Source organism: Mongoliitalea lutea (genome assembly GCF_014652135.1).
In the GTDB taxonomy this organism is placed as follows: Bacteria; Bacteroidota; Bacteroidia; order Cytophagales; family Cyclobacteriaceae; genus Mongoliitalea; species Mongoliitalea lutea.
The window spans coordinates 1-57,671 of record NZ_BMYF01000024.1; the positions used below are offsets into that span (position 1 = coordinate 1).

At 37.0% G+C, this 57,671-nt stretch carries 48 protein-coding genes (1 of these 48 running past the window's edge); 19 read left to right on the forward strand and 29 right to left on the reverse strand.

Annotated features, from left to right (window positions below; all coding sequences use genetic code 11):
* Positions 1–100: 100 nt before the first annotated feature.
* From IE080_RS16535 to IE080_RS16555, 4 genes are all read right to left on the reverse strand, one after another.
* Positions 101–2,179 carry a GmrSD restriction endonuclease domain-containing protein gene (locus tag IE080_RS16535; RefSeq protein ID WP_189585247.1) on the reverse strand — a complete coding sequence of 693 codons (2,079 nt, stop codon included), beginning with the start codon at positions 2,177–2,179 and terminating at the stop codon, positions 101–103.
* A complete protein-coding gene (locus IE080_RS16540) occupies positions 2,176–3,966 on the reverse strand; it encodes a DUF262 domain-containing protein (RefSeq protein ID WP_189585250.1) in 1,791 nt (596 codons plus the stop codon). The genes IE080_RS16535 and IE080_RS16540 overlap by 4 nt, the downstream gene beginning before the upstream one ends.
* Before the next feature lie 310 nt (positions 3,967–4,276).
* Positions 4,277–4,864, reverse strand: coding sequence for a hypothetical protein (locus IE080_RS16550; RefSeq protein WP_189585252.1), 588 nt, complete (start codon positions 4,862–4,864; stop codon positions 4,277–4,279).
* Positions 4,865–4,878: 14 nt separating this feature from the next.
* The gene (locus IE080_RS16555; RefSeq protein WP_189585256.1) at positions 4,879–5,781 is read right to left on the reverse strand and encodes a helix-turn-helix transcriptional regulator; all 903 of its coding nucleotides are present in this window, start codon (positions 5,779–5,781) and stop codon (positions 4,879–4,881) included.
* Between the two features lie 170 nt (positions 5,782–5,951).
* On the opposite strand from IE080_RS16555, the gene IE080_RS16560 reads away from it, so the two are divergent.
* On the forward strand, positions 5,952–8,057 hold the full coding sequence (locus IE080_RS16560) for a ClpB D2-like domain containing protein (RefSeq protein ID WP_189585259.1): 2,106 nt from the start codon (positions 5,952–5,954) through the stop codon (positions 8,055–8,057).
* A gap of 870 nt (positions 8,058–8,927) precedes the next feature.
* Here IE080_RS16560 and IE080_RS16565 read toward each other — a convergent pair.
* Genes IE080_RS16565 through IE080_RS16585 form a run of 5 tightly spaced genes read right to left on the reverse strand, consistent with a single transcriptional unit; the run spans position 8,928 to position 13,003 of the window.
* The gene (locus IE080_RS16565; protein WP_189585262.1) at positions 8,928–9,626 is read right to left on the reverse strand and encodes a TIGR04283 family arsenosugar biosynthesis glycosyltransferase; all 699 of its coding nucleotides are present in this window, start codon (positions 9,624–9,626) and stop codon (positions 8,928–8,930) included.
* Complete coding sequence (locus IE080_RS16570) at positions 9,623–10,231, reverse strand: TIGR04282 family arsenosugar biosynthesis glycosyltransferase (RefSeq protein WP_189585265.1); 609 nt, start codon at positions 10,229–10,231, stop codon at positions 9,623–9,625. The genes IE080_RS16565 and IE080_RS16570 overlap by 4 nt, the downstream gene beginning before the upstream one ends.
* Before the next feature lie 3 nt (positions 10,232–10,234).
* Positions 10,235–11,278, reverse strand: coding sequence for an arsenosugar biosynthesis radical SAM (seleno)protein ArsS (arsS, locus tag IE080_RS16575; RefSeq protein WP_189585268.1), 1,044 nt, complete (start codon positions 11,276–11,278; stop codon positions 10,235–10,237).
* Between the two features lie 10 nt (positions 11,279–11,288).
* Positions 11,289–12,392 carry a VOC family protein gene (locus IE080_RS16580; protein WP_189585271.1) on the reverse strand — a complete coding sequence of 368 codons (1,104 nt, stop codon included), beginning with the start codon at positions 12,390–12,392 and terminating at the stop codon, positions 11,289–11,291.
* A gap of 5 nt (positions 12,393–12,397) precedes the next feature.
* Positions 12,398–13,003 (reverse strand): DUF6134 family protein, encoded by a 606-nt coding sequence (locus tag IE080_RS16585; RefSeq protein ID WP_229800691.1) that lies wholly within the window; start codon positions 13,001–13,003, stop codon positions 12,398–12,400.
* 205 nt (positions 13,004–13,208) lie between these two features.
* On the opposite strand from IE080_RS16585, the gene IE080_RS16590 reads away from it, so the two are divergent.
* The 4 genes from IE080_RS16590 to IE080_RS16605 are packed head-to-tail and all read left to right on the forward strand — an operon-like array spanning position 13,209 to position 20,111.
* Positions 13,209–16,430, forward strand: coding sequence for a SusC/RagA family TonB-linked outer membrane protein (locus IE080_RS16590; protein WP_189585273.1), 3,222 nt, complete (start codon positions 13,209–13,211; stop codon positions 16,428–16,430).
* A 12-nt stretch (positions 16,431–16,442) separates the two neighbouring features.
* Positions 16,443–17,876 (forward strand): SusD/RagB family nutrient-binding outer membrane lipoprotein, encoded by a 1,434-nt coding sequence (locus IE080_RS16595; RefSeq protein WP_189585276.1) that lies wholly within the window; start codon positions 16,443–16,445, stop codon positions 17,874–17,876.
* Positions 17,877–17,887: 11 nt separating this feature from the next.
* Positions 17,888–19,276 carry a sodium:solute symporter family transporter gene (locus tag IE080_RS16600; RefSeq protein WP_189585279.1) on the forward strand — a complete coding sequence of 463 codons (1,389 nt, stop codon included), beginning with the start codon at positions 17,888–17,890 and terminating at the stop codon, positions 19,274–19,276.
* On the forward strand, positions 19,254–20,111 hold the full coding sequence (locus tag IE080_RS16605; protein WP_189585282.1) for a metallophosphoesterase family protein: 858 nt from the start codon (positions 19,254–19,256) through the stop codon (positions 20,109–20,111). Before IE080_RS16600 ends, IE080_RS16605 begins: the two co-directional genes overlap by 23 nt.
* A gap of 186 nt (positions 20,112–20,297) precedes the next feature.
* Here the strand turns inward: IE080_RS16605 and IE080_RS16610 are convergent, their stop codons facing one another.
* From IE080_RS16610 to rocF, 7 genes are all read right to left on the reverse strand, one after another.
* Positions 20,298–20,900 (reverse strand): SGNH/GDSL hydrolase family protein, encoded by a 603-nt coding sequence (locus tag IE080_RS16610; protein WP_229800692.1) that lies wholly within the window; start codon positions 20,898–20,900, stop codon positions 20,298–20,300.
* Positions 20,901–21,050: 150 nt separating this feature from the next.
* Positions 21,051–21,407 (reverse strand): translation initiation factor, encoded by a 357-nt coding sequence (locus IE080_RS16615; RefSeq protein WP_189585288.1) that lies wholly within the window; start codon positions 21,405–21,407, stop codon positions 21,051–21,053.
* Position 21,408: 1 nt separating this feature from the next.
* Positions 21,409–22,260: a universal stress protein gene (locus IE080_RS16620; RefSeq protein ID WP_189585290.1), complete on the reverse strand. Its 852-nt coding sequence runs from the start codon at positions 22,258–22,260 to the stop codon at positions 21,409–21,411.
* A 63-nt stretch (positions 22,261–22,323) separates the two neighbouring features.
* Positions 22,324–23,238 (reverse strand): 1,4-dihydroxy-2-naphthoate polyprenyltransferase, encoded by a 915-nt coding sequence (locus tag IE080_RS16625; protein ID WP_189585293.1) that lies wholly within the window; start codon positions 23,236–23,238, stop codon positions 22,324–22,326.
* A gap of 77 nt (positions 23,239–23,315) precedes the next feature.
* The gene (locus IE080_RS16630; RefSeq protein WP_189585296.1) at positions 23,316–23,897 is read right to left on the reverse strand and encodes a glutathione peroxidase; all 582 of its coding nucleotides are present in this window, start codon (positions 23,895–23,897) and stop codon (positions 23,316–23,318) included.
* Position 23,898: 1 nt separating this feature from the next.
* Positions 23,899–25,689, reverse strand: coding sequence for an arginine--tRNA ligase (gene argS, locus IE080_RS16635; protein ID WP_189585299.1), 1,791 nt, complete (start codon positions 25,687–25,689; stop codon positions 23,899–23,901).
* A gap of 5 nt (positions 25,690–25,694) precedes the next feature.
* Complete coding sequence (gene rocF / locus IE080_RS16640) at positions 25,695–26,645, reverse strand: arginase (protein WP_189585302.1); 951 nt, start codon at positions 26,643–26,645, stop codon at positions 25,695–25,697.
* A 112-nt stretch (positions 26,646–26,757) separates the two neighbouring features.
* On the opposite strand from rocF, the gene IE080_RS16645 reads away from it, so the two are divergent.
* Both IE080_RS16645 and IE080_RS16650 read left to right on the forward strand, forming a co-directional pair.
* Complete coding sequence (locus IE080_RS16645) at positions 26,758–27,306, forward strand: SAM-dependent methyltransferase (RefSeq protein WP_229800693.1); 549 nt, start codon at positions 26,758–26,760, stop codon at positions 27,304–27,306.
* 55 nt (positions 27,307–27,361) lie between these two features.
* Positions 27,362–28,435 carry a BamA/TamA family outer membrane protein gene (locus IE080_RS16650; protein ID WP_189585305.1) on the forward strand — a complete coding sequence of 358 codons (1,074 nt, stop codon included), beginning with the start codon at positions 27,362–27,364 and terminating at the stop codon, positions 28,433–28,435.
* Positions 28,436–28,479: 44 nt separating this feature from the next.
* Here the strand turns inward: IE080_RS16650 and pdxA are convergent, their stop codons facing one another.
* A complete protein-coding gene (pdxA, locus tag IE080_RS16655; RefSeq protein WP_189585309.1) occupies positions 28,480–29,511 on the reverse strand; it encodes a 4-hydroxythreonine-4-phosphate dehydrogenase PdxA in 1,032 nt (343 codons plus the stop codon).
* 116 nt (positions 29,512–29,627) lie between these two features.
* Between pdxA and rsmA the strand changes: the two genes are divergently transcribed.
* The 5 genes from rsmA (at position 29,628) to IE080_RS16680 (ending at position 33,858) form a co-directional block, all read left to right on the forward strand.
* Positions 29,628–30,410, forward strand: coding sequence for a 16S rRNA (adenine(1518)-N(6)/adenine(1519)-N(6))-dimethyltransferase RsmA (gene rsmA / locus IE080_RS16660; RefSeq protein WP_189585312.1), 783 nt, complete (start codon positions 29,628–29,630; stop codon positions 30,408–30,410).
* A complete protein-coding gene (mgtE, locus tag IE080_RS16665) occupies positions 30,398–31,765 on the forward strand; it encodes a magnesium transporter (RefSeq protein WP_189585315.1) in 1,368 nt (455 codons plus the stop codon). The genes rsmA and mgtE overlap by 13 nt, the downstream gene beginning before the upstream one ends.
* Before the next feature lie 38 nt (positions 31,766–31,803).
* Positions 31,804–32,748 carry an NAD(P)-dependent oxidoreductase gene (locus tag IE080_RS16670; protein WP_189585317.1) on the forward strand — a complete coding sequence of 315 codons (945 nt, stop codon included), beginning with the start codon at positions 31,804–31,806 and terminating at the stop codon, positions 32,746–32,748.
* Positions 32,749–32,942: 194 nt separating this feature from the next.
* Positions 32,943–33,416, forward strand: coding sequence for a transcription elongation factor GreA (gene greA, locus IE080_RS16675; RefSeq protein WP_189585319.1), 474 nt, complete (start codon positions 32,943–32,945; stop codon positions 33,414–33,416).
* 49 nt (positions 33,417–33,465) lie between these two features.
* A complete protein-coding gene (locus tag IE080_RS16680; RefSeq protein ID WP_189585322.1) occupies positions 33,466–33,858 on the forward strand; it encodes an HIT family protein in 393 nt (130 codons plus the stop codon).
* A gap of 102 nt (positions 33,859–33,960) precedes the next feature.
* Here IE080_RS16680 and IE080_RS16685 read toward each other — a convergent pair whose 3' ends face one another.
* Positions 33,961–36,648: a phosphoenolpyruvate carboxylase gene (locus tag IE080_RS16685; protein WP_189585325.1), complete on the reverse strand. Its 2,688-nt coding sequence runs from the start codon at positions 36,646–36,648 to the stop codon at positions 33,961–33,963.
* Between the two features lie 196 nt (positions 36,649–36,844).
* On the opposite strand from IE080_RS16685, the gene IE080_RS16690 reads away from it, so the two are divergent.
* The gene (locus IE080_RS16690) at positions 36,845–39,070 is read left to right on the forward strand and encodes a sodium-translocating pyrophosphatase (RefSeq protein WP_189585328.1); all 2,226 of its coding nucleotides are present in this window, start codon (positions 36,845–36,847) and stop codon (positions 39,068–39,070) included.
* A gap of 152 nt (positions 39,071–39,222) precedes the next feature.
* On the opposite strand, the gene IE080_RS16695 is transcribed toward IE080_RS16690, so the two are convergent.
* On the reverse strand, positions 39,223–40,410 hold the full coding sequence (locus IE080_RS16695; RefSeq protein WP_229800694.1) for an exo-beta-N-acetylmuramidase NamZ family protein: 1,188 nt from the start codon (positions 40,408–40,410) through the stop codon (positions 39,223–39,225).
* A gap of 46 nt (positions 40,411–40,456) precedes the next feature.
* Here IE080_RS16695 and IE080_RS16700 point away from each other — a divergent pair, with 46 nt between their 5' ends.
* A complete protein-coding gene (locus IE080_RS16700; protein WP_189585331.1) occupies positions 40,457–41,674 on the forward strand; it encodes an ABC transporter permease in 1,218 nt (405 codons plus the stop codon).
* Here IE080_RS16700 and IE080_RS16705 read toward each other — a convergent pair.
* The gene (locus IE080_RS16705) at positions 41,661–42,404 is read right to left on the reverse strand and encodes a polyprenol monophosphomannose synthase (protein ID WP_189585333.1); all 744 of its coding nucleotides are present in this window, start codon (positions 42,402–42,404) and stop codon (positions 41,661–41,663) included. The genes IE080_RS16700 and IE080_RS16705 overlap by 14 nt on opposite strands.
* A 97-nt stretch (positions 42,405–42,501) precedes the next feature.
* Here IE080_RS16705 and IE080_RS16710 point away from each other — a divergent pair, with 97 nt between their 5' ends.
* Positions 42,502–43,389, forward strand: coding sequence for an ATP-grasp domain-containing protein (locus tag IE080_RS16710; protein ID WP_189585336.1), 888 nt, complete (start codon positions 42,502–42,504; stop codon positions 43,387–43,389).
* On the opposite strand, the gene IE080_RS16715 is transcribed toward IE080_RS16710, so the two are convergent.
* Positions 43,386–44,174, reverse strand: coding sequence for a tetratricopeptide repeat protein (locus IE080_RS16715; RefSeq protein ID WP_189585338.1), 789 nt, complete (start codon positions 44,172–44,174; stop codon positions 43,386–43,388). The two genes, IE080_RS16710 and IE080_RS16715, sit on opposite strands and share 4 nt — an antisense overlap.
* A 105-nt stretch (positions 44,175–44,279) precedes the next feature.
* On the opposite strand from IE080_RS16715, the gene IE080_RS16720 reads away from it, so the two are divergent.
* Positions 44,280–44,723, forward strand: a complete 444-nt coding sequence (locus IE080_RS16720; protein WP_229800695.1) for a heavy-metal-associated domain-containing protein — start codon at positions 44,280–44,282, stop codon at positions 44,721–44,723.
* Between the two features lie 11 nt (positions 44,724–44,734).
* Positions 44,735–45,802 (forward strand): globin family protein, encoded by a 1,068-nt coding sequence (locus tag IE080_RS16725; RefSeq protein ID WP_189585340.1) that lies wholly within the window; start codon positions 44,735–44,737, stop codon positions 45,800–45,802.
* A gap of 59 nt (positions 45,803–45,861) precedes the next feature.
* On the opposite strand, the gene IE080_RS16730 is transcribed toward IE080_RS16725, so the two are convergent.
* The 6 genes from IE080_RS16730 to rfbD form a co-directional block, all read right to left on the reverse strand.
* The gene (locus IE080_RS16730; RefSeq protein ID WP_189585342.1) at positions 45,862–46,257 is read right to left on the reverse strand and encodes a response regulator; all 396 of its coding nucleotides are present in this window, start codon (positions 46,255–46,257) and stop codon (positions 45,862–45,864) included.
* Positions 46,258–46,268: 11 nt separating this feature from the next.
* On the reverse strand, positions 46,269–47,288 hold the full coding sequence (locus IE080_RS16735) for a response regulator (protein WP_189585345.1): 1,020 nt from the start codon (positions 47,286–47,288) through the stop codon (positions 46,269–46,271).
* A gap of 9 nt (positions 47,289–47,297) precedes the next feature.
* Positions 47,298–49,703, reverse strand: a complete 2,406-nt coding sequence (locus IE080_RS16740) for an ATP-binding protein (protein ID WP_189585347.1) — start codon at positions 49,701–49,703, stop codon at positions 47,298–47,300.
* A gap of 190 nt (positions 49,704–49,893) precedes the next feature.
* Positions 49,894–50,967 (reverse strand): Gfo/Idh/MocA family protein, encoded by a 1,074-nt coding sequence (locus IE080_RS16745; protein WP_189585350.1) that lies wholly within the window; start codon positions 50,965–50,967, stop codon positions 49,894–49,896.
* A gap of 67 nt (positions 50,968–51,034) precedes the next feature.
* Positions 51,035–52,030: a mannose-1-phosphate guanylyltransferase gene (locus IE080_RS16750; protein ID WP_189585352.1), complete on the reverse strand. Its 996-nt coding sequence runs from the start codon at positions 52,028–52,030 to the stop codon at positions 51,035–51,037.
* Positions 52,030–52,902: a dTDP-4-dehydrorhamnose reductase gene (gene rfbD, locus IE080_RS16755; RefSeq protein ID WP_189585354.1), complete on the reverse strand. Its 873-nt coding sequence runs from the start codon at positions 52,900–52,902 to the stop codon at positions 52,030–52,032. Before rfbD ends, IE080_RS16750 begins: the two co-directional genes overlap by 1 nt.
* A 39-nt stretch (positions 52,903–52,941) precedes the next feature.
* Between rfbD and IE080_RS16760 the strand changes: the two genes are divergently transcribed.
* A complete protein-coding gene (locus IE080_RS16760; RefSeq protein ID WP_189585357.1) occupies positions 52,942–53,640 on the forward strand; it encodes a LytR/AlgR family response regulator transcription factor in 699 nt (232 codons plus the stop codon).
* Positions 53,641–53,741: 101 nt separating this feature from the next.
* Positions 53,742–55,784 carry an LruC domain-containing protein gene (locus IE080_RS16765; protein WP_189585360.1) on the forward strand — a complete coding sequence of 681 codons (2,043 nt, stop codon included), beginning with the start codon at positions 53,742–53,744 and terminating at the stop codon, positions 55,782–55,784.
* Positions 55,785–55,858: 74 nt separating this feature from the next.
* Here IE080_RS16765 and IE080_RS16770 read toward each other — a convergent pair whose 3' ends face one another.
* Positions 55,859–57,187: an oligosaccharide flippase family protein gene (locus tag IE080_RS16770; protein WP_189585363.1), complete on the reverse strand. Its 1,329-nt coding sequence runs from the start codon at positions 57,185–57,187 to the stop codon at positions 55,859–55,861.
* Positions 57,187–57,671: the 3' portion of a glycosyltransferase family 4 protein gene (locus tag IE080_RS16775; RefSeq protein ID WP_229800696.1), read on the reverse strand. 676 nt of this gene lie beyond the right edge of the window; only the last 485 of its 1,161 coding nucleotides appear in the window; its start codon lies off the right edge, out of view — the gene reads right to left on this strand; the stop codon is at positions 57,187–57,189. Before IE080_RS16775 ends, IE080_RS16770 begins: the two co-directional genes overlap by 1 nt.

Consider the following 57,671-nt stretch of genomic DNA (forward strand, 5'->3'; position numbering starts at 1 on the left):
GAAAAAAACGATAACTTTAATCGCCATTAAAACGGTAACTGAATACCCTTGATCAAAGGGTGGTCAAGATAGCCGGATCGGTGGTCAAGATCATCGGAATCTACAAATACCAACTCAGCGTAAAAAGCTCCGAGAAATAACCGGAAATTCTAGTCGAGGAAAGCAAAAATATCGAGTGGTTGTATTTTCGAATATGGTGTTGGTTAGCATATTGAAGAACTTTGGGAGATGACAAAATTGTGAGAGTATATTTGTCATTGGATTGACAACTTTTACAAATTGCTTCTAGGCTGTGAACGATGTTGTTTTCATCAAATTGTTGATGAGAAATTATTCGCTCTATTAAAGCAAGATTTCCTTTGATAAACCTCCTCCAGTTTTCATTTCTTTCCCTGAGCGTCCCTCTGATATTTCTAGGGAAATAATACCTATGAATTTCAGGGTTGAAAAAGGAATCCATCTGAGAAAGGAAAGTTCTGAATAATAGATGGTTATTTTTATTCAGAACCTCTTCTGAGAATAAAGCTTGAATTTTCTTACCTTTAATTACCAAATCATTGAAGTCGTAGTTTGCAATTTCTAGAATAAAACCAATTTGACCATAAAAATACCTGTGCGCCTCCAGTTCAATAAACAACGCCTCCCAATTCAATTCTGGGTGCTGAATGATCAATTGTGACTTGAGAATCTCTTCACTGACTTGTTCTCCATCAAAGAATTCTATGCACCCGTCCAATTGAGCAATTTTTTGATATACATTTTCAGAGCCGATAGATTGTATCAAGGTATCAATACTTTTACAGGCATTTCTATGCAGGTAAGCTGTTTCAATAGGTGTATTGAATATAAGATTCCCCAGGACTCTGGCCCATTGTTCAAAAAATGTAAAGTCCCCATTAGTATGAATAATATAACGAGACAGCGCATACTGGTAGGTATTGTTCGGAAAGTTAAGGCCTTGATTATTTTTAAAAAAATACTTTTTCAATGAATTGGTCTGGAAGTTTTTGTTAAAATTATAATCATTCTCCTTTACTTTTAAATTATCTAATAGTCTGATGTAGAGGTCAATATTCCTAGAGAAGGTTTCATTACTTTCCAAAAGGGGTATTAGATTTTTTTGAGTGGAAGTTCTGAGTAATTCAATATGCTTGTCGGTATTGATCTCTGATGCGGAATTCTCACTGTTGTATTTTTCTAACAGATAGTCACTCAGATATAAATTCTTGAAAAACTGAAGGTATTTATTATCAATTTCTTCCACATCCTTAATTCCTTCCGCATAAACCCAGAAAAGGTCAAACCAATCAATGTCTAATTTTCGGCCTAAATTCGGGTCACCAATTTTACCTTTATAATTTTTGAGTAGCCATGCCTTAAAATTTTCAAAACCGGATAATGACTTTCCCCGGGCATTCATTTTAACATACAATTCATCGGTAAGGTCAAATTCATCCAAATCAAAAAAATCAAAGGAAACCGTATTTAATTTCGTCAAAGCCTCCCAAGCTTGGTCAGAATTGATACTTTTTTCTTTTACAAATCTTTCTATTTGATCAATTACTGATAGCATGCTGTTCACAGTGGGGTCTTTTTTCCAAGAAGTAAAAAACAGCTCATCGTTCAGAATCCCTTGAGCTAAGCCTTTCTCTAATTTCAAATCGAAAATTCTTGGTTGACAGATCAATTGCAAAAACTCTTTTGAACTATTTCTTGTGGTGTAGGTAAAACGCTTTAAAATATCTAGGCACTTTTCATCCTTCTTTATAAAGACAAAATACCAATGGATCAAAAAGAGTGTAGTCAATCTCTGCTGACCATCGAGCGGGATAAATGTAACAATTTCAGATTGTTGCTCTGATTTTTTTGAAGTTGCAAAATCAACATTCAAATAAAGATTTGCAGCATAATGCTGTACAGCTTGTAATAATGAATCAATGCTGTGTTTGTTTTTTTCGAGTAAATGGAAATTTTCTTTCCCCTCTAACTTTCCATAAATAAAATCCAGGTGCAGTTTTTTACTAGGCTCTAAGCATGATGATAAAATAGCGTTTATTAATTTCCGACTGATTTCCTGAGCACTCTCTCTGCCATAAGTGTAGTCTCTCTGGATAGTTGGGATTTCTATGCTGTAATCAGTAATTAATTTCCAGAAGCTGATTTTCTTTTCGTTGTTCATAAATCTTTTGGGAAGTATTTATTTAACTGGCTTTTGGTATGTTCCTTGTAATTTTCCATATCCTTTAGTCCAAAAATTTTATCGGTTATAGTTTCTTCTCCTTTCGAAAAAGCTTTGGTGAATACATCTTTAGTAGCATTGGGAATAAATGTGATTTCATCTCTTGGTGAATTCTTGTAATAGATTTCTAGGATCTCCTTTCGTTTTTCAATAAAAATCCTATTCCCCAATTTGCTATTTGTATTCCGATCAAGTAAACATAGATTACCTATTTCATGAAGTGATAACTCATCACCTATTTTCTCAATCACCTCTTCATAGATTGCCCGTTCATCTTTTTCAAATCGAAAGTCCGTGAACTTTGCATTCAAATCTCTTTTTTTGTTAAAAATTTCAATCAGACTCTCAATTTTATTGGCTAGTTCAATGAATGCTTGGTTATTATTTTCTTTAAAATATTCCTGATAGGACTCTAGCCACTCTTTAACTTCTCTGATGGTTTGGAAGCCTCTTGGGTTTTGAGGGTTGATGTGTTCCACACTCCATTTTTCATCGAGGTAGAGATTGAAAGGAAACTTTTCATCAGAAGCCCGATTTAAATAATCTTCGATATTCAACAGGAGTAAGATATTCTGGCAAGCTAATCTATACTTTTCATAGTGGAGATTTTCAATCCTATGGAACTGTATTTTTTTACCTTCAATATCTTTCACCTTTGAAAGTTGATGACGAATTTCGGTCAAAAGTCGTTCCTTGAAATCTTCTTTTGAATGGCCTTTACTCAATTTCACTATACTGGATAATCTTTCGTATTTCGTCACGATTAAGAATCCAATGTAATGGAAGAGCTCTTTATCAGTGTACCATTCCTCTATTTTGTTAAAAGTCTGTTTGATGGCTTGCCAGTCTAATCGTTCATTTTTTTGAAACAAGTTATCGTATTTTTTGTAGGAAGTCTTCCTTTCTTCCTCTGTTTCAATTTTTGTTACATCATTAGCTAAATCTATAATCAAATCTATCCGAGTGTCAAGATTCTTGTAATAATCATTATCACAGATGAATGACCAAAAAGTATCATCCTGTAATTGGTTCTCTATCTGGTCCCAATCATTCGCAAGATCAAAGGCCTTTAACTTTCCAATTTCATTTGAATTATGTTTTTGAATATCCAAAATGAACAAAGCTTTTATAAGTTCAGAGTTGGTTAAAGGGATTTTTCCTGCATTTAGGTTCAGAAAAATAGTCTCTGGTGAGATATCAGTATTATTTTGCGAGATATCATACCAAATAACATGCGTCGTATGATTGAGTTTAGTAAGGAATTTGTCTTTATCTGCATTATTTTCTCCAAACCACTTCTTGATCTCTTGATAGACTTTGAATAAATAATATATGTCAACGTTATTATAGCCTTCATTTTCGTTGGTGAAGATTTCCCACTTAGTATACTCATCCAATAAGTGTAACCTTCCTTCCAAAAACTCCCTTGTTTTTTCCCTTGTTTGGTAAGAAATACTGAAGCAAGATTGGGCTTGTAAAAAATGCAGGATAAGGAATATTGACGTGATTCGCTGTTGTCCATCAATCAATTCTACTTCCCCATCATTGTTCAAATGTACGATTATAGGCTGCAAGCAATACTTTCCATGGAAGTGATTATTAATGTCATTCAACAAATCTCTGATTTGCTCCTCATCCCATTTATAGCCACGTTGATAATCCTTTACAACAAAATGAAGGCCGTTTAACTCACTTATGGGTCTAAAGTCTATATAGTCTGTTTGCATATCTATTTCGCTTTAATTTCTTTATTAGAGCTACTTTCAAAGCTAACCATTTCAAGTTTTTAATGCTTTGAAAATCCTGATCATTCATAGTTCTATTCGTTTTAAATATTTCTTCCTACTTACAGGAAAGTATTCATGGAGCTGATTCCTGCATTCAATAACATTTTAGAAAATTCAAGTCCGTTGATCAATTGGACTTCATTTTCTTTGGCAAGGTTTTCAGCCCTTTCATTGAAAGTGTTGGCTGTTGTAATTACCCAGGCAACTTTATTGTAACCATCTGCTATACTTTCCTGATTGGTTTTGTAATCTAGGATTTGATTGGTGCCCCATTCGTTGATTTGCCCTTTTTGAAATTTTCAATGCTCGTTTCAATGCTTGTTTTTAAATCATTAATAGCTGCATTGGTTTGTCTGATTTTCATTCTTGCGGTCAATTGCGCATCTGCGAATTTGTCCCTGGGAATTTGTTTGTAAAGTATTTTAACCTTTCTGGTAAAACCCAAGTCGAAGGCATTCCCATGAGGAGAAATTAAGTGGATTCCATTTGTGGAAATGGGTTTGCCATCCCAAGACTTCAGGTCCTCTGAAAATGTCTCGGCAATCAATAGAGGTCTTTGGTCTATAATTTCGCAGACAGCAAATGTTCCTTGACTTGGAACTACCACCAGGTCTCCCTTGGACATTTTTAGAAAATTCCAAAGGCTATGTCTTGGTCTAGGTATTCTGCCCCAGAAGTCCTGAAACTGTTGATTGAAGTAGGCCCAATCGTCTTCTAAAACGCAATCGATCATTTCTTTGTAAGAAAAGTCTGAAAATCCAATAGTTAGGTATCCTCTGTCCAACAGGGGATAGGACAACTCCGCAACGTGCGAAATTCTATGAAGCCAATAATTCATTTGATCTTATTTTTCTAGGTTAATAAAATTCCTTTGATCACATTTTCCACTTTCTTCTTTACCATTTCCTTTAATCGCTCTGGTGCATCCACCCTTACTTCATCACCATGGGAGAGGATTTCGGCTACCAGTTCGTATTCTATTTTGACTCGGAGGCCGATTGTTAGAAGTTTACCATCATCTACCAGGATTTCCTGACTTGGGTGGAGGGGAAGGGATTTGATATAGCGACCCTTGAATTCAGTGAATGTTAGGATTACATCCTCTACAGGATTTCCAGGAGTATTGATGATACCGAATACATCTTGGAAATACCGCTCAAAGTCCATGTTTTGTAGAGTTTGAAATCGTTCTTGCAGGATATCCAAATTTCGAATTCTATCCAATCCAAAAACCTTGAACACCTTGCCTTCATCCAAGGCAAGCAGGTACCAGCGCCGTTTGAATTCCTTTAACGCAAGGGGTTGTAAGGTTCTGTCCTGAAATTGACCCATCCAGTATTTTTCGTAGTGGATGGCAATCAATTGTTGCTGTTGGATGGCTGCTAGGATTGGTGTAAGGTGCTCAGTCCCTCTAGCTTTTCTCTGCTCAAAAAGCAGGTAGGAGGGGACCTTTCGTTGCTGACCAAAGACCTGAAGCATGTCAAAAGCTTCTAGCAAGTGGGTGTTTTCTTCACTGCTATCCCCTGGTACAATGCTATAAAGCGCAGTCTTAAAGTCAAAGGAAATATCAATACCAAAAAGAGAGGCAATTTCTGAAAGGTCTCTGTTGAAGGTCCTTTTGGAAATGCAGAGTTCATGCCCAAGTTCCTCTCCCTTGCGCGCCAAATGCTTATCCAAAGTCTCCCAATCAAATGCTTTTCTTTTGGCCAATTTGATGATTTCTGTCTGCCGGATCAGAGATGTTAATTTGCTCATAACCTAAAGATAGGGTTACACTCCGCCAATACGCGTCTGAGGGTCTGATTTTTTAGAAATTAATTTTTATGTGAAGATTGTCAGGAAAATTTTTCCGTAAATTTTTTTTACTCAGTCATTCTTTGGCATAGGCTGGGGATAGTTTTGACCAAAATCAAACTAATACGGACATGGACTTATACAAAAGACAAAAAGAGCTATTAGAGAAACAAGTTATTCTCCAACAAGCCAAAGAAACATTAAAGCGAGAGTTTGTAGGAATTGATGGAGTCATTGAAGAGGTCGTCGATGCTATGAGTTCTTGGTACCTGTTTCCAGATATTCAGGAGAAACCAGTGATTATCAATTTATGGGGATTGACTGGAGTGGGTAAATCCTCCTTGGTCAACCGATTGGTACAGTTGATAGGCATGGAGCAAAAGTATTTTAGCTTTGACCTGGGAGAAACTGATAACAGAGATTGGAATGTTCAAAGGACCTTGGAAGAAATTTATGATAACGTCAATGGATATCCTGTTATCCTCGCCTTGGATGAATTTCAGAATGCCAGAACACTTGATGATTTGGGGAGAGAAAAGGAGAAGAGTCCTTCCCGAGTAATCTGGCAGTTATTGGATTCGGGAAAATTTAAGGTTTCTAAATTCAATTTGCATTTGGATGAATTGTTTGAGTTTATACAGCGTATTCGCTTTCTTATTTCGAATGGAGTAGTGGTTAAAAATGGAATGGTAGTGGAAAACCAAAATTACTTCATTCAAAAAATGCATTTGAAAGATGTCTACATGGTTTATGGAGAGGATGAGAAAAGCTCATTTTTAAGAACTGATGAAGTACTATTTGTCCCTTCTAAAGTATATGGCATCATTTACAGTTTTGCTAAAGATCGCTTTTCGAATAAAATTGAATTTGAGGAAAAATTATTAACATTTGATGGCTATGAAACCCTTTCCTTTTTACTGGAAGTTTTTGATTTGGCCAATAGTCCTAAGAAGGTGGACTGTTCTAAAGGATTGATTTTTGTCATGGGTAATTTAGATGAGGCGTATACGATGAGCCATAATTTCAACCCGGATATGGATGCGGATGAATTTCACGAACAGTCCCTCAAAATCACTGTCCCCCATATCAAGAAAGCTTTGCAGAAGCGCTTTCGAAATGAGCAGATTGCACGCTTAGGAAATCTTCATATCATTTACCCAGCCTTCAGCAAGGCATCCTTTCAGAAAATTATCGCCTTGGAATTGGCAAAAATTGAGGAAAAGGTACTCCACAACCAAGGGATAAGAATGCTTATAGATGCTACGGTTCATGAGTTGATCTACAAAGAAGCAGTATACCCTACACAAGGCACACGACCGATTTTTACTACTATCCATCAAGTTATCCATTCAAAGTTGGGCAGGATCATTACAGAAATGATATTGAATAAGTTGAATGTTTGTTGTGTCAAGGTGAAGGCTAAGGGGGAAAATATACAGGTTGAATATTATCAGGGAGAAAGCGTAGTTCACATATTTTTCCTTGAGCAGCCATTAGTATTGGAGGAGCTGAGAAAAAGTAAGCAGGACGATTTTCAGGCCATTTCAGCCGTTCATGAAGCAGGTCATGCCATCATTTCGACTATCTTGCTTCGTACCATTCCTGAAGTTGTTGTCTCAACATCAGCTGAGGTGGGAACAGGTGGTTTTGTCCATACCAAATTCAAATGGAAGTACATTTCCAAAAAAGAAATCATCAACCGCTTGGCCTTGTTTTTAGGGGGCTATGTGGCTGAGCGCTTGGTTTTCGGGGAAGAAAACCTCACCACGGGTGCAGAGAATGACATTAAGAAAGCCACTGTTTTTATTACAGGGATGTTGAAAGAGGCGGGAATGGGTGACGTTCCAGGAACTTTTGACGCAAAAGGGGTTGAAACAAAATACTATCTTCACGACGAAGCGAATAAATTAAATCAAGAGGCAGAGTTTTGGATTTTAAAGGCTATGGATTTGGCTGAAAAAACATTGGTTGAGCAAAAGGTATGGTTATTGAAAATGTCCGATTTTCTAAGTGACCATAGTCAGATGCGGAAGGAAGCGATTCTTGAAATGACTAAAAATCACGCTGTAAATTTTGAACTGAATAGCCTTATTGAAGATGGGGATTTTCTTTTTTACCGAAAGCATTTGAAAGATCAGGTTTCAGGTCTTGAAATCAATAACCCTCCAAAGCCAGTTAAAGATGCTTGGGGAATGTCTTTGAATAGGATTTATAGGGGAGGAGCAGTAGAATTATGAACCAAGAACCAATTATCATTAGTTGAGCGAAATACTATTGAAATTACTATAGAAATCGGATTGAAATAACTGTTCCAGACGAAAAAGGGGCGTTAGCCCTGTCAGCTTCGTAGTATTAATCTACGTTAGTCCAAGGAGAGGGGCGTTAGCCCTGAGGTCTTAATCGGAGGGGTATTTGGAAAGAGATTGGAAGATGTTTTTTGTCCACAGATGGCACAGATTTTACGGAGGGATGATTTAGAAGATTTCCTTGGTAGCTGACATTAATGGATGGATGGATTTATAAAATTTGGTCGCAAGCTCCGGGATTGGGGATGATTGNGAGCAATTACCAGAGTTACCGGCCGACCCAGAATTGGGTCGAATTGGATGTTGAGAGGGTGTTTTTGTTTGAACGCTGTCCGAGATTTGTTATCACGGTCTGAAGATGAATGAGGATTTGTAATCTTCGAGGGCAATCTTTTTAAACTTAGTGATTATTTGGCTTGATAAGACGACTACCTAAGGAGATTGCAAATCTCCATTTATCTGTTTCCCGAAATTGCAAATTTCGAGAAGCTGAACTCACTCCGATAGGAGTTCAATCCCGCAGGGTATTAGCCCCGAGTAGCAACTCGGGGTGAAAAGAGGATGCCCCATTCACCATTCCCGACTCCGGTAGGAGTCGAATTAGGAGGGAGTAATAGTAGTTAAAAGGCCTATTGTCCCCAAAACAACGCCGCACCTCCCATCTGTGTCAATCCGAGCCAATCCCTCAAAATCTGTGTCTAAAAAATATCTCCCCCAAGACACAACTCTTATGGGAATAAAGTAAATCAAAATTATAAGCCGAATGCATCAAGGGACTAACAGAATTGGATTTTATTCTAATTAAAACTCTAATGATTTCTTATAAAAAGTTTTTATCTCATCAGGATTAGTTCCTTTGTAAAAATGAACAAATGCGTAAAGGTTGACAAGCTGAACTTTCAACCATCCGTTTTTTATATATTTCCTTGCGGAAACTTTAATCTTTTTGTTTATAATTTTGAACCGATGTCCCTTTCTAATCCTCTTGGTAAGTTCGAAATCTTCCATAATGGAGTATGCTTCATTGAACCCATTAAGAGAGTTGAAAAATTGTTTGGTAATAAACAATGTTTGATCTCCTCCACCAGCAAAAACCCCATTGAATTTGGTAAAAAATGAATTGATTTTTAAAAGGAAATGATTCGAATCAAACGAATACGCATAACAACCCGATGAAAATCCTTCTTTTATAGAATCCAAAATATCTTCGAAAAATGTCTCTACAATACGGGTGTCGGCATGAACGAAATACAATACCTCACCATTTGCTTGGGATGCACCATAATTCATTTGGGCAGCCCTACCTGATTTTGGGGATTTAAATAGTTTTAGGTTTGGGTATTTACTGAAAATCTCCATAGTTTGGTCAGTGCTACCTCCATCAACTATGATTAGTTCTACAGCTTTATCCAGACATACCTTTTCAAGATGAGCTATAAGCTCATGTGCTTCTTTTTCTTCATTGTATACGGGAATAATTAAGCTAATCTTGGTGCTCATATTTTGATAAAGTTTGTGGCTTTTATCCAATCTAGTTCGGTATCTATATCCTGAAGGGGTTCAAGTAAACTATAGGATGCGTCTTTTTTATTTAGTCTTTCAATCGTTTCCAAAAGTACTTTTTCGGTACTCCAAGGGATATTGATGAAGATATCTGGTAATGGTTTGCTTAAACCAATTAAATAATACCCTCCATCATTAGCCGGTCCTATACAACACGCTACTGCTGTCAAATCTTTAAAGGCGGCTACTAGATGATCCTTTTGAAGGTCTAAACAGTCTGTTCCTACAGTGATGATGGATTGGTAGCCCAATGAAAAGATTTCGGAAAAAGCATGGGTGATTTTTTCACCGAGGTCATTTCCTACTTGGTTTCGAAGATGGAAATGTTCGGGTATAAATTCAGGTTTTTCTGTAGGTACAGTGTCCAGATAGATGTAAATATCTGCTTCGGCGGATACTTCACCGAGGATTTGGTACGTATGAGAAACGAGCTTTTTGTAAATTTCTAATGCTGCATGATTGCCAGCGGTGGCCGCTACTCTAGTCTTTACATGCCCAAGTTTAAATTCTTTCTGAAAGACAATGATTGCTTGAGTTTTCATAGGTTAAGAAGTAGCTCCTCCACAGCTTGAGCCTGCTCCCGCCGTACAACCGAAGCAATGTTGATTGACGATTATATTTCGGTTTAAAAGAGCCTGCGTGTTCCAATCTTTTAAATGTACATTGCTAGGACAATCAACTTTTAAGTCCAACATTTGATTGAAATCGCAGTCATAGAGAAAGCCATCCCAGCTGACAGAAATAGTACTTCGACACATGACATTGGCCGCAGCCATAGGGTTATATGATTCAATCAGCTTTGTCATGTAGGATTCATAATTGCCACTTTTTACCAAGAAATCTAAAAATCTAGAAATAGGGATATTGGTGATTGTAAACAGTGAGTTGAACTCTAAATTATACATAGACTTCAATTTTTTCTTAAATTCTAACTCTAAGGCTTGTTGGTCAGCAGGTAGAAAAGCCCCTGATGGATTGTAAACAAGATTTAAGATTAACCCTGAGCCATCTATACCATAACCAACGGCATTTAACATTTCTAAAGCTTTGATCGATTTGCCAAATACTCCATCTCCACGTTGAGCGTCTGTTTTCATTGCAGTGAAGTAGGGCAATGAAGATACTACTGTTAGGTTATGTTGTTTAAAAAAATCAGGTAAGTCATGGTATTTTGGGTTTGCTAAGATGATGGTTAGGTTACAACGAACAATTATCTCTGCTGTTGTTGTAATTCTTCTGATTTCTTCAATAAACCATCGGAAATTTGGGTTCATTTCGGGAGCTCCGCCCGTCAAATCAATCGTTTTAACATTGTTTTCTTTAATTACTTTAAGGCAATCCATCAATGTTTCCCTGGTCATAATTTCTTTTCTGTCGGGTCCCGCATCTACATGGCAATGTTTACAAACCTGATTGCACATTTTTCCCATGTTAATTTGCAAAATATCCAAACTAGTTGGTTTTAAAGGAAATAAATTGCTTTGGTTTAATTTATCTTGAAATGATACCTGATTTAATGTCGATGCTAGAATTTCCAACTCATTATTAATATCGGCTAGTGGGTGGTTCAATGCTTTTAAAGATTTCATTTGCTAATTATTATTTTTTATTCAGTTCCATTAACTTGAAAAACCATCTAGGTAAAGGTTTGGATGTATTGATCCATTTTAAATGAAAATACAGTTTCAATTTCTCTATAATAGGAATTTTATGGGTTTCAACAAATTCGATTAATGTTCCGTCAGGATCTTCGCAATAGGCGAATTGTCCGGCGGCTTTGCCCATATCAAAACTATTTTTACTATTAACTGTAAAGGGACTTTCCGTTCGAGCACATTCCTTCTCAAGTTCGTCCATTCCATTCACATCAAAGCAAATATGAATAAAGCCTAAATCCCCCCATTGCCTATTATTGAAAATTTTAGATGGCGTTCGTTGACAGGCTTGGATCAATTCCAGTTCAAAATTCCCAAGAAGTGTTGAAAAAGCGCCTTTCTTTTTTTTGGATTGGATCAAAAAAGCTCTTTTAAACTCTTGATTACCGAAAGGAAAGCCTTTTAAATCTTGAAATGTATTTCTATCGAAGTAATGGCATGTAGAATTGTGAATGAGCTTTTTGTAAAAATTGGCAGATGTATCAATATCACTGACGCCAATAATTGCTCCTGAAACACCCCCTGTTAGTTTGTTTGATTCCAGTAGCCAATCATTGTGTTCAACAATTTGAAAAAGGTTTCCGAAAGGGTCATGTACGAAAAAGCACTGTTTTCCTGTAGGGTCTTTTTGAATCCCTCCGATTATGTATAAACTTTCAGAGACATAATAATCATATGTTTTCTGAACGTCTTTAGATTTTATTTTTATTGCAAAGACACCTAAGTCTCCTAATGATATGGTGGTCTCTGGTTTAGTGGGCTTCCTACTGGTATATTCCCAAATCTCTAATCCACCACCTCCTTGGAGATTTAAAGCTAGGATAGCATATCTGTCTTCTACCTTTCCATTCGTATATTTTGTCATGAGTTTGGCAGATGCTCTGTCTGCAAAAACAGGCAAGTCCATTCCAAAATATTTCTTGTACCAGTCCCATGCAGCTTCTGCATTTTCAACGCCTATACCTATTTGTTGTATACCACTGATAATAAAGTCATATGACTTGCTTATTTCCTTGGAAGGGTCTATAATGGTTTCACCATTTACCATAGCTTTTATTTCTTGAGTATAACATAATTTTTTATCGGACTTTGCATGATAGCTTTGACAAATTGGCCATTTTCATAATAGAATTTATTCACATTCCCATTCACATGAACTTCATAATAGTCTTTTTTCTTTACTAAAGCTGATACTATCCCAAAGTTTTCTGCTAAAAATTGTTGTTGGTTTATAGGTTCTTCAAAATACATCCGGGAAGTGCTAAATAGTATTTTAGTGAATATAGACTCGGAGTTTTCAAATTTGTAACTTTTTGCATCAACCTGATAATAATCATCTGACCATTTTACTGTACTTGAATAATCTCCTCTGTTGGTTTTTGTTTTGGAATAAGAATGTACCAAAATTCCGTTTTCATAAGATGTTTTTAATTGATAGTCAATAAATACCCGTCCAAAAAACCAAAAATTCACGTTTGAATCAATGGAGTACATGCTTTTTTCTGCATCTGAAACTTTTGAAGCGCTCAAGGTTCCAATGGAGATTCCTGCCACCAAAATATCACAAGTCAAAGTTTGCGATTTGGTAGTTGAAATAATAGTAAAAAGGAGTATCGTAAGTAATGTTTTATGGTAACTCACTGTTGATTTATTTTCCATCAACATACGTAATTTTTTTTGTTTTTGGATTTTATATTTTTGACTTGAAATAGGATTTTTCTATACATTTCTTTCTGTAGTTGTTTAATCAACTTTTTGAGTCTGTTTGGGTTTTCTAAAAGTCACATCATCAATCTTTGTAAGAATTGAAATTTATAAAAACCAATCGAAGGCTATTCTACGTAGATTGCGAAAATTTATTGTTATGAAAAAATGCTACACTTGGTTAGGTGTTTTTGTATTCGTACTCTCTATAAGTTACTCCTACGCACAAGGTGATAAAACCGTCAAAGGAATAGTTTACGATGACAAATCCCGGACTCCTCTTGTCGGAGGAAGTGTTTACTACACATTTAATGGGCAGTTGAGAGGTGTAAATACAGATTTAGAAGGGGGATTTACAATTAATGTTCCTATTGGTGTTTCGAGTTTGACAGCCTCACTTGTTGGCTATGATAGTAAGGTATTTCCTATTTTTGGGAATGATGTTTTTTTTGAGGTTTACCTGTCCGCTTCTGCCTCATTGAATGAAGTCGTTGTAACAGCGCTTGGTTTGGAAAGGGAATATCAAAACCTTGGATATGCTTTGCAGCAAATTAGAGGTGAAGATATTAGTGAGGTTAAATCTGTTAATTTTTTAGATAATCTTAGCGGAAGGATAGCTGGTGTAACTGTTTCTCAAGGTTCTTCTGGAGTAGGTAGTACAAGTAGGATTTCTATCCGTGGAGAATCATCTTTTACCAATAATAATCCATTATTTATTTTGGATGGACTTCCCATAAATAATTTAACGTTAGTAAATATTACAGACGATTCTGCTAATGGATTTATGGAGGTGGATTTTGGAAATGGGGCGATGGATATTAATGCTGACGATTTGGAGTCTGTTACTGTTTTAAAAGGTCCTGCAGCAGCTGCACTTTATGGTGCCCGGGCAGCTAATGGTGTGATTTTACTTACATCAAAGAAAGCACAAAAAGAAGGAGTTTCAGTCGCTATTAACTCAAGCACTTTTTTTGAAAGGCCCTTTAGGTTGCCAAGGTTTCAAAATTTGTATGGACAGGGTAATTCTGGCTTATTCGAATTTAGAGATGGACTTGGAGGTGGAGTGAATGATAATATTACCTTTAGTTTTGGCCCAAGATTAGATGCAGGTTTGTTGATCCCTCAATTTGATAGTCCAGTTACATTACCAGATGGAACTGTTGTACGTGGTGCAGATACACGAGTTCATGGAGGTTTACCTATTACCCCAACACCATTCGTATCTAATCCCAACAACCTTCGTGATTTTTATGAATTAGGTTTGACGACAATCAATAATGTTTCTTTTTCGGGTGGGGCTGATAATTTTTCTTCCAGGTTTTCGGTAACAGATGTGTCTAGTCAATCATTTATTCCTGGAACAAATCTGCAAAGAAGGTCATTTGTAGGAGCTTTGAATTATAAGCCTAGTGACAGACTTTCTATTTCAGGAAATTTCAATCTAATTAATTCTGGAAGTGATAATAGGCCTGCTACCAAGTATGGTTCTGAAAATATCAATTATTCCATTGTCGCTTGGATGGGAAGACAGACAGATATGAGTAGTCTTCGGGATTATTGGCAGCCTGGATTAGAAGGGATTCAGCAATATTCCTATAATTACACCTTCTTTGACAATCCTTATTTTACGCTTTTAGAAAATAGGAATAGCTTCGATAGAAATAGATTGATAGGTAATATTGTTGTTTCATATGAGTTTAATGAAAAATTCTCTGTTTTTGTACGCTCAGGGACCGAAACTCAGTCAGAAGAAAGAGCATTTAGACGTTCTTTTAGTTCCAATAGATTTCCATTGGGAGCTTATGCAGAGCAAAATTTAACCTATCAAGAAACGAATACAGATTTCTTAGCAACTTACAGTGATACTTTTGGGGATATTTCCTTTGATTTTTCAGTAGGAGGTAATAGAATGGACCAGCAGGCTTCAATGGATCAGTTACAGACTCTACAGTTAGCACAACCTGGTATTTTCACATTTGCAAATGCTGCTAGTCCACTACAATATTTCCAAAGCTTTGCTCGTAAACGTATCAATTCAGCTTATGCTTTTGCCCGTACTTCATATAAAGACTTCTTGTATTTAGACATTACGAGCCGTACAGATTGGTCCTCTGCATTGGCTAATGAATTTGGTACAAATGCGACCTCTTTTTCTTATCCTTCTATTGCAACTTCCTTACTCCTGAGTAACGTGCTGCAGCTTCCTAGAAGCATTAATCTTTTCAAACTTAGGGCTAGTTATGCAGAGGTCGGAAATGACTCAGCTCCATTTCAGACAATTGGTAATTTTACAAGTAGAACTCCTGTGTATGCCAATCCTAGTTTTGGAGATCAGAGTGTAATTCCTAATGCGAACCTTCGACCTGAACGGATTAACTCTTGGGAAATAGGTACAGATATTAGATTGTTTTCCAATCGTATCAGTATTGATTTAACGTATTTCAATATGCTTACAAAGGACCAAATTATATCACTCCCAATTCCAATTTCTTCTGGCTACGATCGGCAAAATGTCAATGGAGGTGCAGTAAGAACATTTGGGTATGAAGCTACTATTGATTATAAAGCCATTCGAACAAGTAAGCTGTTTTGGAATATTCAGGCCAATTATACTCGCTATGTCAATAGGGTAGAGTCACTTCCGGGAGGATCTTTTACACTTGCCTACAATAGAATCTATGATAATGTCAATCAAACAGTTTGGTATATAGTCTCTGAGGGTGGTCGCTTGGGAGATATGTGGGGTACAGGATATCTGAGGAATGAGAACGGTGATTTTATAATCAACAGCCAAGGTGGATACATAACGGATAATACACTTATCAAACTAGGAAATATGAATCCTGATTTTTTGGTTGGAATTCACAATTACATTTCGTTTAAAAATTTCCATGTTTCAGCCTTAGTGGATGTTAGAAAAGGTGGACAAATTGTGTCCCGAACAACTGCCCTCGCAGGTGCTGGAGGACAATTAATTGAAACTGTAAATAGACCTGAGGAGGGAATTGTCGCTAAAGGTGTTGTTAACATTGGCTCTGCTGATAGTCCAGTTTTTGTGGCTAATACTACACCCATTCCTGCTGAAACGTTTTACAGGCAGTTTTATGACAGAAATAATGAAGAAAATAACACGTTTGATGCTGATTTTATCAAACTTAGAGAGCTATCTATTGGTATGGACCTGCCTTATTCTTTGTTGAAAAATCGCTCAAGGCATATGAATGTTTCAATTATTGGTAGGAATCTTTTTATGTTAAGTAAGATTAAACATTTCGATCCTGAACAAGTGGCATTTCAAGGGCAGAATGTATTGGGAGGAGTGGAAGATATGGCCTATCCTACGGCGAGAAGTATGGGGTTTAAGTTCAGTTTGAATTTTTAAAAAGCGATTATCATGAAAAATTATATTATTATTCTGGTTATATTACTTATGACGGCGTGTGATGCTGATTTTACCAACATCAATACCAATCCAGTAGTTTCTGTCTCTGTTCAGCCTGAATTTTTATTGAGAAAAGTACTATTTGAATACTCTGAAAATGCTTCTTATGAAGGATTTGTTGCGGGGAATTTATTGGCTCAATATTTTATGGCAGTAGATTTTAATTTATTTGATAGGCATGGCTTAACGCAGCCTCAATATGGAGGGAATCCTTGGCCATTCCTGTATGAAAATTTGAGAGATAATGAAATTCTTCTTCAATTATCCAGACAAAATCCAACTTTTGCTATTTATGAAGGACCTGCGCTGGTAATTAAAGCGATGTTGTTTGCTAATCTTACCGATCTTTACGGAGACGTGCCTTATTCGGAGGCTTTGAAAGGAAAGTCTTCGGGGGTGGTATTTCCTGCATATGATAGTCAAGAAGAGATTTATCTTGGTGAAGAAGGGCTACTCATGCTGTTGACTCTGGCTTCAGAAAAATTGAGGCTGTCTTATGGTCCAAATAGATTGATTGGAGATGTGATTTATAATGGGAATCTTCAAAACTGGCTTAGCCTTGCAGAAAGTTTACGATTTAAATTATTGATGAGAATATCTGGTAAAGTAGATGTTCGAGAGCAGTTGAGTAAGCTGGTTCAAGATGGGTATTTGATTATTAATCCTGAATCCAATGCTGTGTTTCGCTTTACATCAGCACAGCCTAACAATTTTAGAATGTCCACGGCCAGGATTGGAGATTTTAACTTGTTTTTGATGTCTGAGACTATTCAAAGGCAGCTCGAACGATTTAATGACCCTAGGGTAGGGGTTTATTTTAGACCATCTGCTAATGGGGAAAACCAGTTTAGAGGTTTGCGAAACGGCCAAGATGCCTCCCAACTATCTATATCAATTGCTGATTTCAGTCTATCGGGAAGAATTTTCAGAGAAGCTGCTGGTTCCATGAAGTTCCCATGGTTAACAAGTTTTGAATTGAAGTTTTTGATGGCAGAGGCTGCGCATAAAGGTTTTGTACAGCTAGATGCATCAGTTTTGTATCAGGAAGCTGTAAAAGAAGCTTTTGAGTATTGGGGTGTAGCCGTTCCATCAAATTATCTGGTACATGGTCCGGCAAGCTTTGATTCAGCGGAGGATAAGTTGGAACTTATCGGTACTCAAAAATGGCTTTCTATGCCTGTTAACTTTTATGAGGGTTGGATTGAGCAGCGTAGAACAGGTTTTCCTTTGTTGCTTCCATTAGTTGCCTCTCTCAATGATGGCTTGATGCCTAATAGATTACCATATCCTGCTTCGGAAATTGCATTAAATAATCAAAACTTTCTAGTGGCTTCAGGAAATACAAATGGGAATAGCATAAATGCCAAGGTTTGGTGGGCACAATAGTTTTTTTGAATATGGAATTCAATCTCCTCTCAGTTGATGTTATACAATGGCTGTTATTAATAGTTGGATTCTCCTTACTTCTCATTGTCTCTCCCAAAGCTAAAAATATAGCAGAGTTCTTTAAAGGCTCCTCCCTGACGGAGGAGCCAAGTTATTTTGCATTGGTTTCTAGTTTAGTTATTTCATGGATTTTCGCCAAATCAATTATGAATGCGGCAGATCTTGGCTATACGTTCGGTATCCTTGGAGGTGTAGGGTATGGCATGTATTACTTGAGTTTTTTTGTAGTAGGAATTGTCATCTATCGATTACGATTTAAATTGGGTTTTTCGAGTCTCCATGATTATTTACGATCGGGATTTGGAACTATGGCTACACATGTATTCAGTTTTTTGTTGGCTCTAAGATTGTTAAATGAAGTATGGTCCAATGCAATGGTTATTGGGCTTCATTTTGGCACTTTAAATTCAGTGCCATATTTTTCATCAATAGTTATTTTCACTATCTTAACTTTAGGCTATACGCTTAAAGGGGGGATGAAAAGCTCCATTTTTACGGATGTCATTCAAATGATTTTATTTTGTATCCTTTTGTCTGTGATGATCGGAATGATTTTTCCTGAATTAGATACCACCACTGATACTTTGTTGAGTTCCAGTGTCTGGTCTTGGGAAACAGGTCTAAATTTTTTGGTTGTTGCAGTTTTACAATCCTTTAGTTATGGTTTTCATGATCCTGTGATGACAGATAGAGGATTTATTACAGAGCCTAAAAAAATGTTGCGTTCTTTTTTTATTGCTGGATTCGTAGGATTTAGCCTTATCGTTCTTTTCTCCTTTACAGGCATTATTTCCCGTCAGCTACCAATGGAATCACAGGTTCCTACCAGTAGGTTGGCAGGCTATTTTGGTGTTTCTATGCTATTGCTGATCAATTTGGTAATGCTTACTTCAGCATCTTCCACTTTGGACTCTACATTTACTTCTTTTACGAAATTGGTAATCAAGGATATTCGGATTGTTTCGGAAGAGAAATTAACCTTGTGGAAGGGTCGTTTGATAATGATTTTCCTAGCTATTATTGGTGTGCTACCACTGTTTTTTTCTCCTTCCTTACTTGCAGCGAGTACAGTCAGTGGCACCATGGTTTTAGGTTTGGCTCCAATATTTCTATTTCCTATAAAGTCAAAAAAAACCTATCCGCATTTGTTTTTAGTTCCAGTATTAATTGGTTTGGTTGCCGGGATAATTTATATATTCATTCCTGAAAACCATTCTCTGTATTTTACAGGAGGAACTCATGCAAGCTTGTTATTTGTCAATGTAATTGCATTTGTATTATCATTTACTAGTTACTTTATATTGCGGTTATTCATTTATGACACATTTACAAAAGGTTAAAATTGATTGTCAAGTAAAAAAGCTTCTCTTCTTTGGAGGTGTTTACAGCAATATTCATGCATTGAAAGCTTTGAAAAAGTATGCTATAGACCAAGGCTTTGGTTCTCAGCAAATTTTCTCAACTGGGGATATCGCTGGATACTGTGCTTTTCCAAATGAATGTTTTGAATTAATAGAAGAGTGGGGGGTAGCTGGAATTAAAGGTAATGTGGAGGAGAATCTGCTCGACGGGAAAGATGATTGTGGTTGTAATTTTGAGGAGGGGACGACTTGTGATGTTCTATCTAAAAACTGGTTTTCCTATACCAGTCGCATGTTGTCCGAAAAGTCCAAACAGTATATTTCAACACTGCCAAGTATACTTTCAATTGATTTTGCAGGAAGAAAAATACAATTAATTCACGGTTCTTATCCTGAGACCGCAGCATTTGTTTTTGATTCTACACCTTGGAGTGAAAAACAGGCAGTATTTGAGCAATTTGATGCGGATATTGTGGTTGGAGGTCATTGTGGCTTACCCTTTATTTCTAGTAAAGATGCTAAGGCATGGATAAATCCGGGAGTGATTGGTATGCCTGCAAATGATGGAGAGCCTTTTGTCTGGTTTATGACATTGACCCGAATCTCTGAAGAGACTCGGGCTTCTTTAGCAGTGAATTACCATAGAATATCCTACAATTATCAAGAGGCCGCTCGGGCTATGCTAGACAATTGTCTTCCAGGAGCATATGCAAAAACGATTTTGACAGGATTGTGGGACAACTGTGATATTTTACCTCCAGAAGAAACTTCTCGTCAAGGAAGAAAAATTGGATTGACTCACTGCCGAATTTAAAATCAGGGTGGTTAATACGTTGTTCATTATAGGCCTGATTGATAGTTTATTGGTGGAAATTATAGTGTATGATGATAATCAAGTGTCTGAAATTGATAGTAAAAATCCAAAGGTGGTAATTACATCGTATATTTAAAAAGTTGGGATGTTTATTTATGGTGAGTTTTTTAGTTTCAAAAGGTGGCTTTACTTAAGGCCACCTTTTATTTCTTCAAAAATTTCTTTAGCCATCTTTTCATATCCTATATCAGAAGGATGAATTCCATCAGAAGCAAAGAAGTTGGATGAAAACCCAGACTTCCATCGGTGGAAATAAAGTTTGTGTTTTTTTTTATTTAGTCGATTGATTTCATTGTTTAAAATATGCCTATGAAGCCCAAGGAAAAATCTCAATATTGATGGTATAGCTGGAAAATGGTTTACGGGGGGAATTTCGGGAATAATTATCTGATGACAATTTGTATTTCGTCCAACGATCTTCAAAAATTCTTCTATTTCATTTCTGAATTTGCTTGGAGGTGTAAATTTGAAACAGTCATTTGCTCCTATGAGTATGATTACTTGATCAAATACTATTGGAATATCAGGTTTTGCATGATTCAATAGTCGGTTAAGACCAGCAGCTTTTAATCCGTTCTTTCCCAGGTTGAGCACATTCCATGTTCTATCACTTTCTGAAAATATCTTTGCCGCAAAAGTAGTATCTGGACAACTTGCCCCTACACCTGCGGCCGTGGATTCCCCTATAATTAAGACCCATTTTGAGTTAGTGGGTCTCGTTAGATTCATAAATGTTGAATGTTGTGGTAACCTCTGTACTTGTTGCCGTAGTTTTTTTCCTTTCCAATAAAGTAAAGGGAAGAAAGGAATTAGTAGAATTAACTCGAAAATATAAATCAGGCGATTCATCATGTGTACTAAATAAAAGAAAAGGAGGGCTCACCCTCCTGATTTTTTGGCCTTGTAACCTTCTTTAAGTAAGAGGTCAAGGGCTTTGTCCCTTAGGTCGCCTTGGATGAGGATTTCTCCATCCTTAGCAGAGCCGCCGACCCCAAATTTATTTTTCAGCAATTTTCCTAGCACTTGCAAGTCTTCATCTGAGCCCACAAATCCGGTAATCAAGGTGACCTGCTTGCCACCTCTTGCTTTTTTGTCTAATTGTACCTTAAGCTGCTGTTGGTTAGGTGGGAGAGTTTCTGTTACCTCATCTTCCGATAAGTTGAACTCAAAGTCATCAGATGTGGAATACACCACGCCGTCTCGTTTTTTCCAGTCGTTGTTTTTTCTTGTACTCATCTCATTTTTTTGCTTTCATGGTCCATACGGGCCTTTTTGCAGCATTCACAACATCCTCAGCAATACTTCCCGTCAAAAGATGTAAAAATCCTGTGCGTCCCGTTGTAGCCATAGCAATCATATCTGCTTGTATGTCATCTGCATAGTCCAAGATTCCTTCTTCTTCAGATGTGGAATTATATATTTCCATTGATTGAGGGGAAAAACCAAATTCATCAACAAAAGTCTTCATTTTCTGAAAAGATACCCTGCTGTGTTCAAACATACTTGGGGTATTTATTTTCACTAAATGTAGCTCACCATCAATTACATCTATTGAATTTTTCAATCGCTGAGCCACGCTGGCTGGAACTTCATTGAAATCAGATGCGAAAACAATTTTTTTAACATCTGATGGGGAGATTTCAGATTTGATCGTAATTACGGGACAAGCAGCATGACGAACTACTTTTTCTGTATTTGAGCCGATTAAAATCTCTTCTAGTCCAGAAGAACCCTTACTGCCCATGACTACAATGTCTGCATCTACATCTACTATTTCCTTGGAAATCCCAGCAAATGGATTCCCGAAAATCATTTTTGTTTCAAATGTAAAGCCAGCATCTTTGAATTCCTCTTCTAGCTCATTCATTTGTTTTTTACGCTTTTCAATAAGCTCAATCATAAAAATATTGGCAGTTTCGTTGCTCATTGCTCCCGCTTCACCAAAAGAGCTGAAGCTAGTCGGCGTTGGCAATTCAATGACATGCAATAATTCTAATTTATTTTGGGTTTTTTTAGCTAAGCCAACTGCAAAATCCAGAGCGAAATTAGCTTCTTTGGAAAAATCGTAGGGAACAAGAATGGTTTTCATAGTAGTTTGAATTTTCATGGGAAAATACAAAAAATCCCTAAATTCAAAGAATGAATAAGTTAATTATTTTAGAATAAGTAAGCCTACTCCAAAACCTAAGACCCATAGTAAAGTTGAAACTGCCATTTTTTTCAGCAAAGGATCGATCTTATTTGCGGTCTGTTCCCGTTGAATTCCAAAACCTACTGAAATCATCATAGGTAATGCGATAAATCCTCCCAAGGCTCCCCAGGCATTTTGGGTCCAAATGAAAGCAAGCAACAAAGTATTCCCCCCTATGATGAGGGACCAATTGTAAACGATAGCTTTTTCACGACCTATCCTCACAGGTATTGAGCGCTTACCAGCTTTGGTATCTGATGGGATGTCCCTGATATTATTTATATTCAAAACAGTTGTGCTAAATAACCCCAATGAAATAGAAGGTATCCAAACGCCCATTTCAAGTGTGAGATTATGTAGAAAAAAGGTCCCCATCACACCTAACAATCCAAAAAACAAGAATACTGAGATATCCCCTAGACCTATATATCCATAAGGATTGGAACCTGAAGTATACGTGATGGCAGCATAAATGGCTGCAAGACCTAAACCAACAAATATCAAAATTAATTGCCAACTCTGAAGCGCAACAAATAGCAACGATATGCCAGAAATGAATGATAGTATGCCGCAAATGAACATGGCACGTTTCATTTCTGGGAGGGTGATAATGCCTGATTGCACAGCTCGAACCGGACCTTCTCTATCCTTGCTATCCGCTCCATGAACGGAATCCCCATAGTCGTTTGCAAGATTAGAAAGCACTTGTAGAAATATGGTGGTCAAAGATGCTAAGATTAAAATTTCCCAGTGCATATCACCAAAATATGCAGCAAGAAAGCTTCCCAAAAAAATACTCGATAAAGCTAAAGGTAGCGTACGTAAACGAAAGGCATGAAGCCAAGCTTGTTTTTTACTGGTAAGTGCTGTTTCCACAAGTACGGCGGATCGATAAAATTATTCCATCTTGGCTACTAGCAATGAGTAGCCAAGGTGGAAATACATGACAGAATTTAAGCCTTGATCAATTCTAAAATTTGATTGTCCATTGGCTTGACAGAAGAAGGGAAGAATTTAACCAATTCACCTTTTTCATTGATAAAGTATTTACAGAAATTCCAAGATGGCTCTTTATCATTCCATCCATTCAGATCTTTGTCAGAAAGCCATCTGTACAAAGGATGCTTGTCAGCACCTTTAACGGAAACTTTATCCATCATGGTAAATGTTACCCCAAACTTTGATGAGCAAAACTCCTTAATCTCCTCATTGGTACCAGGCTCCTGACCGCCAAAGTTGTTAGCAGGGAATCCTAAAATAGTGACTTGGTCACCGTATTGCTCATGCAGCTTTTGAAGATCTTCATATTGCGGTGTGTATCCGCAACGAGAGGCTACATTGACCAATAACAATTTTTTGCCTTGGAACTGAGAGAAATCAATCTCATCTCCATTGATGTCTTTCATTTTGAAGTCATAAATCGTCTTTTCCATGAGCAATTGGTCTAGTGTAGAGATAGTTTCAGGATTTTGCTTTTGCACGCTAGAAGTGCAGGCAAAAATGATTAGTAAAGAAAATAGCAGTAGTTTGTTCATATTACATTCGGTCTGGAACTTTTATACCTAGTAACTCCATACCGCGTTTGATTGTTTGTGCTGTTTGGAAGGATAAAGCGATACGGAAAGATTGGATAAACTTTTCTTGTTCGTTGAAAATCGGAAGTTCGGCATAGAAGCGATTGTATTCCTTGGCCAAATCAAAAAGATACTGTGCCAAGATTGCCGGAGAGTAATCCTCTGCTGCTTGGGTTAATTTCTTTTCGAAATCATGCAGGATTATGATTAAATCGCGCTCTGCATCTTGAATACCTGTTAGATCAGCGAAGGCTTCTGGGGTGTAAGAAACACCAATTTGAGCAGCTTTTCTCAGGATAGAAGCAATCCTTGCATGGGAATATTGAATAAATGGCCCTGTATTTCCTTGGAATTCTATGGATTCCTGAGGGTTAAACAACATGCGTTTCTTAGGATCTACTTTTAACAGGAAGTATTTCAAAGCACCCAATCCTAGGATTTCGTACAATTCAGCTGCCTGTCCTTCGGTAAACCCGTCGATTTTCCCTAATTCTTTGGTATGACTTTCTGCCGTATCGATCATTTCCTGAATCAGATCATCGGCGTCAACTACGGTACCTTCACGGGATTTCATTTTGCCAGTTGGTAGGTCCACCATACCGTAGGACAGGTGATACAAGCCTTCTCCATAAGAGCGGCCTAATTTTCGCATGATTTTGAACAATACATCAAAATGATAGTCCTGCTCGTTGCCTACTACATATACGGATTTATCGATTTGAAAATCATGGTATTTCAAATCTGCCGTACCCATATCTTGGGTGATGTACACAGAGGTACCGTCGGCACGTAAAACCAGCTTTTCATCCAACCCTTCGTCCGTCAGGTCCACCCAAACAGAGCCGTTTTCTTTTTTGAAGAATACCCCTTTGGATAACCCTTCCTCTACAATGTCTTTTCCCAAAAGGTAAGTATCTGATTCGTAGTAAAACTTATCAAAATTCACTCCCATTTTTTGGTAGGTCGCATCGAAGCCTTCATACACCCATCCGTTCATCAACTTCCACAAGCCTACAATTTCTTCGTCACCACTTTCCCACAATCGCAGCATTTCTTGTGCCTCAAGCATCCATGGAGCTGATTTTTTGGCGTCCTCCTCACTGATGCCTTGTGCTACAAGTTCAGAGATTTGGGTTTTGTAGGTTTTATCAAACAATACATAATACTTACCAGCCAAGTGATCGCCTTTCAAGCCACTACTTGAGGGGGTTTCACCATTGCCTAAGTGCTTGTATGCAACCATGGACTTGCAAATATGAATCCCACGGTCATTGACCAAATTGGCTTTGATGACTTCGTATCCGGTAGCTTTCATGATTTCAGCCACGGAGTAGCCTAAGAAGTTATTTCGAAGATGTCCTAAGTGTAGAGGCTTATTAGTGTTCGGGCTACTGTATTCCACCATGACCTTTTTGCCATTGGCGGGCAGTTGGCCGATTTGTGGCTTGCTCATGAGTCCTTGGAAAATATCTAACCAAGATGCTTGATTGACCACCAAATTCAGGAAGCCTTTAACCACATTATAGGCACTGACTGCTTCACTTGCGTTTACCAAATAGTCCCCGATAGCTTTTGCAGATGCTTCTGGATTCAATTTGGTTACTTTTAGGTATGGGAAAACTACGAATGTGTAACTACCCTCAAACTCTTTTCGGGTAGGTTGCAATTGTAAATTTTCAACTACTACCTCGTGGTTGAATAGTTCGGCAAAGGCCTGTTGAATAGATGAAAGTATTCCTTGTTCTAAGCTCATAGGTTTTAAAAGTGTTCGACGAGTGATTCTGTAGTGGCCTCCAAGATGTCAAATGCATTTTCAGCCATCAAGTTTTCAGTATCCAAAGTTGGGTTAACTTCCACAATTTCCCAACAACAGACCCGCTTATCTTTAATCAGTTCTGCATTAAGTTGGAGTGCTTCTTCCACAGTCAGTCCATTAGGGACGGGAGTTCCTGTACCAACAGAAATAGACGAGTCCAAACTATCCACATCAAAGGAGATGTAGATTTGATCGCAATCCTTCAGTATCTCTAACGCTTCCTGGGCTATTTGAGCCACACCTTTCTTGCGTACTTCTTCTGTTTGGAAGTTTTTGATCCTATATTTTTCAATCAAGTAATCTTCTGGTTGCTCTGTGTCCCTAACAGAGATAAAGACGATGTCTTCCGGTTTTACTTTTGGAAAATCACCTCCGATAACTTTGATTTTGTTCCAAAATAGTAAGGTTTCTTCCGAAGGTTGGTTGACCTTACAATCCAAGTTGTCAGTCTGAATGCACATAGCCAAGGGCATTCCATGCATATTTCCGGATGGGGTGGTGAATGGAGTATGCAAATCAGCATGTGCATCTATCCAGATGACACCTAAGCGCTTTTCCGGATGAGCAGCTTTGATTCCCATGATGGTGCCAGCAGCGGTAGAATGGTCACCCGCCAAAATGATAGGGAACATTTTTTCCAATCGTAGGGTCTCGATAGTACTATACACATTTTTCAAGACATGGTAGACGCCATCGATGTATTTGGCATGGGGATACTTATTTCCTTTGAAAAGAAAGTTATTGGCATCCTGCACGTGCACGGGTTCAAACTTTGTAAAGAAGTCGGATGTTTTGTCCAAACTTGCGATTTTTAGCGCATCAATGCCCAAACTGGCACCTCGGGTACCAGCAGCAATTTCGGAGCGTACTTCAACCAATTTTATATTTCTCATCACAAAAATTCTGGGTTTATTTCAATTGAATCGCGCAAAAGTAGCGAAAATACCCCAATAAGCCAGATTTTGCTAGGGATTTCACGCTTGAAAATCTGCTATATTTGTCCGTATGAAAATTGTTTTCTTCTTCGGTTGGCTGTTATTTATGCCTTTTGGGATAGGATGGGCGCAAAGCACTGTGGGTGATATAGTGCCTTTTGTGACTACCTCGGAAGAAGTAATGCGTGTAATGTTTGAATTGGCAGAGATTCAGGAAGGTGATGTACTACTGGATTTGGGTTCAGGAGATGGCAGGATTCCGATCGCTGCATCCAAACAGTTTGGCATCAAAAGTTTGGGCGTTGAAATCGACCCTGATCTCGTGCAGTTGGCTGATTCCTTGGCCAAAGATGCAGGGGTGGAAGATTTGGTCAAGTTTTATCAAGGAGATCTCTTTGCTTTTGACTTTAATCAGGCGAGTATTTTGATTATCTACCTCTTTCCGGATATCAATGAAAAATTACTACCGAAGATTCAAGCCATGCCCAAAGGTTCCCGTATAATTTCCCATCAATACCCCATAGGAGACTGGGAACCATTGAAAACGGTGGAAGTTACAGGCGTAGATGGTAAAATACAGCGATTGTTGTATTGGGAAATAGATTCATTCTTTGAATAATAAATCAAAAAATCTGTAGGTGGTCCAATAATTATTTTTTAGCGTATATTGATCGATGAAATTGGCATTATTCATAAAACTATTTATCCCTTTATTTTTTTCTGCAGAGACAGATACACTTTCCGAAAAAAGTTCGTCCTTAACCGTTATTCCTGTCGTTTACTATACGCCTGAAACACTTTTATCATTAGGGTTAGGAGGTGCTTTGACATTCAATTTAGCCAATGAAAATCATGAAACTTATGAAAGTTTAATTGTTGGAGGAGCAGCTTACACACTTAGAAATCAATTATTGTTGTTTTCGAATTGGAGAATTTTTACCGATAATAATAGATCGATGTATGCAGGTGAATTAGGATACTATCGCTATGTTTTTTTCTTTTTTGGATTAGGTTCGGCTCCGGTTGACTCCAATAGAGAGTCTTTTAATGCAAACTTACAGCGATTAAGAGCAGATTATTACAAAAAATTGAGTAGTTCTTACCCTGTAAGTTTAGGTTTAAAATCAGTGTTGGATAATTACTATAATATTGAAAGAGATGCCTTGGGTCAATTAGAAACACAGTCCATAGTCGGTAAAGATGGTGGATATATCGCAGGTTTTGGCCCCTCCATGTTGCTAGATACAAGAGATAGTCAGTTATACCCTCAAAGAGGGATGTATCTAGAAAGCGGGATTACGTTTATGAGATTAGGGAATTCTAGCTATGACTTGATTTATGCTGATTTTAGAAAAATCTTTTCTATTAACAAGAAGAATCTAATTGTTATTCAATTACTTTCAGAACATACGTTCGGCGAAGTTCCTTTTTTTGCAATGCCTATGATAGGGGGGAATAAAAATATGAGAGGATTATTTGAAGGACAGTTCAGAGATACTAACATGACAGCATTGAATGCTGAATTTAGAAAAGAGGTTCTTCCACGGTGGAAAGTGGTTTTATTTTCTGGGTTAGGGGATGTTTATGGTGACTATTCGGAAACTACATTTTCAAATATTAAATTAACTTATGGCACAGGATTAAGATTTAAACTTCGAAAATCTGAGAAATTAAATTTAAGGTTTGATGTCGCTCGTGCGCATAGGAGTGATGTGTATTTTTACCTCACATTTGGAGAAGCATTTTAATTTTTTACTAAATCAAGCATCTTTAAGATAAAAAAGGGGAGGTTTTACCCTTCCCCTTCTTCGGATTCCCAGTTACCTCTATTTTTAATGATATCGTATGCCTGAAAAATAGCTTCTCGCATAGAGCCTTCATCAGCAATATTTTTTCCAGCTATATTGTAAGCCGTGCCATGGTCTGGAGACGTTCTTACGATTGGCAAACCAGCAGTAAAGTTAACGCCTGAATCGAAAGCGAGTGATTTAAATGGGATTAGTCCTTGGTCGTGATACATAGCTAGAACACCATCGAACTTTTTTTGATGCATCATTCCAAAGAAACCATCAGCGGGATAAGGTCCGAAAACTAATTTGCCGTGGTCTTTGAATTCCCGAATGACAGGATTGATAATTTCAATTTCCTCTTTTCCAAGCAATCCGTCTTCTCCAGCATGAGGGTTTAGACCTAAAACTGCCACTTTTGGCTTATTGATTCCAAAATCATTTTCCAAGGAATTTAACATAAGGTTTAATTTCTTGCGGATGTTTTCTGAGGTTAATTTCTTTTCAATTTGAGTTATAGGGATATGACCAGTAACGAGGCCTACACGGATATCCGGAGCGACCAAAAACATCAAGCTATCTTCCGACCCAAAGGCCTCTGTTAAATACTCAGTGTGGCCGATAAACTTCTTCTCAGGTGAATTGATATTGTTTTTATTCAAAGGCGCAGTTACCAAACCATCAATTTTCCCTGCTTTCATGTCCCCAATGGCTTGATTGAGAGCTGCTAATGCCATTTTTCCCGACTCCTGAGTTTCTACACCCGGCATCACCTCTGGACTTTCTTCGAGAACATTCACTAGATTTACTTTTTTGTGATGGACTTCATCTACCGAACGGATTTGCATGAAATTAAAATCTTCTAATTCTAACTGCTTACGATAGAAGGCCATAGCTTTACCATGCCCATAAATTACAGGAGTTACCAATCGCATAATTCGATTGTCTAATAAGGCTTTCATGGTTACTTCGGCACCGATTCCATTAATATCTCCAATACTTATCCCGATAATGGGTTTTTGTTTTCTGTTACTCATTAATTTCTAATTAGCGTACTAAAGCTTTACAAGGACTTCACATAAGATAGTAGGCCTTTGTGATAATTGTCTTATTTTTGGATTGCAATTTATATAAAAATATCAAAGATAGCCGCATGGACAAAGTCAAACCCAAAAAACACTTGGGGCAACATTTTCTGACAGATTTAAGGATCGCTCAACGAATAGCGGAGGCCGTAACTGGTCATTGGGATGTGAAAAAAGTGTTAGAAATTGGGCCTGGAATGGGTGTTTTGACAGACTTTTTATTGGAAAAAGACTGGGATTTGTACCTGGTGGATATCGATACAGAGTCTATCGCTTATTTGCATCAGAAGTACCCAAAGCTGGGAGAAAAGATAATTGAGGGAGATTACCTCAAAAAGGATTTTGCCCCGATTATGAATGGTGATTATGCTGTTGCTGGAAATTTTCCTTACAATATTTCTTCACAGATCTTTTTCAAGGTTTTGGAAGAACGAGCGCATGTGACAGAAGTGGTATGCATGTTGCAGAAAGAAGTTGCAGAACGTATCGCTTCTCCAAAAGGGAATAAGGATTATGGAATTTTGTCTGTGTTATTACAAGCATTCTATGACATAGAGTATCTGTTTACAGTGCCTCCAGGAGTATTCAATCCGCCTCCCAAGGTAAATTCCGGAGTGATTCGGCTTCAGAGGAATTCGGTCCAAAATCTAGCATGCGATGAAAAATTGTTCTTCAAAGTTGTGAAACAAGGTTTTGCCACCAGAAGAAAGACTTTGAGGAATTGCATGAAAGTATTCAATGTATCGCCGGAACTTAATGCTGATCCCGTGATGGACAAGCGGGCAGAGCAGCTGGATGTCCAGGAATTTGTTAGTTTAACCCAAAAAATACAGGAATCTTGGAACCAATAAAGTCATTTTCATTATCCAAAGAATACTTAGAAAGTCTACGAGAAGGTATTGATAATCAGAAGATAGACTTTATTCAAGAGTCTTTGGAGGGAGCGAATGTAGCAGATATTGCGGCGATCTTGGATGAATTGAATATGGAGGAGGCACTTTATGTGCTACGCTTACTCAGTGCTGAAATTGCTGCGGATATTCTGATTGAACTGGAAGAAGATTCCTTATTGAGGGTCATTCGTGAAATGGAGCCGTCGGAATTAGCTGCTTTTATTGAGCATATGGATTCAGATGATGCAGTTGATATTTTAATCTTGATGTCTTTTAAGGAGCGGGAAGAGGTCATCTCCTACTTGACTGAAAAAGAAAAGTCTGCCAATATTTTAGATCTTTTGCGCTATGATGAGGATTCTGCGGGTGGGTTGATGGCCAAAGAATTTATTAAAGCTAACCAAAATTGGAATGTTGTTCAGACTATTGAGGAAATCAGGAGACAAGCCGAGCGGGTAGAAAAAATATTCTCTATATATGTTGTTGATAATAAGCAGCATTTATTGGGAAGAGTTTCATTGAAAAAAATTATTTTAGCAGCTTCTGATACAAAAATAATGGACATATATGAGCCAGATATTGTATCTGTGCCCACCCATGCTGATGGTGAGGAGGTAGCTGAAATTATGCGTAAATATGATTTGGAATCCATTCCGGTCGTGAATGCTAAAAATAGATTAGTTGGTAGAATTACAGTCGATGATGTGTTGGATTTGATTCGAGAACAGTCCGAAGAAGATATTCAAGCGATGACCGGTATTTCTGCAGACGTGGAGGAGTCCGACTCAATTTTTAAAATTTCCAAAGCCCGCTTGCCTTGGTTGCTTATTGGTGTCATAGGAGGTTTGATGGGTGCTCAAATTATTGGCTTTTTTGAAGAAGGTTTGAGTAAATATATTGCTCTTGCTTCCTTTATTCCATTGGTAGCTGCTACAGGGGGGAATGTCGGTATTCAATCATCTTCTTTAGTTGTACAGACATTAGCGTCTAAATCAGTATTTGACGATACTCCATGGCAACGCTTTATCAAAGGTGTCTCAATTGCTTTGGTTAATGGTGTTGTTTTAGGGATTTTTGTTTTTTTGGTAGTCCATTTTGTGTATGGGTTTGAAAGTATTTTTGGTGTAACGGTAGGATTAGCAATGTTTTGTGTGGTTTTATTAGCTTCATTTATGGGTACGGTAACTCCACTTGTATTAGATAAATTTGGGATAAATCCTGCAATTGCCTCGGGTCCATTTATTACAACTGCTAATGATCTTCTAGGCTTAGCAGTTTATTTTGGTGTTGCTATGGCTTTATTGAAGTTATAGCCTATTATTTCTTTTCAAGAAAAATTGTGTAAATCCGTATGAGTAAAAAAAGTATATTGGTAGTAGATGAGATGCACCTTTCGATCATTTCCCTACTTCAAAATAGTGGGTTTGATGTCAATTATCAACCTTCCATAGATAGGGAGGGGATCTTATCCATTTTAAATTCTTATCAAGGCTTGATTATCCGTTCTAAAACAGTGATTGATAAAGAGCTTATCGATGCAGGCAAATCATTACTGTTTATCGGAAGGGCAGGTGCAGGCCTTGATCAGATCGATCAAGATTTAATTGGAAGACGAGGCATTAAACTTTTTCATGCTGCAGAAGGTAATATGGATGCTGTAGCAGAGCATGCCATCGGGGGACTTTTGGCACTTTTCAATAATGTGTTGCAATCTGATGCTCAAGTTAGAAATGGAATATGGGATAGAGAAGGTAATAGAGGCATTGAGCTTCATAGCAAAACAGTTGGTATTATTGGTTTTGGTAATATGGGTTCTGCATTTGCTCAGAGGTTGCTAGGGTTTGGTGTCAATATTCTGGCTTATGACAAGTACAAAAAAGGTTTTGGAACCGATAGTATTGAGGAGGTTTCTTTAGATGAGATTTTTGAAAGTGTAGATGTACTTTCTGTTCATGTCCCTTTGACTGCCGAAACGACGAGTTTTTTGGATCAATCTTTTTTTAGTCAATTTAAAAAGCCAATCTTTTTTATTAATACCGCTAGAGGAGAATTGATCTCCTTTGATACCTTGAATTGGGCTTTCGACCGTGGAATTATCAAAGGAGCTGTATTAGATGTTTTAGAGAATGAAAAATTTCAACGTTTCACAAAAGTCCAGCAACAGGCATTTATGAAGCTGGCAGCACGCAAAAATGTTGTTTTTAGTCCGCACGTAGCGGGATGGACTGTGGAATCCTATCAAAAGATCAATCAAGTGTTGACTAAAAAGATTTCTGCGGTATTTGAAGTAATGTGAATTTCCTAAACTTGGATAAATTAATCCAATCGATCAAACATGATTCATTAATCTTCATATTGGAGGCGTAATTGTTTTATCATTCGGAATTTTATATATTTGTGCATCAATATAGCAATTTGTATAGAGGAAACGGTTTCCATCTGGGAGCCGTTTCTTCTATTTTTCATAGCAAGTAAATATTTAATACGAACATGGGAAAAATTCAGTATTACACAGAAGAGGGCTTGAAGCGTCTGAAAGATGAACTTCAAGAGTTGAAAACGAAAGGTAGATCAGATATTGCCAAACAAATTGCTGAGGCAAGGGATAAGGGTGATTTGAGTGAGAATGCAGAATATGATGCTGCTAAGGATGCCCAAGGTTTGTTGGAATTAAAAATTGCCAAGTTGGAAGAGGTAGTAGGAAATGCTCGAGTTATGGATAATTCCAAAGTGGATACTTCTAAAGCTGGTATTTTAAGTACTGTCAAAATCAAAAATGTAAAGAATGGTATGACAGTAGCGTATACCTTAGTCTCTGAAGAAGAAGCAGATTTAAAATCAGGAAAAATTTCATTGGGATCTCCATTTGGGAAAGGCTTAGTGGGGAAATCCGTGGGCGATATTGCGCAAATAAACGCTCCTGCTGGAGTGCTCGAGTTTGAAATTCTTGAAATTTCTTACTAAAAAAAAGTTATCCCGATGAATATCCATCGGGATTTTTTATTTTTAACCCATGTCAAGTATATTCACAAAAATAATCAATCGAGAAATTCCTGCTCATATTGTAGCGGAGGATGCGAATTACATAGCTTTTTTAGATATTATGCCTTTGTGTAAAGGGCATGTACTAGTGGTCCCCAAAAAAGAAGTGGATTATATTTTTGATTTAGATGATGAAACACTGGCGGGCTTGCATGTTTTTTCAAAAAAAGTAGCTAAAGCTATAGACAAAACAATACCGTGCACCAGAGTAGGTGTAGCGATAATTGGCTTGGAAGTTCCCCATGTCCATGTACACTTGGTTCCCTTGCGAACAATGGATGATATCAATTTCACAAGGGCTAAATTGAAACTTAGTCAGGAAGAGTTAAAAGCAATTGCAGAGCAAATTAAAAAAGGATTCTAACGATTTTTTATATGTTGAAATTTCCAGTAGCAAAAAGAGTTAGTCCAAATTAATTGGACTAACTCTTTTTTTGGTGGTATTCAATTGACTATGTCAACTGTTTTAGCCAGTATTTTTCAATCCATTGGCTAGTGCTGTAGTTATTTGTAATAACCGGGTTATGATTTCTTGGTTGTCTCCATTTGGATTTTCAGCTCTCCAAGTTTGAAGATTAGAGATTTGATAGTGATGAAGCGTTTCAACAGCTTCTGTTCGTCTACCTAAGGTATCCAATAATGAAGCTCTACGTATACTTCTTGGATTTTTGAACATCATTTCCAATTCATCTAAACATAATTTATATTCTGCTTCGATGATATTCAAGATGTTGTTTCTGACGGCTTCATCTTTAACCAAAGAGGCGTAAATTTTCATCCATTTTTCATTGGCGTTCAATACATTGGTTTCCAATTGGATCAAAACATAACGGAAGAATGGCCAACTGTCATGATTTTCTCTTAAGAGGGAGTAGAGTTCAGGTTTTTCTGTTCTTAACGTATGCAGACCCGTTCCCATACCAAACCAACCAGTTAGATTGAATCGACTTTGTGTCCAGCTAAACACCCATGGAATCGCCCTTAAATCTGCTAGTGTCCGTGTTCCTGTTCTTCGAGCTGGTCGGGAACCTATCTTACTGAGTTCTAATACATCGATTGGAGTTGCTTCTGCGTAAAATTTAATAAAGTCAGGATGCTGAATTAAATTTTTGTACTGTGCTTGAGCAGCCCCTGCTAAATGCTCAAATGCTTTTAATTTTTCAGCTGCAACCTGCTCTCCTTTAATTGCTTTGGCTGTTTGAAGTACAGTTCCAGATATTAACATTTCCAAATTATACACAGCATTCAAAAGATTGGCAAACTGTTGAGCAATAGTTTCACCTTGCACAGTCAACTTGATTTCTCCTGTCAAACTACCTACAGGCATACTTTCTAGAAAGCGGTGATATTTTCCTCCACCTCGACTGATAGTTCCGCCAATTCCATGGAAGTATTTAAAACGAATTCCATGTTTTTTTGCGACTTGGCTCAAAGCCTGTTCTGTTTGATTGATATTCCACCTACTGGCGACAATTCCACCATCTTTATTACTATCAGAATAACCAAGCATGATTTCCTGCACTGCAACACCTTGATTTTGATGGACAGGATGGGCAAGGTATGCTTCCATGATGTCTGGTGAAGACTGTAAATCATCAATAGTTTCAAATAGAGGGACGACAGGGAAATCTCCATACTTAATTCCAGCTTCTCTCATGAAGAGATAAACTGTCAATAAATCATTTAACCCTCGCGTCATGCTCACTATGAAAGAACCAATACCATCTTTTCCAAAAATATCACAATGATGTTTGACAACCCTATAGCAATTCAAAACCTTGTCAGCTTCTTCACCATAACTAGTTCCTACTACACCAAAAGGTCTATTGGTTTTTAATTCTCTGTTGAGGAATTCTGTCTTTTTTTCTTCTGACCACTGACTGTAAGGTGCTTCCTGAGGATATGCATGCTGGATTAACTGCTCCAATGCTTTATCATGAAAAGCAGAGTTTTGTCTGATATCTAGTTTTGCAAGGTGAAACCCAAAACATTGTAATTGGCGCTCAATCGGGAAAAGAAGAGTTTCAGCAATTCCCTGAGCTCCAATACTTATCAGGCTTTCCCGCATGATTTTCAGCTTGTTGTTGAGTTCATTCACATTTTGAAATCCTTTTTCAGAATTTTGTTCCTTGGTGTGTTTAAGTTTGATCAAAACAAGATTGATAAACTGTCTCCAAGGTTCAAATGGGTTTCGCTGAACTGCATGGCTCCCTTCTTCTCCCAAAAATCCTTCCATAGCTTTAATCTCTTCCTCAAAATAAGAAGGAAGTGGATTTCTTATACTCGAGAAGGATATTTTAGAAGCTAATTCCCGTATTTGTTTTTCGATTAATTCCAACGCAGATTTTCGGTGCAGCAGGAGCGTTTCTGCTGTAATTTCGGCTGAAACATAAGGGTGACCATCTCTATCGCCACCTACCCAACTGCCAAAGCTAAGGATTGGGAAGTTATCGGGATTTTGCAGGGCATGTTTATCAAAACCAGCTTCGATCCAGCTATTTTTTAACTGTTCATCATGCTTAGCCAATGCTTTAGGAAATACTTTGGTGAAGTAATGTAACACATTGTTTCGCTCCGATTGAATGGTTGGTTTTTCCAAGTAAACTTCACCTGTTCTCCACCATCGCTCGATCAAGGTTTCAATTTCCCTTTCAATACCTTTGAACTCTGTCCTTGAGAAAGAGCTGTTCTCTAATTGTACCAATTTAAGGTATAAATCTCTGTGAATCTCCAAAACAGAAATACGTTTTGCTTCGGTGGGATGCGCAGTGAGTACAGGTGTTATTTCTGTTGACTTTAATACGTTCAATAGTTCTTTTTCAGAGAATCCATCTGCTTTCAGACGCTGAAATGTTTCTCCCCAAGAGCCTCTGATGCTTGATGCACCATTATGATCAACTATTTTTCTTCGGAACTGAACTGCGGCATTTTCTTCTACTAAATTCATCAGTTGAAGATAAATACTAAGTGTCTGTATATGCTTCGATTCTTCACTTTTGCTACTCAAAAGATCTGGTACACCTCCGCGGATTTCAAAACTTTTAACAAGCTCATGTTCTCCGAGATTTATCAAAACATTTTTAAAACGTTCAGTAAGAAAATCCATATCCTTGCGGATTTTTTCAAAAAGTAACTGCTGACTTAATTCTGACATAGTGTTTTAGGTTTTAGAGATTACTTACGTATTAAAGGTAAAAAGTTTGCTTCATTTGGCCTAAAGCTTTTTCATATCTCTCCAAATTATCTTCTGAAATCAAAAATAGATGACTTTTATCTGTTTTGATTGCATGGTATATGAATAGTAATATATTTGTTGAAATGAATCTTTGACAATAACTCAATTAATCTTTATGGAACAAATGTTTATCTACATTGTCCCCTTGTTGGGGATTATCGGTCTTGTCGTCATGGCAATTAAATCAGCTTGGGTAACCAAGCAAGATGCAGGAGATGAAAATATGGCAGAACTGGCAGGTCACATTGCCAAAGGAGCCATGGCCTTCTTAAAAGCAGAATGGAAAGTCCTCGCTTATTTTGTTGTGATTGCAGGTTTATTGCTAGGTTGGTCTGGTACACTGATCGAAACCTCCTCACCCGTCATTGCTATTTCATTTTTGATCGGTGCTGTACTTTCAGCTTTTGCAGGCTATTTGGGGATGAATATAGCAACCAAAGCAAACGTTAGGACCACTCAAGCGGCAAAAGGAAGCTTGAAAAATGCTTTGAAAGTATCTTTTACAGGAGGTACAGTTATGGGGCTTGGTGTTGCAGGATTGGCTGTTTTTGGAATGGGAGCTTTGTTTATCCTATTTTACAATATGTTTGTCCTTTCTACAGGAGGTGATGTGAATGGTGCAGCTATGGAAACAGCATTGGAAGTACTCGCTGGTTTCTCACTTGGAGCAGAGTCTATCGCATTGTTTGCCCGTGTAGGTGGAGGTATCTACACCAAAGCAGCTGATGTGGGTGCTGACTTAGTAGGTAAGGTGGAAGCAGGGATTCCTGAAGATGATGTTAGAAATCCAGCGACTATTGCTGATAACGTAGGAGATAACGTAGGTGATGTAGCGGGTATGGGTGCTGATTTGTTTGGTTCCTATGTGGCTACGATCCTTGCTTCGATGGTTCTCGGAAGAGAGATTGTATCTGATGATAATTTTGGAGGTATTGCACCAGTATTATTGCCCTTGGTAATTGCTGGTATGGGATTGATTTTTTCTATAGTAGGAACATGGTTTGTTCGAATTAGTAAGGACACAGATTCAGTACAGGCTGCATTAAATAAAGGAAACTGGATTTCTATATTATTGACAGTAGCGGCTTCCTATCCTTTGATCATGTATATGTTGCCGGAAGGTGAGTTGGTACTTTCCCGTGGAGGGTCGATTGCTTTCACCAAAATGGGTGTTTTCGGTGCTGTAGTTATTGGTTTGATTGTCGGGGCTTTGATGAGTATGATTACGGAGTATTACACAGCTATGGGTAAGAGACCTGTAAATTCCATCATCAAACAGTCTTCCACTGGTCATGCAACCAATATCATTGGGGGGCTGTCAGTAGGTATGGAGTCAACAGTGCTTCCAATTTTAGTATTGGCAGGTGGTATTTATGGATCTTTCCTCGCAGCCGGTTTGTATGGAGTTGCGATAGCTGCTGCTGGTATGATGGCTACTACAGCTATGCAGTTGGCTATTGATGCCTTTGGTCCTATTGCGGATAATGCAGGTGGCATTGCAGAAATGTCAGGTTTGCCTAAAGAAGTTCGTGAGCGTACAGACATCTTAGATGCCGTTGGGAATACCACAGCAGCTACTGGTAAAGGTTTTGCGATTGCTTCAGCTGCGTTAACGGCTTTGGCTTTATTTGCAGCTTATGTTGGTATTGCAGGCATTGATTCCATTGATATTTATAAGGCAGATGTACTAGCAGGTCTCTTTGTCGGAGCAATGATTCCATTCATTTTCTCTTCCTTAGCGATTGCAGCAGTGGGAAGGGCAGCTATGGACATGGTGAATGAAGTGAGAAGACAATTCCGTGAAATTCCTGGCATTATGGAATACAAAAACAAGCCAGAATATGAAAAATGCGTAGAAATATCCACTCAAGCCTCTATCCGTGAAATGGTTGCTCCGGGAGCTATTGCCTTGATTGCACCTATGGTGGTCGGATTTGCCTTCGGGGCAGAAGTGCTTGGGGGTTTGTTGGCAGGTATCACGGTGTCAGGTGTGTTGATGGGTATTTTCCAAAACAATGCCGGTGGTGCTTGGGATAATGCGAAGAAGTCTTTTGAAAAAGGTGTGATGATTGATGGGGTAATGCAGTATAAAGGTTCTGATGCTCACAAAGCTTCTGTTACAGGCGATACAGTTGGAGATCCGTTTAAAGATACTTCCGGGCCTTCTATGAATATTTTGATCAAATTGACATCTATTGTAGCCTTGGTTATCGCTCCTCATATTTCTGAAAAACCTCACGGTTCGCATGCCATGAAAGAAACAGTAGAAATCAAAAAAGAGATTACATATGTAGACAGTAAGAAAGTCGAGAAGATAGAAAAGATAGTGATTACAAAATAAAATCAAGAGCCTCTGAGAAATCAGGGGCTTTTCTATTTTTTTAGCAATTTGAGTTAAATCATACTAATCATTTAAAGGATTGGTAGGCAAAATTAATTGAATCAAAGCATTTTGGACGGAAATACTTAGTCTTTCTTTAATTAAAAAAGAGCTTAATATATCAAGTATTTTTCTCTCATTTTTTTATAACTGTCAATGTCGGTTTGCCAAGATTCGCGTATTTGATTTTCGTTTTTGCCTGATATAATATCTTTTCGTATTTGGTCTGTTCCTGCTAACTTATCAAAGAAGTTGTTGAAAAACTTTTCTTTTTTACCTGAGACAGTGTATGCATGAAGTAGGTACTTCAAGGTGAATCGATGATCCAAGGATTCTTGTCTTAAATCTACACCATAGCATAGTTTGTTCTGTTGAGGAGGGTTTTTGGACATTCCGACAATGCTAACGGGTGTAAAAGTGAAATCTCCAAATTTTGGGTCGGGATAGCCATAAACTTGAAAAGGATATTGGGTACCTCTTCCTAGTGAAATGTCTGTACCTTCAAAGAAACATAAGGAAGGATATAAACGAATCGATAAATCGTTGGGTAAGTTTGGAGAGGGCTTTACAGGGAGACTGTAGCTAGCTGTTCTACTCCAGTTTTTGACTGGGATTATTTCAATAGGTGCTTTTACTTTATTTTTGAGCCAACCTTCTCCATTGATCATCTGAGCTAATTCTCCAACGGTAAGCCCATGAACTATCGGTATAGGATGCATGCCAACAAAACTTTCAAACCCTTTTTTAAGTACAGGTCCATCAATATAATCCCCGTTCGGATTAGGTCTGTCAAAAATCAGTATAGGTTTATTTTGTTCTGCGCAAGCCTCCATGACATAATGCATAGTGCTGATATAGGTGTAAAAACGAACGCCTACATCTTGCAGATCATAGATGATGATATCCACATCCTTAAGCTGTTCAGGCTTTGGTTTTTTATTATCTCCATATAGTGACACGATGGGTAACCCTGTATTTTTGTCGATTTCAGAATTGATAGTTTCTCCTGCGTCAGCATCTCCTCGGAAACCATGTTCTGGAACGAATACCTTCACTACATTCATTCCTTCCATCATCAAAAAATCTACCAAATGCATCTTTCCTTTTGATTCGAGAATAGCAGTTTGGTTAATTACAAGTCCAATTCTCTTCCCTTCAAGTTTAGGAAGATAAATTTCAGGCTGTTCTGCAGCTGTAAGAATCCTTTCATGCATATTCGAATGCAAATTCTGAGGAACTTTATTGCTTCCAATAAATGGTTGAAGCATGAAAAAAAAGGAAAGAATTATTATTTTGAGCATGATCGTAGTTATTTTGCGCTAGATTTTGACCAAAGTACTAAATTAATTGAACCTATCGTATTTCATTTCTAAAAGAATCAGTTTCCAGCGTGCCGGCGGATTCACGGGGACTATACACAGGATTGCGGTAGCTTCCGTTGCGATAGGATTGGCGATTTCTATGATATCTTTCATGATACTTGGAGGCTTTCAGCATGAGATTTCTCAAAAAGTATATGGTTTTACGGGTCATTTTCAAGTTACTAAATTTATGTCAGGCAATGCCTTTGAGGAAGTGCCTACGTCGATTCAATCAGACTTTTACAAAAATCATTCCCAACTTCCATTCATAGAAAGACTCCATGGATTTGCACATAAGCCAGGATTACTTAAAGGGGATGATGAAGTAGAAGGGGTGCTACTCAAAGGATTGACATCTGATTTTGATAGTATTGCATTTATGCCTTCTTTGGTAGATGGTAGATTTATTCAATTTCAGGATTCTTCGGCAAGTAATGAGATTATAATTAGCAAGAGTATTGCCAATAAATTACTGATTGGATTAGGAGATCGAATTACCATGTATTTTGTTCAAGACCCTCCGAGGTTTAGGAGATTTGAAATTGTTGGGATCTATGAAACTTTTTTAGAAAATTTTGATGAAAAAATCATTCTAGGAGATTTACAGACAATCCGTAATCTGAATGGTTGGTCCGAAGATCAAGTAGGTGGATTTGAGGTCTTTGTAAGCTCCTTAAACAATCTAGATCTGCAAGCAGATGAAATCAATCGCTCTTTAGATTTTGATTTGAAATTGACAGATGTGAGGGATAAATATGCTGAAATCTTCGATTGGCTCGCTTTATTGAACAATAATGTCTATATATTTTTAGGCTTAATTTGTTTTGTTGCCGCTTTCAATATGGTGTCCATTCTATTTATATTGATTATGGAACGTACACAGATGATCGGAATTTTAAAAGCTTTGGGAAGTAGGAATCAACAAATCCGTCGAGTTTTTATCTGGAATGGGGTGAGAATTATCGGAAGGGGATTGCTAATAGGGAACAGTATTGCTTTGGTCTTTGGTTTTTTACAAAGTTATTTTTCATTAATTCCTTTAGATCCAGAGAACTATTATATGACAACTGTACCCATCTACTGGAATTGGCCTGTGTTTTTAGCTATTAATTTAGTGGTTTTATTGGTTACTACTTTAGTTCTGTTTATTCCTGCAATCGTGATTTCTAATATTCAACCAATAAAATCAATTAGGTTTGATTAGGCTTGTATTTAAAAAACCAGCTACGAATTTTCATTTGTATTACCCCAAAAACAGCTTCTTTGAAGATTTTAGTACTCATTTTTGAAGTTCCTTTGGTGCGATCTGTAAAAATGATAGGCACTTCTTTTATTTTAAAACCTAGTTTCCAGGTTTTGAATTTCATTTCAATCTGGAAAGCATAACCCACAAATTTTATTTTTTCCAAGCGAATATTTTTTAAGACTTGGACCTTGTAGCATTTAAATCCGGCTGTAGCATCTTTGATGGGCATTCCTGTTATAAACTGTACATACTTACTGGCGAAAAATGACATCAATACCCTAGTCATCGGCCAGTTTACTACATTCACACCTGTAATGTACCGCGAACCAATTGCTAAATCATATCCTTCTAAAGCACAGGCTTTATATAATCGAATAAGGTCTTGTGGATTATGGCTAAAATCAGCATCCATTTCAAAGATATACTCGTAGCAGTGAGCTATTGCATATTGAAAACCTTCCAAATAGGCAGTACCCAGTCCATTTTTCCCTTCCCTTATAATCAGGTGTAATCTTTCTGGATATACATTTTGTAAGCATTTTACCCGTAAGCTTGTACCATCAGGGGAATTATCATCAATAATCAAAAGGTCAAAGTTTCCCTCTAAAGCCATAACAGCTTGTATGATATCCTCAATATTTTCGGACTCATTAAAAGTGGGAATGATGACTAGTTTTTCTTTTTCCATAAAATCAAGTTTCAAAAATATGCTTAATCTGGAACAAAACAGTCATAGAGATTTAAAAAACCTTAAAATGACTAATATTGCATTGAAAATTAACTTTATGAAACTAGCAGTCATTACTTACCAAGACCGTGGGGCCTATGCCGTGGAAACTGTGCCTGATGAAGATAAACTCCTCAGTGAGATTTTGGATAGCTTATCCATTGAATATCAATTTGAAATCTGGTCAGATGAATCGGTCAAATGGCAGCAGTATGACATGCTTTTATTGAAATCGCCTTGGGATTATTTTGACTACTTTCCTAAGTTTGCTTATTGGTGTGAACAGATTCAGTCTTTAGGTATTCCAGTATTGAATGATTTAAGGACGGTATTATGGAATTCTAAAAAATCATATCTATTGGAAATTCAACAAGCAGGATTAGGAGTTGTACCTACAAAATTGATACCGATGGGTGATGTGAAGGAATTAGTAAGGATAGTAGATAACTCTGGATCAGATAGTCAATTTGTAATAAAACCTGCAATAAGTGGAGGCTCCAAAAATACCTTGAAATTTGCACTGCATGAATTTGCTGATTTGCTTCCAACATTGGGAAAATGGCTTTCCGTAGAGAATTATTTATTACAACCTTTTGTGCCTGAAATCGAAAGGGTAGGGGAATATTCTTACATCTATTTCAATGGGAAGTTTTCACATGCATTGTTGAAAAAAGCCAGTCCAGGAGAGTTTCGGGTCCAACATTTTTTTGGTGGGACCATTCACTCCCTTGAGCCTGGTGCCGATGAGTTGGCAAGTATCAACCCCTATATTGAGCATTTTGCTATTAGTACGCTCTATGCCCGAGTGGATGGCGTATGGAGAGATGGGGTTTTTCTTTTGATGGAGTTGGAATTAATTGAGCCGTATTTATTTTTGTATACCCATCCTCAAGCCATGGACAACTACCGATCCGCGATCAAAGCCCGTTTGCAGGTTTCAGCTTAGCAGTTCTCCATTTGCATTTGGGCAAAAGCACTTCCTTTGGAAGCTGCTTTCAAAAGGTCTTGACAACCAGTCGGATCTTTGAGTAGTTTTTTTGCGGCCCCCCTTCGGGCAAGAGCTTCTTTATGCTCTGGGTTGGCCGCTAATACCTGATCAAAGTCCTCTATTGCCCAACTTAAATAACCTATGGTCATTCGAACTAATCCTCGATTATAAACAGCAACCAAATTATCAGGATCATATTTCAGGCACATGTTAAAGGAACCTGCTGCACCCAAGAGGTCCCCAATTTGAGACCTTGCCATGCCTTGATAGAAATAAACAAGGGGGTGTTTGTCGTTGATTTCTTTGGCTAGCTGTAAGAATTCATCAGCACTGTGATATTTTTTGTTTTTAAGTAGGGCTTGACCCAGTTGAAAAAGAATATCAAAGTCTTCTGGATCATTTTTGGCTGCTAGGAGGTAGAAATTTTCAGCTTCTCTGTAGCGTTCTTGTTCCCAATTGATTTTTCCCAATCCGGCAAATGCCTGCGCATGTTTGGGATCTAATTTGAGAATGCTTCTATAATCCTCCTCTGCTTTTTCCCAGTTTTTTATTTCTTCATAGGCTCTCGCTCTGAGATGAAGGGTATTGATATCTGTTACCTTTAAAAAAAGTACTTTTGAAAATTCATCAATTGCCTCTTGGTAGTTACCTGCACGAAATAACCGTTCCCCTTCCGAAAAATTCCCGATGCAACCCCAAAGAAGCGCACTACATCCGATTAAAATTGCAAAAACTTTTCTCATAACTAATTATTATTCATGTAAAACTAACAATATAAATTAAATAGGCAAAAAAAAATTACAGAATTGAAAATCCAATTGTAACCTATACTTCGTAATTCTACAAAAATGGATAAAATTATGGTCAAACGAATAATTATAGGATTGATAGCAATCTTCTTGTTTTTGATTGCCACACTTGCTGTACACATTTACTTGGTGACAAAACCTAGTCCAGGAGCTATTAGTAGCATTAGCATGGGAAGAATAGATTTTAATAAATCTATTGATTCTTTAGAAACATTGGCTATAGTCCAAAAAGCTAAAAGTCTAGAAGGTGTTCAAGATATTCGTGTTAATGTTGAATCTGGTTTTTTGATTTGTTTGTACGATCGTAAAAAGTGGTCCGGAGATGATTTGTCCAATTGGATTAGTGAAGAATTTAATATGTCTGCCAGTTTTTTCAGGCCTACAGATGAAATGCTTAGTCAGTCATGTCCCGCTATTGATAAAAATTCCCTCACATTTAAACTGGGAGATTTCTTCCAAAAAACTTTTGAAAAGATACACTAAACTTAATTATTATGAAAAAGACAAATTTATGGCTAATTGGATTAATGCTACTTGGTGGAGTAGTATTGAGTTCATGTAATGATGATGGTCCAGACCCAATTATTGATGATTCCTTCTATTCTCAAGTATTAGGAGGAGAAACAAAAGTCCCAGATCCGATGAATCCAGGACAACAAATCGAACAAGGGTTTCTTAACCTTAGGACTGTTGTAGTCAATACGGTTACTACAATAGCAACTAATGAAGGTGGCAAATACAACAGCCTCCAACCATATTTCTCTGTGTTATTGAATGAGGTAGGTAGAGGAGAAACAACAGGATTAAACATGCTAGTGATGGACTTTACGAAGTTTTTAGCAGAAGCAACTGGGGCTCGTAACTTCAGTTATACAGGTCTTGATATGGAAGCTGCTCACGATCCTGCGCGAAATCCACGGATGAATGGGTTAATCAATAATGCAGATTATGATTTATTCATCCAGGCAGTAGTAGAAGGTGCTGCTCAAGCGGGGATTACGGACAATGCTGTCCTAGGACCTGTAGGTCAGTTGCTCGAGTCTGTAAGAGCTCCAATTGTACAGCGTGGTGGAAATGAAAGCCTAGATCTATACACGAGGTTAGGAGGTTCGGGATTGGTGAGTGATCCTCAAAATCCTGGTCAGCTGATAGAAGCAGGTTATATTCCTTTGCGTGCGGTTGTTACGGAAACAGTTCTTGTAATTGCTACCAATGAAGGTGGGAAATATGAGGATCTTTTACCATCTTTTTCGGTCTTACTCGCCGAAGTTGGTGCGAATGATTTATCGGGTTTTGGATTACTAGTTTCTGGATTTAGCAATTTTCTTGCCGAAGCAATTGGTGCTCAGAATATTAGGTATACAGGTTTGAATATGGCAGATGCTCACAATCCTATGGTAAATCCAAGAATGACAGGTGTGGTTACCGAATCTGATTATGATTTATTTATAGAAGCGGTAGTAGAGGCAGCATTAAAGCTTGAAGTTCCTATGAGTATTATTCAAGAATTTGGTGCTTTGCTAACTAGTCCAGGGTTACGCTCGGCGATTGTACAAGGATAAATCAATTTAATAATAAGTGTATCTAAAGTCTATTTTGATTCGATTCAAAATAGACTTTTTTAATTAAAAATGGCTTGATTTTCAATTATTTGTCTCATGTCTTCTATTGATACTGGTTTTTCTAAGAAATCAAAAACAAACGGATATTTTTCTGCTAGCTTTTTATCTGAAAGATTAACAGAAGACGTTACAATACACACGTGAACAACTCTTTTAGTGGGGGTTTTTAATAAAAATTCTAGAAAATCCCAACCTGAAAATTCAGGCATATTAATATCTAAGAAAACAATTAGTTTTTGTTTTAGGTGCGGGCTATTATAAATGTCATTTATTGCTTTGGTGCCTGACAAGTACTCGATCGGCTTGTAGTCATGGAAAAATTTCATTACTACTCTACTGATGAGCATGAGGTCAATTTCCTTGTCATCGATGATTACAATATCAAAGTTTGTCATATTGAAGCCAATTAATCTATTTTAATTTGTTCTGTACGTATGGTAATATCTCGAACGATTTCGTCTAATTCAATTGCAGACTCTCTTATAAATTGTATCAATTGTTTAAGATCATCAGAAAGATTATTAGACTCTTCTTCTACATTTATTAACTCTATCAATCCCATCATTCTAGACAAGGGAGCGCGGACTATATGGGATTGAATCCAAGCAATTTCCTTCAATTTTTTGTTTTGGGTTTCTATAGCTTGAATATATTTGGACTTAAATGTAATGTCATTGATAAGGACAATTTTTGCGCTTTTTCCGTTAAAGTCAATATCATTAGCATAGACTTCAACATCCATTACTTCTCCATTTCTTTTTTGATGTTTAAACACTCCGCTTAGATTGATTCCTTTTTTTGATAAATCATTTTGAATAGCCTGGTAAAGTGCCGGTAACTCTTCTACTGGACGGATATCCGTTATTTTCATACTTAAAAATTCTCCTTCATTAAATCCATAAGTTTCCACCGCGGATTTATTGACTGCTAGAAATTTCAATGTCACTTTTTCATAAACCCAAATTGGCATAGGCGATAATTGAAAAAGATCTTTGTATCGTTTTTCTGAGCTTATTAGTTGATTTGTTACTTTTTTTCTCTCTATTGCATAAATAATGCTTTTGTAAAGGGCTAACGGGTTTAGTTCATCTTTTAATTGGTAATCGGCAATGCCTAACTTTAGTGATTTTCTACTAAAGTCCACATCAGGGTAACCTGTTAAAATTATTATAGGTGTTTCAGGTAGCAATTCCGCTATTGATCTAATTAGTCCTTCTCCACTTAGGTCTGGTAGGCTTAAGTCCAACAACACTACGTCAAAAAAATTAGGGTTATTCTCAATTATTTTTTTTGCATGAAAAAATGATTCTGCCTCCGAAATCTTAGGTAGAATTATAGTGTCTTCTAAATATGCCTCAATTAGGACACGATCACCCTTGTTATCGTCAACTATAAGTATTTGATATTCTTTTCTGTCTTTTATCATACATGCATTTTAAATGCTTGTGTAATTGATTTTATTTATAGTGAAATATACTGTTGTTCCTTCATTTTCAATAGAATGGATCCAAATATCTCCTTTATGTTGGTTGACTATTTTTTTACAAATTGCAAGACCAATGCCCAGATGTGAAGAAAATTGGGAAGCTCCTCCTTTTTCAAATATGTTGAATATCTTTTTTCGTACTTCCTCTTTCATTCCTAAACCGTTGTCTTGTACCTCTATAAGCCATTTATTTTCCAATTCTTCTCCTTTAATTTGTATAGCCAAAGGCTTTTGTGGATTTTTGAATTTTAAAGAGTTTTGTATCAAGTTGTGGAGGACTTGACGAATTTGAGTTTTTATTCCAAAAAAATGTAAAGGATTTTCACAAATTATCATCGCATCTGTATCTTTTATTTGAACCCTCTCTAGAGTTTTCACATCATTGATTAGTTCTTGTAAGTTTAATAGTGTTTTTTCGTCGTCTACACCAGCAAGACTAAAATCGAGTATTCCCATTATCAAACCTTTCATTTTTGCAGCTCCTTCCAGCGCATATTGAATATATGATTTTCCTTTATCATCTAATAAATAGCCATATTTATTATCCAATAATTTTAAAAAACTACTAACCATCCGAAGTGGTTCTTGGAGATTATGGGATGTTATTTCAGTAAATTTTTCCAATTCAGCATTTGATAGTTGCAATGCTTCGGCTCTATTTTTTAATTCAATATTGATTTGGGCGATATCAAATTCTTTTTTTCTAATATCGGATATATCATGTAAGACAATTAATGTGCTTACTTGATCTTCTTGATTGATTTTAATTTGCTCTCCCGACACTAAGAAATAATAAATTTCTTTATTTCTTTTTAAGGCAACCTCTTGATTTTTGATGTTTTTTCCATTCAAAACCAAGGAAAAAGGATTTTCTTCTTTTGAGATTGGGTAAAGGTCTCGGCAATGAAGAAAATCTGAATGGCTAATCAGGTCTTGAATGTTTATGGTATTTGGTTTAAGCTGTAGGATATTCCTGGCTTTTTTATTACTTAGAACGATTTTGCCAGTGTGATCGATTGATAAAATCCCTTCAGAAAGGTTATCTAAAAGAGAATTCAAGAACTCTTTTTCTTGAGTTAGTTTACGTTCATAGTTTTTTATTTTACTAATATCTTGAGTTGCTCCAATTATTCGCACGGGATTTCCTTCTTTGTCTTTAATGACGACACCTTTATCAACTACGTCTGCATACCGACCATTGCTTTTTCGAAACCTAAATTCTTCTTCCCAATAAGTTTCACCTGTTGTTTTTACTTCATTCAAACGTTTAAGGACTCTTGGTAGGTCTTCGGGATGGATATGATCATTCCAAAAATTCGTATCATTAGTGAAAACAGTCAAAGGGTATCCAAATAGCTTTTCGAAGTTTTCTGAGCGATACACTTTACCTGTTATCAGAGACCAATCCCAAATGGTATCAGAGGTTGCTTTGGTTGCATATCGAAATCTTTTATTACTTCTTTTCCAGCGCCTAGTCGCTTTTTTTACTTTTTGTTCTAACAATTTAGGTTGCTGTGCTAGAAAAAATGCAACAAATCCAAAAACAATAGATATAATTGTGCGAAAAATTAGGGTTCCTTGAATTTTATTAAATGCTAATGATTTTTTCAGCTGTACTGTCAACTTCCAATCTCCTTCACTTATAATCTTTTCAAATTTAAACCCGTTGAATGTGGTCAGTTCGCTTGAATTTGGGAAGAAGGTATTTATACTTTGATCCTTAGAACTGAATTTTACTAATTGAATGTCAAAGAGTTTACTCAGTTCTAACGTATCAAGAATCTCTTTTTGAAATGTTTCTAATTTTATAATTGCAACACTGAATCCCCAAAAAATATTACTTTTAAAAATCGGAATTCTTCCTACAATTCCTTTACCTCCTTGCTTAAGTTCAAATGGACCTGCAAAAAACATTTTTTTTCTTTCTATTGCTAAAACAGCTTCACTAGCTGTTTTAGGGTCGTCTAAAATATTGTAGCCTATCACAACCTCATTACCTTCAAATGGGTAAACATACATTATACTTCCTCCTTCTACAAGTTGTAGTACATCAATAGAAGGGAATGTTGTTAGAATTTGAGCGGCCTTTGAGTCGAGAGTATTTTTATCCTCCTCAACTAATTCATATGCAAATTGAAGTGAAGATGCGGCAATGTATGCGTGATTGAGGAGCGTATTTATTTTTTTTTCAATAAAGCTTGCTTGTTCTAGGACGCGCTGCTGTTCGCTACTTTTTTCGATTTTGAAATCTTTATAGGTTATATATTGAGAAATAAAAATCGCTATAAAAAAAGTGATGATTCCAGTGATTAAAGGTGACTTATAAGTTAATTCTAGCGATTTCTTGAAAATCATAGACTGATCTATTTATCTAGAAGGAAAAAACTTGATCTTAAACAATAATCTGAGCAAATCCAGACTCTCCTTTTTAATTTATCGATGGATTTGTAAAAATTTTTCATAATGAAGTAGTCGTAAACTATTTCTAATATAGGAAATTTTCGTGAGTAATTTAATTTTTTCTGAAGGATTTAATTATTTAAATTTATACTAAATAAACTATTTCTCCTGTTCTAACTGATTGGTCGCAGGCAAGAGCTATTTTCAGACTATTCAATGCATCTTCTAAATGGTTGTTTAGGTCAATATTTTCTACGATTGAGCGGTAAAAGTATGTTTGTTCACGCCGGCACAGCTCATCGTGAGTAGGCTCATCACTCAGATCTATCCATTTATCTTGGTGAATAAATTTATTTGAATTGTTTATTTCTGATGAGTGGATTTTAATACTTTCTGTTTTCGTATGTGCATTAACGTTGTCAGACATTCCACTACTAGCAGCATCTTTTGCAACAATTGAAACAGCACCTTTTGGTCCAAATACATCCTTTATGAAAAAAGCATTATCTGAAATCATTGGTCCCCAACCTGCCTCATACCAACCTATTGAATTGTCTTCAAAACGGATTTGTAGTTGACCGTAGTTGTAGTTTTCTTTTGGAATTTCATCTGAAAGACGTGCTCCAATTGCCGAAACAGAAACTGGTTTTGAACGGGTCATTTGACACATCACATCAATGTAATGTACTCCACAGTCAACAATAGGGCTTAGCGATTGCATTAGATTTTTATGTACATCCCACATAAAACCTTGGCTTTGCTGGTTTAAATTCATTCGCATTACTAAGGGTTTGCCAAGTTTTTGAGCTTCTATAATGAACCGTTCCCAAGAAGGGTGGTGTCTCAAAATATAACCAACTACTACTTTTCGTTTGGCTTTGTTAGATGCCGCAATAATGCGTTCAGTTCCTTCTGTGGTAGCAGCAAGTGGCTTTTCAACAAAAAGATGACAACCTGCTTCCAACGCTGCTAAAGCATACTCTTCATGAGTATCTGGATAAGTTGATATACATACAGCCTCTGCTTGACTTTCCTTTAATGCCAGATAAAAATCATCATAGGTGGGGTATTGCCCACCTAGCTTTTGATTAAGATTTAACTTGCTTTCCCCGCGAGCAACCAACCCACATATTTCAAACTCCTCCATTTTATGATAAGCCAAGGCATGTGAGGCTCCCATGTTGCCACAGCCGACTACTAATACTCGAATTTTTTTCATTAGTAAATACGTTTTGTCAAAAAGCTGATTATAAAATCTACGTTAATATTGTGGAGTCTTTTGAGATTTAGGTTAACGCTGGATTTTCTTTTTCCAATTTTTCATAAATTTTCTTTACGTCTTGAGCTTTCTCCTTTTGTAGAATTAGGTTAGCATCAGGAGTATTGATGAATATGCAATTTTTCAGCCCAACAAAGGCGGTATATGTATTATTTCCTATAATCATATTTCCATCATCGTCCACTGCATGGCCTTCTTCTTGAAAGTAGTCATAAATGGACTCAAAGGATCCCATATCCGACCATTGAAAGGATGATGGAACTACTTTAATTTTTTCAGATCGCTCCATTACTGCATAATCGACAGATAAAGAGGGTATTTTAGAGCTTTCTGATTCTGGAAGGAACCCGTCAGAGATTTTTTTAAATGCTTCTAAGGATTTTTGATAAATCTCAAATTCGAATGTTTTCAATTCATTTAAAAAAATTCCTGCACTGAAACAAAACATTCCGGAGTTCCACAAAAATCTACCAGAAGAAATGAATTTCTCAGCTGTTTCTAGGTCTGGTTTTTCACGAAAGCTGAGTACATTTTCTTCTTCAAACTCAATATATCCAAACCCAGTTTCAGGTTTATTTGGTAAGAGTCCAAACGTCACGATAAAGCCTTCTTTTGCGAGTTGGATGGCTCTATTAATGCTTGCATCATAAGCCTTTTCATTACCGATCAAATGATCTGATGGTGTAATTAATAATATATCATTAGATGCGCTTGCAAATGCGGCAAATGCAATGGCAGCAGCCGTATTTCTAGGCATGGCCTCTATGATTTCTTGATAATTGGTAAGATTGGCTGTGGCTAGATCACGTCTTGATAATTCAAAATTATCTTTATTTCCAACTACCGTGATTTCATTGCAAAAACTGATATTTCTTTTAGCGGTTTTTTGGAAAAGGCTTTCGCCTTGAAAAATTTCTAAATATTGTTTGGGTTTGCTTTTTCTAGAAAGAGGCCATAGTCGGCTTCCAACTCCTCCAGTAAGGATTACATTGATGATTTTCATTAATTTTTTTGAGTTAAAAATGTTAAACAAACTTTTAAGGAATCTCTCCAGTGAGGGATTGACCAGTTAAAGTCTTCTTTTATTTTCGATTTATCTAATAGGGAATAATTTGGCCTTTTTGCAGGTGTCGGGTATTGACTACTTGGGATTGGTTTTACAGTGCATGGAATATTACTTAACTCCATGATCCCATGAGCGAAATCATACCAACTGCAAGCTCCTTCATTACTAAAGTGATATATTCTTACTCCTTGCCAAGTGAAATGTTGAATATTGGCTAGGATAAATGTGGCTAAGTCATCTGTATATGTTGGACTGCCTATTTGATCATTGATTACATTGATTTCCTTTCGCTCATTGCCAAGTCGAATCATCGTTTTTAGAAAATTATTTCCAAACTCACTGTAAACCCAAGAAGTCCTGATTATTACGCCATCAAGTGCATCAGTAGAAAGCATCGCAAGTTCACCTGCACATTTACTCCTACCATATTGATTAATTGGATATGTTGAATGATCTATCGAGTAGGGGACATATCCTTTACCATCAAAAACATAATCCGTGGAAAAGTGTATCATGAATATTCCCCGTTGCGCCGCAATTGAAGCAAGCAAAGCAACAGCCTCTGCATTGATTTTCATGGCTAGTTCTTGTTCAAGCTCTGCTTTATCAACGGCGGTATATGCAGCGCAATTGATTATCAAATCAACTGTATTTTTATTGAAAAATTCAGTTATTGATTGTAAATTAGAAAAATCAATTAAAAGTCTGTCTGCAAAAACAAACTCACAGTTATATCTAATTGATAGTTTATTGAACGATTTTCCCAACTGTCCAGATGCTCCGGTTATTAAAATGGTTGGATATTTCATAGCCTTAAAATTTATTTAAATAAAGTAAATAATTTGTAAATGTCGAACGGTAAAATCAGATATTTAATAATTGATGACGATTTGGTTTCGGCAACACTCCTCAGGGAATATTTAAAATCTTTTAAAGATCTCTATTTCAAAGGAATTTTAGACAATACAGGAAAAGCATTAGAAATTATAGAAAACGATTCCATCGATTTACTTTTTTTAGACATTGAGATGCCAGGAGATAACGGGTTAATATTTTTAAGCAAACTCGCAATTGATGTGTTAGTTGTATTTGTTACTTCAAAACCTAAATATGCGTTATCGGCATTTGATTATAATCCTGTTCACTTTCTAACCAAGCCTCTTGATAAGGGCAAATTAGAAGAAGCTATTAGGCGTGTTTATGCTAGATTTTATTCCACTAAGACCAACACTGTTGACCTAGGGTATTTGGTTTTAAAAGACAAAAGTAATTATATAAAAATCCCATTTAAAGAGTTGGTTTTTGTAGAAGCAGCTGCTGATTATATGATAATTCACACAATTTTTCAAAACTATATTTTTCATATCACCATGAAGGACCTTACATCAATGTTGTCCTCTGAGATTTTTGTTCGCGTTCACAGAAGTTTTTTAATAAATAAAACCTTTGTAACTAAAATGGAAAAGGATTTTATCCAATTACATGATAAGAAAATACCCATTGGACCAAAATTTAGGAAAGAAATATTGGGAGGTTTTCAAGTTTAGAATCTATCAAGTGCATTCATCGAAAAAAGACATACTTTAATCGAAAGGTTGGGGAGTGTTTAATTTAGGTGTCATATATTTAGTTAAAATAAATTATAACTATGCGAAATCTAGCTATTTATTTACTGCTATTTGTGTTTTTGACAGGTACATTTGCTTGTAATCTTGAACCAAAGGAAGCACCGATAGACCCCAATCTGGAAGGATACCTTGCATTGAACCCTCCTGCGGGTTTCGTATTTAATTCTAGTGAGCAAGTTCGGATTCAAGTATCTGGTGTCTTCGCAGATAATTCTCCTTTAGCAGGTATAAAATATGAGGTGTTTCATGGGAATCCTTTCGATGGGGGAAATAAAATCAGTACAGTTTTGCTTAATGATCAAGGCAGTGGAAGTGTAGAGTTAACACTCGCCTCAGATATTGAGAACTTATTTTTGTATACTGAATTTATTGGTTTACCTCCTGTAAAAAAGTTTTCAGTTAATAGACCCCTAACCCAGGTAAAAATAGATCCTTCCATCGATTCTTTTGATGCGGGTGTGGATAGCCAGACAAGCTCTAATCCAGGAGCAAGAATAGAGTCCTTGCCTGCTGGTTTTACTGCTCTTGGTACTTATAATAATAATGGCTTACCATCTTATTTGTTGCCTACTAGAGATAGGATTTCTCAAGGAATATTTACGAGAATCAATGCTAACTTGCCTGAACGAAGGGATCTTCGTCAAACCAGTCCTGATTTGTTAAGTGAGCAATACCCGCGTCAGTTGTTTGTAAATGAAGATGCAGAAGTTTGGGTTACATTTGTTCATAATGGTGCAGGATGGAGAAATGTGTTGGGCTATTACTTTTATGAAGTGGGGCAAGAACCAAAAACTGCCGCAGAAATTAAGGAAAAGATTATCATTTTCCCACATATAAATGCGCTGACTTCGGGCGACAAAGTAAAGTTAAGAGGTAATTTACCTAATGGAGCGTTTAAAAAAGGAACGACTATAGGATGGTTTATTATTTCAAATGGGTGGAGGAATAATGTTGTTACAACAGGGAATGCAGTGTTATTTTCTAATAGGAATTTGAATACAGTTATTCAAGAGCCATCATTACGTGAGCACATGGTGTTCTTGTATGATCAGCAAGAAAGGGTTATGTTGATTGGATGGGAAGATATGCCTAGAAACTTATCTGGTTGTGATCATGATTTCAATGATTTGGTTTTCTATGCAACTTGGAATCCAATCACAAGTGTGGAAGTGGGGAATTATGCTAGATTAGAGAGTAAGGTTATTGGAGATTCTGATGGTGATGGAGTGAATGATAATATTGATGAATTTCCGAATGACCCTGAAAGAGCCTTTAGTAATTTTTATCCTGCAAAAGATACGTATGGTACATTTATGTTTGAAGACCTATGGCCTAGTTTTGGGGATTATGATATGAATGATCTTGTCTTAGGCTTCAACAATAGAGAAATTACAGATGGACAAGGCAGAATCAAGGAAATGCAGATGACTTTTGTAATTCGGGCTATCGGAGCTGGTGTGAAAAATGGATTTGGGATAGAGTTCCCTACGAATCCAGGTAATATAGAATCTGTTTCTGGAAACCGATTGACTACAGGAAATATCCGATTAAATGGAAACGGAACAGAGGCAGGTCAGCAAACAGCAGTAGTCGTAGTATTTGATGATGCAAACGTAAATATGACTTCATTATCCAATGTTTTTGAAGGGAATACGCATCAAAAAGAGGATACAATTCGAGTTAATTTAGTTTTTAGGTTTGCTTTAGATAAAAAGGATTTGGGTGTGGAACCATTCAATGCCTTTCTTTTCAGATCAGGAGATAGGGGTATAGAGGTTCATTTGATGAACGGAAAACCTACGAGTCTTGCAACTAGAAATTATTTTGGGACTAGAGACGATCGATCCAATTTTAATAGTGGCGTATTTTATCGAAGCGCCAATGGATTGAACTGGGCGTTGTTTGTACCCGAAAGTATTGATCACCCGCTTGAAAGAGTAGACTTTACCAAAGGATATCAACGGTTTCCAAATTGGGCACAATCCGGAGGCAATCAGCATAAGGATTGGTTCAGGAATACTGGGGATAATATAAATCCATCCGCACTTTATAGAAGGAGGTAGGAACTTATCCTATCAAATTTAAAGGTGGTAAGTTCTTTGGAGGATTTACCACTTTTTTTATTTCCTAAGGCTTATTACTTTCGAAGTTTGTTATTTATCAAAATAATACTTTTGGGATAGTTAGAAAAGGTTTCCTTGATAACATTTTTATAGGAAATGGTTAGAAATCTGTTTAATATAATCATTTTGATAAAAGCTGTGAGTCCAATGGCCACAACCACACCGATTGCTGCACCTATCAAACCCAATTGGGTGATAAAAAACCAAGAGAATCCCAGACCATAAACTAATGTTCCAAAGACAAGTATCATATTGTAGAATGGTTTACCTATTGCATCAAGGAATACACCTGATTGTCTGTCCAAAGGTTTTACAATGGCAATCAGGGAAATCAATTGTAAATAGGGGACAGCATCTAGGTATTCTTCACCAGCGACTATCCATATAATGGGTTTTGCGAAAATGACGGAGACGGCGATAAATAAGAGACTAAAGCTAAACATACTGGATACTGTCATTTCATAGATTTTTGAGACTTCTTTAAGTTCACCAGCTTCATGAGCTTCACTTGCTTTAGGGAATGAAATTGAGGAGATGGAATTAATGGGGATATCTAATAGGTTGATAATTCTTCCGGCAGAGTTTGCTAAGGCGACCTGAACAGGAGAAAGCAAAGCGCCTAGAAGAAATTTGTCCATACTACTAGTCAGCATAGAAACAAGGTTTGTCCCGAATACATATTTTCCAAAGTGAAACAATTGACTTGCCCATTCTTTATGCCAGCCCCAGATAAGTTTGAATTGCTTTCTTACTTGATATTGGGATGTAACAAAGGCAATAACAAACGCTAGATTGTAATACCAGGCTAATTGGATTAAGGTGATTTCTTGATGGGTGAAAAAGAAGTAAAGAATTACCAAGAAAAAAGGAACACTCCTGCTTACACCCGCAAAAAAGTATGATTTGAAATTAAATGTTCCCTGCATAAGGATTAGGTTATGCGTGTGGAAAATTAGTACCGGTAAAAAAAGACAATGGATGTAAATCAAATCTCTGAGTCCAGGTGCTTGGAAGGTTAGCTCCATCCAAGGGGCTGTCAGTAATAGCAATACAATCAATAAGCCTGTGAGAATCGTATTCAGCCAAATAGCTGACATTTGAATTTTAGCAAAGTCAAGAGCTTCCTTACCTACAATGAATTTGATCAACCCATTTTGGATGAAGCCATTTCTAGCCATTTCAATAATGGAAGCAATGGTGATAAATAGGACCCATACACCAAAATCCTCTTTATTGAAGACCCGAACTAAAATCATGAAACCTAAAAAGCCAACAAAAAAATCTATGGCTCTATGCAGCATAGAGAAAAAGCCACTACTGATCCAATAATTCGATTTCCCCATTACTTCTTGGAATTGGCGGCCTCTTGATAAGACCCTAAGATGATTGACGCGCTTTTGTCAAAACTAAATAGCGGTGTACGTTCAAAGCCTTTCTGGATTAAGGATTGTTTGTAATCCTCATCAGCTAAAATTTTATTGACAGCAGATGCAATTTCTTCTGGTTTGAAAGGGTCGATGATAATAGCTGCATCATCGGCAACTTCTGGCATAGAAGAAGTATTGGAGGTGATGACAGGACATCCACAGGCCATAGCCTCCAGAATTGGTAATCCAAAACTTTCTCGCAAGGAAGGATATAAAAAAAGCTTAGCACCACTGTAGACGTAAGGTAAATCTGCATTGGGTATATATCCTGTCAGGTGTATTCTGCTACGCAAATGGCTTGCCTGTATGCTTTCTAGTGTTTTGGATAATTCATCTTCTCCAAAATCAGGCATAACCAGATCATATGGAAAGTTCCCTTGAGTATCCAAAATCTTCAATG

What these genes read in the sequence shown, in the direction of transcription:
- IE080_RS16770 (WP_189585363.1), bottom strand. Translation starts at nt 57,187, where the DNA reads ATGGGGAAATCGAATTATTGGATCAGTAGTGGCTTTTTCTCTATGCTG.
- IE080_RS16740 (WP_189585347.1), bottom strand. Translation starts at nt 49,703, where the DNA reads ATGATTTTCAAGAAATCGCTAGAATTAACTTATAAGTCACCTTTAATC.
- IE080_RS16745 (WP_189585350.1), bottom strand. Translation starts at nt 50,967, where the DNA reads ATGAAAAAAATTCGAGTATTAGTAGTCGGCTGTGGCAACATGGGAGCC.
- argS (WP_189585299.1), bottom strand. Translation starts at nt 25,689, where the DNA reads ATGAGCTTAGAACAAGGAATACTTTCATCTATTCAACAGGCCTTTGCC.
- IE080_RS16710 (WP_189585336.1), top strand. Translation starts at nt 42,502, where the DNA reads ATGAAACTAGCAGTCATTACTTACCAAGACCGTGGGGCCTATGCCGTG.
- IE080_RS16630 (WP_189585296.1), bottom strand. Translation starts at nt 23,897, where the DNA reads ATGAACAAACTACTGCTATTTTCTTTACTAATCATTTTTGCCTGCACT.
- IE080_RS16555 (WP_189585256.1), bottom strand. Translation starts at nt 5,781, where the DNA reads ATGAGCAAATTAACATCTCTGATCCGGCAGACAGAAATCATCAAATTG.
- IE080_RS16615 (WP_189585288.1), bottom strand. Translation starts at nt 21,407, where the DNA reads ATGAGTACAAGAAAAAACAACGACTGGAAAAAACGAGACGGCGTGGTG.
- IE080_RS16645 (WP_229800693.1), top strand. Translation starts at nt 26,758, where the DNA reads ATGAAAATTGTTTTCTTCTTCGGTTGGCTGTTATTTATGCCTTTTGGG.
- IE080_RS16560 (WP_189585259.1), top strand. Translation starts at nt 5,952, where the DNA reads ATGGACTTATACAAAAGACAAAAAGAGCTATTAGAGAAACAAGTTATT.
- IE080_RS16590 (WP_189585273.1), top strand. Translation starts at nt 13,209, where the DNA reads ATGAAAAAATGCTACACTTGGTTAGGTGTTTTTGTATTCGTACTCTCT.
- IE080_RS16565 (WP_189585262.1), bottom strand. Translation starts at nt 9,626, where the DNA reads ATGAGCACCAAGATTAGCTTAATTATTCCCGTATACAATGAAGAAAAA.
- IE080_RS16535 (WP_189585247.1), bottom strand. Translation starts at nt 2,179, where the DNA reads ATGAACAACGAAAAGAAAATCAGCTTCTGGAAATTAATTACTGATTAC.
- IE080_RS16705 (WP_189585333.1), bottom strand. Translation starts at nt 42,404, where the DNA reads ATGGAAAAAGAAAAACTAGTCATCATTCCCACTTTTAATGAGTCCGAA.
- IE080_RS16650 (WP_189585305.1), top strand. Translation starts at nt 27,362, where the DNA reads ATGAAATTGGCATTATTCATAAAACTATTTATCCCTTTATTTTTTTCT.
- IE080_RS16730 (WP_189585342.1), bottom strand. Translation starts at nt 46,257, where the DNA reads ATGACAAACTTTGATATTGTAATCATCGATGACAAGGAAATTGACCTC.
- rocF (WP_189585302.1), bottom strand. Translation starts at nt 26,645, where the DNA reads ATGAGAAATATAAAATTGGTTGAAGTACGCTCCGAAATTGCTGCTGGT.
- IE080_RS16585 (WP_229800691.1), bottom strand. Translation starts at nt 13,003, where the DNA reads ATGGAAAATAAATCAACAGTGAGTTACCATAAAACATTACTTACGATA.
- IE080_RS16720 (WP_229800695.1), top strand. Translation starts at nt 44,280, where the DNA reads ATGGATAAAATTATGGTCAAACGAATAATTATAGGATTGATAGCAATC.
- IE080_RS16685 (WP_189585325.1), bottom strand. Translation starts at nt 36,648, where the DNA reads ATGTCAGAATTAAGTCAGCAGTTACTTTTTGAAAAAATCCGCAAGGAT.
- IE080_RS16725 (WP_189585340.1), top strand. Translation starts at nt 44,735, where the DNA reads ATGAAAAAGACAAATTTATGGCTAATTGGATTAATGCTACTTGGTGGA.
- IE080_RS16540 (WP_189585250.1), bottom strand. Translation starts at nt 3,966, where the DNA reads ATGCAAACAGACTATATAGACTTTAGACCCATAAGTGAGTTAAACGGC.
- IE080_RS16610 (WP_229800692.1), bottom strand. Translation starts at nt 20,900, where the DNA reads ATGAATCTAACGAGACCCACTAACTCAAAATGGGTCTTAATTATAGGG.
- IE080_RS16765 (WP_189585360.1), top strand. Translation starts at nt 53,742, where the DNA reads ATGCGAAATCTAGCTATTTATTTACTGCTATTTGTGTTTTTGACAGGT.
- IE080_RS16605 (WP_189585282.1), top strand. Translation starts at nt 19,254, where the DNA reads ATGACACATTTACAAAAGGTTAAAATTGATTGTCAAGTAAAAAAGCTT.
- IE080_RS16580 (WP_189585271.1), bottom strand. Translation starts at nt 12,392, where the DNA reads ATGGTAAATGGTGAAACCATTATAGACCCTTCCAAGGAAATAAGCAAG.
- IE080_RS16600 (WP_189585279.1), top strand. Translation starts at nt 17,888, where the DNA reads ATGGAATTCAATCTCCTCTCAGTTGATGTTATACAATGGCTGTTATTA.
- IE080_RS16695 (WP_229800694.1), bottom strand. Translation starts at nt 40,410, where the DNA reads ATGCTCAAAATAATAATTCTTTCCTTTTTTTTCATGCTTCAACCATTT.
- IE080_RS16595 (WP_189585276.1), top strand. Translation starts at nt 16,443, where the DNA reads ATGAAAAATTATATTATTATTCTGGTTATATTACTTATGACGGCGTGT.
- IE080_RS16750 (WP_189585352.1), bottom strand. Translation starts at nt 52,030, where the DNA reads ATGAAAATCATCAATGTAATCCTTACTGGAGGAGTTGGAAGCCGACTA.
- IE080_RS16680 (WP_189585322.1), top strand. Translation starts at nt 33,466, where the DNA reads ATGTCAAGTATATTCACAAAAATAATCAATCGAGAAATTCCTGCTCAT.
- arsS (WP_189585268.1), bottom strand. Translation starts at nt 11,278, where the DNA reads ATGAAATCTTTAAAAGCATTGAACCACCCACTAGCCGATATTAATAAT.
- IE080_RS16670 (WP_189585317.1), top strand. Translation starts at nt 31,804, where the DNA reads ATGAGTAAAAAAAGTATATTGGTAGTAGATGAGATGCACCTTTCGATC.
- pdxA (WP_189585309.1), bottom strand. Translation starts at nt 29,511, where the DNA reads ATGAGTAACAGAAAACAAAAACCCATTATCGGGATAAGTATTGGAGAT.
- IE080_RS16715 (WP_189585338.1), bottom strand. Translation starts at nt 44,174, where the DNA reads ATGAGAAAAGTTTTTGCAATTTTAATCGGATGTAGTGCGCTTCTTTGG.
- rsmA (WP_189585312.1), top strand. Translation starts at nt 29,628, where the DNA reads ATGGACAAAGTCAAACCCAAAAAACACTTGGGGCAACATTTTCTGACA.
- IE080_RS16550 (WP_189585252.1), bottom strand. Translation starts at nt 4,864, where the DNA reads ATGAATTATTGGCTTCATAGAATTTCGCACGTTGCGGAGTTGTCCTAT.
- IE080_RS16570 (WP_189585265.1), bottom strand. Translation starts at nt 10,231, where the DNA reads ATGAAAACTCAAGCAATCATTGTCTTTCAGAAAGAATTTAAACTTGGG.
- greA (WP_189585319.1), top strand. Translation starts at nt 32,943, where the DNA reads ATGGGAAAAATTCAGTATTACACAGAAGAGGGCTTGAAGCGTCTGAAA.
- IE080_RS16620 (WP_189585290.1), bottom strand. Translation starts at nt 22,260, where the DNA reads ATGAAAACCATTCTTGTTCCCTACGATTTTTCCAAAGAAGCTAATTTC.
- IE080_RS16735 (WP_189585345.1), bottom strand. Translation starts at nt 47,288, where the DNA reads ATGATAAAAGACAGAAAAGAATATCAAATACTTATAGTTGACGATAAC.
- IE080_RS16690 (WP_189585328.1), top strand. Translation starts at nt 36,845, where the DNA reads ATGGAACAAATGTTTATCTACATTGTCCCCTTGTTGGGGATTATCGGT.
- rfbD (WP_189585354.1), bottom strand. Translation starts at nt 52,902, where the DNA reads ATGAAATATCCAACCATTTTAATAACCGGAGCATCTGGACAGTTGGGA.
- IE080_RS16760 (WP_189585357.1), top strand. Translation starts at nt 52,942, where the DNA reads ATGTCGAACGGTAAAATCAGATATTTAATAATTGATGACGATTTGGTT.